Annotated in this window: 46 protein-coding genes and 1 tRNA gene; 36 read left to right on the top strand and 11 right to left on the bottom strand. The window is 59.0% G+C overall.

The genetic code is table 11. The features are described from left to right. From PHW99_RS06750 to PHW99_RS06730, 5 genes are all read right to left on the bottom strand, one after another. Nucleotides 1–77: transfer RNA gene (locus tag PHW99_RS06750), tRNA-Met, on the bottom strand. 48 nt (nucleotides 78–125) lie between these two features. Beyond that, a complete protein-coding gene (locus PHW99_RS06745; RefSeq protein WP_300175013.1) occupies nucleotides 126–905 on the bottom strand; it encodes an enoyl-CoA hydratase in 780 nt (259 codons plus the stop codon). Nucleotides 906–931: 26 nt separating this feature from the next. Further along, a complete protein-coding gene (locus PHW99_RS06740; protein ID WP_300175011.1) occupies nucleotides 932–2728 on the bottom strand; it encodes a peptidase M61 in 1797 nt (598 codons plus the stop codon). After that, entirely contained in the window at nucleotides 2728–3438 is a 711-nt protein-coding gene (locus PHW99_RS06735; RefSeq protein WP_300175009.1) for a DsbC family protein, read from the bottom strand. Before PHW99_RS06735 ends, PHW99_RS06740 begins: the two co-directional genes overlap by 1 nt. A gap of 22 nt (nucleotides 3439–3460) precedes the next feature. Next, nucleotides 3461–4579 (bottom strand): FAD-dependent monooxygenase, encoded by a 1119-nt coding sequence (locus PHW99_RS06730; RefSeq protein ID WP_300175008.1) that lies wholly within the window; start codon nucleotides 4577–4579, stop codon nucleotides 3461–3463. Nucleotides 4580–4689: 110 nt separating this feature from the next. On the opposite strand from PHW99_RS06730, the gene ychF reads away from it, so the two are divergent. Next, entirely contained in the window at nucleotides 4690–5784 is a 1095-nt protein-coding gene (gene ychF / locus PHW99_RS06725) for a redox-regulated ATPase YchF (protein ID WP_300175021.1), read from the top strand. 93 nt (nucleotides 5785–5877) lie between these two features. On the opposite strand, the gene PHW99_RS06720 is transcribed toward ychF, so the two are convergent. Beyond that, entirely contained in the window at nucleotides 5878–6348 is a 471-nt protein-coding gene (locus tag PHW99_RS06720) for a YqaA family protein (RefSeq protein WP_300175006.1), read from the bottom strand. Between the two features lie 214 nt (nucleotides 6349–6562). Between PHW99_RS06720 and dusB the strand changes: the two genes are divergently transcribed. The 3 genes from dusB (at nucleotide 6563) to purH (ending at nucleotide 9506) form a co-directional block, all read left to right on the top strand. Beyond that, a complete protein-coding gene (dusB, locus tag PHW99_RS06715) occupies nucleotides 6563–7606 on the top strand; it encodes a tRNA dihydrouridine synthase DusB (protein WP_300175005.1) in 1044 nt (347 codons plus the stop codon). Then, nucleotides 7603–7839, top strand: coding sequence for a helix-turn-helix domain-containing protein (locus PHW99_RS06710; RefSeq protein ID WP_300175004.1), 237 nt, complete (start codon nucleotides 7603–7605; stop codon nucleotides 7837–7839). The genes dusB and PHW99_RS06710 overlap by 4 nt, the downstream gene beginning before the upstream one ends. A 68-nt stretch (nucleotides 7840–7907) precedes the next feature. After that, on the top strand, nucleotides 7908–9506 hold the full coding sequence (gene purH, locus PHW99_RS06705) for a bifunctional phosphoribosylaminoimidazolecarboxamide formyltransferase/IMP cyclohydrolase (RefSeq protein WP_300175003.1): 1599 nt from the start codon (nucleotides 7908–7910) through the stop codon (nucleotides 9504–9506). A gap of 97 nt (nucleotides 9507–9603) precedes the next feature. Here the strand turns inward: purH and hemL are convergent, their stop codons facing one another. Next, nucleotides 9604–10914 carry a glutamate-1-semialdehyde 2,1-aminomutase gene (gene hemL / locus PHW99_RS06700; protein WP_300175001.1) on the bottom strand — a complete coding sequence of 437 codons (1311 nt, stop codon included), beginning with the start codon at nucleotides 10912–10914 and terminating at the stop codon, nucleotides 9604–9606. Nucleotides 10915–11144: 230 nt separating this feature from the next. On the opposite strand from hemL, the gene PHW99_RS06695 reads away from it, so the two are divergent. The 6 genes from PHW99_RS06695 (at nucleotide 11145) to PHW99_RS06670 (ending at nucleotide 20753) form a co-directional block, all read left to right on the top strand. Next, complete coding sequence (locus tag PHW99_RS06695; RefSeq protein WP_300175019.1) at nucleotides 11145–11297, top strand: rubredoxin; 153 nt, start codon at nucleotides 11145–11147, stop codon at nucleotides 11295–11297. 69 nt (nucleotides 11298–11366) lie between these two features. Beyond that, the gene (locus PHW99_RS06690; RefSeq protein WP_300174999.1) at nucleotides 11367–11765 is read left to right on the top strand and encodes a response regulator; all 399 of its coding nucleotides are present in this window, start codon (nucleotides 11367–11369) and stop codon (nucleotides 11763–11765) included. Then, nucleotides 11765–12130 (top strand): response regulator, encoded by a 366-nt coding sequence (locus PHW99_RS06685; RefSeq protein ID WP_300174997.1) that lies wholly within the window; start codon nucleotides 11765–11767, stop codon nucleotides 12128–12130. The genes PHW99_RS06690 and PHW99_RS06685 overlap by 1 nt, the downstream gene beginning before the upstream one ends. A gap of 8 nt (nucleotides 12131–12138) precedes the next feature. After that, the gene (locus PHW99_RS06680; RefSeq protein WP_300174996.1) at nucleotides 12139–12669 is read left to right on the top strand and encodes a chemotaxis protein CheW; all 531 of its coding nucleotides are present in this window, start codon (nucleotides 12139–12141) and stop codon (nucleotides 12667–12669) included. Nucleotides 12670–12690: 21 nt separating this feature from the next. Then, a complete protein-coding gene (locus PHW99_RS06675) occupies nucleotides 12691–14961 on the top strand; it encodes a methyl-accepting chemotaxis protein (protein WP_300174995.1) in 2271 nt (756 codons plus the stop codon). Between the two features lie 35 nt (nucleotides 14962–14996). Beyond that, nucleotides 14997–20753, top strand: coding sequence for an Hpt domain-containing protein (locus PHW99_RS06670; RefSeq protein ID WP_300174992.1), 5757 nt, complete (start codon nucleotides 14997–14999; stop codon nucleotides 20751–20753). 50 nt (nucleotides 20754–20803) lie between these two features. Here PHW99_RS06670 and PHW99_RS06665 read toward each other — a convergent pair whose 3' ends face one another. Then, nucleotides 20804–22288: a deoxyribodipyrimidine photo-lyase gene (locus tag PHW99_RS06665; RefSeq protein ID WP_300174991.1), complete on the bottom strand. Its 1485-nt coding sequence runs from the start codon at nucleotides 22286–22288 to the stop codon at nucleotides 20804–20806. A 21-nt stretch (nucleotides 22289–22309) separates the two neighbouring features. Here PHW99_RS06665 and PHW99_RS06660 point away from each other — a divergent pair, with 21 nt between their 5' ends. Genes PHW99_RS06660 through PHW99_RS06640 form a run of 5 tightly spaced genes read left to right on the top strand, consistent with a single transcriptional unit; the run spans nucleotide 22310 to nucleotide 26148 of the window. After that, nucleotides 22310–22909, top strand: coding sequence for a YqgE/AlgH family protein (locus tag PHW99_RS06660; RefSeq protein WP_300174990.1), 600 nt, complete (start codon nucleotides 22310–22312; stop codon nucleotides 22907–22909). A 20-nt stretch (nucleotides 22910–22929) separates the two neighbouring features. Next, complete coding sequence (ruvX, locus tag PHW99_RS06655; protein WP_300175017.1) at nucleotides 22930–23346, top strand: Holliday junction resolvase RuvX; 417 nt, start codon at nucleotides 22930–22932, stop codon at nucleotides 23344–23346. Beyond that, complete coding sequence (gene pyrR / locus PHW99_RS06650; RefSeq protein WP_300174989.1) at nucleotides 23343–23849, top strand: bifunctional pyr operon transcriptional regulator/uracil phosphoribosyltransferase PyrR; 507 nt, start codon at nucleotides 23343–23345, stop codon at nucleotides 23847–23849. The genes ruvX and pyrR overlap by 4 nt, the downstream gene beginning before the upstream one ends. After that, nucleotides 23843–24805, top strand: a complete 963-nt coding sequence (locus PHW99_RS06645; RefSeq protein WP_300174987.1) for an aspartate carbamoyltransferase catalytic subunit — start codon at nucleotides 23843–23845, stop codon at nucleotides 24803–24805. The genes pyrR and PHW99_RS06645 overlap by 7 nt, the downstream gene beginning before the upstream one ends. Nucleotides 24806–24840: 35 nt before the next feature. Beyond that, nucleotides 24841–26148 carry a dihydroorotase gene (locus PHW99_RS06640; RefSeq protein ID WP_300174985.1) on the top strand — a complete coding sequence of 436 codons (1308 nt, stop codon included), beginning with the start codon at nucleotides 24841–24843 and terminating at the stop codon, nucleotides 26146–26148. A gap of 31 nt (nucleotides 26149–26179) precedes the next feature. On the opposite strand, the gene PHW99_RS06635 is transcribed toward PHW99_RS06640, so the two are convergent. Further along, complete coding sequence (locus PHW99_RS06635) at nucleotides 26180–27364, bottom strand: ABC transporter ATP-binding protein (RefSeq protein ID WP_300174983.1); 1185 nt, start codon at nucleotides 27362–27364, stop codon at nucleotides 26180–26182. 58 nt (nucleotides 27365–27422) lie between these two features. Here PHW99_RS06635 and PHW99_RS06630 point away from each other — a divergent pair, with 58 nt between their 5' ends. Together PHW99_RS06630 and PHW99_RS06625 are read left to right on the top strand one after the other, a co-directional pair. Continuing rightward, the gene (locus PHW99_RS06630) at nucleotides 27423–29054 is read left to right on the top strand and encodes an iron ABC transporter permease (protein ID WP_300174981.1); all 1632 of its coding nucleotides are present in this window, start codon (nucleotides 27423–27425) and stop codon (nucleotides 29052–29054) included. Nucleotides 29055–29149: 95 nt separating this feature from the next. Beyond that, nucleotides 29150–29497 (top strand): metalloregulator ArsR/SmtB family transcription factor, encoded by a 348-nt coding sequence (locus PHW99_RS06625; protein ID WP_300174979.1) that lies wholly within the window; start codon nucleotides 29150–29152, stop codon nucleotides 29495–29497. A gap of 24 nt (nucleotides 29498–29521) precedes the next feature. Here PHW99_RS06625 and PHW99_RS06620 read toward each other — a convergent pair whose 3' ends face one another. Next, the gene (locus tag PHW99_RS06620) at nucleotides 29522–29935 is read right to left on the bottom strand and encodes a DsrE family protein (protein ID WP_300174977.1); all 414 of its coding nucleotides are present in this window, start codon (nucleotides 29933–29935) and stop codon (nucleotides 29522–29524) included. A 218-nt stretch (nucleotides 29936–30153) separates the two neighbouring features. Between PHW99_RS06620 and PHW99_RS06615 the strand changes: the two genes are divergently transcribed. The 3 genes from PHW99_RS06615 to PHW99_RS06605 are packed head-to-tail and all read left to right on the top strand — an operon-like array spanning nucleotide 30154 to nucleotide 32370. Then, complete coding sequence (locus PHW99_RS06615; protein ID WP_300174975.1) at nucleotides 30154–30456, top strand: class I cytochrome c; 303 nt, start codon at nucleotides 30154–30156, stop codon at nucleotides 30454–30456. 9 nt (nucleotides 30457–30465) lie between these two features. Next, nucleotides 30466–31758 (top strand): NAD(P)/FAD-dependent oxidoreductase, encoded by a 1293-nt coding sequence (locus tag PHW99_RS06610; protein ID WP_300174973.1) that lies wholly within the window; start codon nucleotides 30466–30468, stop codon nucleotides 31756–31758. A gap of 6 nt (nucleotides 31759–31764) precedes the next feature. Beyond that, nucleotides 31765–32370: a c-type cytochrome gene (locus PHW99_RS06605; RefSeq protein ID WP_300174971.1), complete on the top strand. Its 606-nt coding sequence runs from the start codon at nucleotides 31765–31767 to the stop codon at nucleotides 32368–32370. A gap of 5 nt (nucleotides 32371–32375) precedes the next feature. Here the strand turns inward: PHW99_RS06605 and PHW99_RS06600 are convergent, their stop codons facing one another. Next, nucleotides 32376–33473, bottom strand: coding sequence for a YeeE/YedE family protein (locus tag PHW99_RS06600; RefSeq protein WP_300174969.1), 1098 nt, complete (start codon nucleotides 33471–33473; stop codon nucleotides 32376–32378). 275 nt (nucleotides 33474–33748) lie between these two features. Between PHW99_RS06600 and PHW99_RS06595 the strand changes: the two genes are divergently transcribed. The 16 genes from PHW99_RS06595 to PHW99_RS06520 all read left to right on the top strand — a co-directional run. Further along, the gene (locus PHW99_RS06595; protein ID WP_300174967.1) at nucleotides 33749–34114 is read left to right on the top strand and encodes a thioredoxin fold domain-containing protein; all 366 of its coding nucleotides are present in this window, start codon (nucleotides 33749–33751) and stop codon (nucleotides 34112–34114) included. 79 nt (nucleotides 34115–34193) lie between these two features. Beyond that, on the top strand, nucleotides 34194–34829 hold the full coding sequence (locus PHW99_RS06590) for a Crp/Fnr family transcriptional regulator (RefSeq protein WP_300174966.1): 636 nt from the start codon (nucleotides 34194–34196) through the stop codon (nucleotides 34827–34829). Nucleotides 34830–35016: 187 nt separating this feature from the next. Continuing rightward, a complete protein-coding gene (locus PHW99_RS06585) occupies nucleotides 35017–35589 on the top strand; it encodes a DUF302 domain-containing protein (protein ID WP_300174965.1) in 573 nt (190 codons plus the stop codon). Between the two features lie 34 nt (nucleotides 35590–35623). Then, nucleotides 35624–36964, top strand: coding sequence for a DUF5723 family protein (locus tag PHW99_RS06580; RefSeq protein WP_300174964.1), 1341 nt, complete (start codon nucleotides 35624–35626; stop codon nucleotides 36962–36964). Between the two features lie 73 nt (nucleotides 36965–37037). Then, nucleotides 37038–37355 carry a hypothetical protein gene (locus tag PHW99_RS06575; RefSeq protein ID WP_300174962.1) on the top strand — a complete coding sequence of 106 codons (318 nt, stop codon included), beginning with the start codon at nucleotides 37038–37040 and terminating at the stop codon, nucleotides 37353–37355. A gap of 72 nt (nucleotides 37356–37427) precedes the next feature. Next, entirely contained in the window at nucleotides 37428–37769 is a 342-nt protein-coding gene (locus PHW99_RS06570; protein WP_300174960.1) for a metalloregulator ArsR/SmtB family transcription factor, read from the top strand. 53 nt (nucleotides 37770–37822) lie between these two features. Next, on the top strand, nucleotides 37823–39187 hold the full coding sequence (gene soxC, locus PHW99_RS06565; protein ID WP_300174958.1) for a sulfite dehydrogenase: 1365 nt from the start codon (nucleotides 37823–37825) through the stop codon (nucleotides 39185–39187). Continuing rightward, complete coding sequence (locus PHW99_RS06560; protein WP_300174956.1) at nucleotides 39171–40271, top strand: c-type cytochrome; 1101 nt, start codon at nucleotides 39171–39173, stop codon at nucleotides 40269–40271. Before soxC ends, PHW99_RS06560 begins: the two co-directional genes overlap by 17 nt. Before the next feature lie 57 nt (nucleotides 40272–40328). Further along, a complete protein-coding gene (gene soxY, locus PHW99_RS06555; protein WP_300174954.1) occupies nucleotides 40329–40784 on the top strand; it encodes a thiosulfate oxidation carrier protein SoxY in 456 nt (151 codons plus the stop codon). Between the two features lie 53 nt (nucleotides 40785–40837). Continuing rightward, nucleotides 40838–41149, top strand: a complete 312-nt coding sequence (gene soxZ / locus PHW99_RS06550) for a thiosulfate oxidation carrier complex protein SoxZ (protein WP_300174952.1) — start codon at nucleotides 40838–40840, stop codon at nucleotides 41147–41149. A 123-nt stretch (nucleotides 41150–41272) separates the two neighbouring features. Then, on the top strand, nucleotides 41273–42031 hold the full coding sequence (gene soxA / locus PHW99_RS06545; protein WP_300175015.1) for a sulfur oxidation c-type cytochrome SoxA: 759 nt from the start codon (nucleotides 41273–41275) through the stop codon (nucleotides 42029–42031). A gap of 17 nt (nucleotides 42032–42048) precedes the next feature. Then, nucleotides 42049–42702 (top strand): sulfur oxidation c-type cytochrome SoxX, encoded by a 654-nt coding sequence (gene soxX / locus PHW99_RS06540; protein WP_300174950.1) that lies wholly within the window; start codon nucleotides 42049–42051, stop codon nucleotides 42700–42702. Nucleotides 42703–42768: 66 nt separating this feature from the next. Then, nucleotides 42769–44502, top strand: coding sequence for a thiosulfohydrolase SoxB (soxB, locus tag PHW99_RS06535; RefSeq protein ID WP_300174948.1), 1734 nt, complete (start codon nucleotides 42769–42771; stop codon nucleotides 44500–44502). A gap of 16 nt (nucleotides 44503–44518) precedes the next feature. Beyond that, complete coding sequence (locus tag PHW99_RS06530) at nucleotides 44519–45061, top strand: TlpA disulfide reductase family protein (RefSeq protein ID WP_300174944.1); 543 nt, start codon at nucleotides 44519–44521, stop codon at nucleotides 45059–45061. A 222-nt stretch (nucleotides 45062–45283) separates the two neighbouring features. Then, nucleotides 45284–45949, top strand: coding sequence for a response regulator transcription factor (locus tag PHW99_RS06525; RefSeq protein ID WP_300174942.1), 666 nt, complete (start codon nucleotides 45284–45286; stop codon nucleotides 45947–45949). A 35-nt stretch (nucleotides 45950–45984) separates the two neighbouring features. Continuing rightward, the coding region (locus PHW99_RS06520; protein ID WP_300174939.1) for an ATP-binding protein at nucleotides 45985–47370 on the top strand (1386 nt) is incomplete at its 3' end.

The following is a 47370-nucleotide window of genomic DNA, read 5'->3' as shown; positions in this document are numbered from 1 at the left end:
TGGTGGTGATAGGTGGATTTGAACCACCGACATCAGCATTATGAATGCTGCGCTCTAACCAACTGAGCTATATCACCAACGGAGCGAAATTATAGCCGGATCCGGCTGGCATTTTCAGCCACTGTTCAACGATGGGTGAAAGTGGCTTTGCGCTTGTTGACAAACGCGTCCATGCCTTCCTTCTGGTCGGCGGTGGCAAACAAGGCGTGGAACAGGCGGCGCTCAAACATGATGCCGTCATTGAGGCTGCTTTCAAACGCGCGGTTCACTGACTCCTTGACGGCCATGGTGGCCACCTGGGAGTAGTCACCGATCATCAGCGCAGCACCCAGTGCTTCGTCCATCAGCTTGTCCAGCGGCACCACCCGGCTGACCAGGCCGGCGCGTTCAGCCTCGGCGGCATCCATCATGCGCCCGGTGAGTGCCAGGTCCATGGCCTTGGCCTTGCCGACGGCGCGGGGCAGACGCTGGGTGCCACCGGCACCCGGGATGATGCCGAGCTTGATTTCGGGCTGGCCAAAGCGGGCGTTGTCGGCGGCGATGATGAAGTCGCACATCATGGCCAGTTCACACCCGCCGCCCAGGGCAAAACCGCTGACGGCAGCAATCACCGGTTTGCGCACGCTGCGGATTTTTTCCCAGTTGCGGGTGATGAAGTCTTCCTTGTAGACGTCGGTGAAACTGTAGTTGGCCATGCCACCAATGTCAGCACCGGCGGCAAAGGCTTTTTCGCTGCCGGTGATGATCATGCAGTGGATCGCCGTATCCTGGTCAAACGCCTGCAGTGCTGCGCCCAGCTCAGTCATCAACTGGTCGTTGAGGGCGTTGAGCTGCTTGGGGCGGTTCAGTGTGATGATGCCGACTTTGTCGGCTTCGGTACGCACGGTGATCAGTTCATAGGTCATGGAGGGTCCTCTTTGATGATGGGGGATTAACCGGGTGTGTTGCCAAGCCACTGCGACACCCGTTTGGCATCGCTGACGGCCAGTTGGACGGTGTTGACGCTGGCTGGTCGGGTGACGTGCAGGGTCAGCAGCCGTTGATCGCGCGCCACCAGGGCGTCAAAGGTGGCGGCCGTGCCCAGGTACAGCGGCAATTCATCGAGTTTGTTGAGACGCCAGCCGGTGACGGGCTGGTTGGCGGTGGCCGCCACGCCCAACCATTCGTCACCCGCCGCAAAGCCGGCCTGCTCGGCAGCGCTGCCACGCAGCACACTCTTGACCCGCACACCACCAGTTTCGGTGACGCGCAGGCCGAGCTGGTCTGCCAGCGCTGCTGATTCTTCGGTGTAGGCCACCCCTTGTTGTGTCAGCAGCGGCTGCAGCGGCAGCTCGGTGGTGCTGTGCACCCACTGCGTCAACAGGTTCTGCATCGGCTGGCCGGACAGGTCTGCCAGCACCGCCAGCAGGTCGTTCTCGGTCATCGGTCCGCCCCGGGTGCGCTGCCACAGGGCGCGCATGACGGCGTCCAGGCTGCTGGCGCTGTTCTGGCGCAGATGCAGGTCCAGGCACAGCGCCACCAGCGACCCCTTGGTGTAGTAGCTGACGGTGGCGTTGCTGCTGTTTTCGTCCTGCCGGTAGTATTTGACCCAGGCATCAAAGCTGGCTTGCGCCACGGTCTGCACCTGCCGTCCTGGTGTTTGCAGCACCTGGTTGATGGTTTTGCCCAGCAGGCTCAGGTACGCGGCATCGTCGATCAGCCCGGCGCGGCGCAGCAGCAGGTCGTCGTAGTAACTGGTGAAACCTTCAAAAAACCACAGCAGTTCGGTGTAGTTTTCCTGGTTGTAGTCATAACGGGCGAATTCAGCCGGGCGCAGGCGCTTGACATTCCAGGTGTGGAAGTACTCATGGCTGATCAGGCCGAGCAAGGTGGTGTAGCCGTCAGCCGGGCCGCGCGTCGGACTCTGGCCCAGCCGTGGCAGGTCGGCGCGTTTGCAGATCAGGGCCGTGCTGTGGCGATGCTCCAGACCGCCGTAGCCGTTGTCCACGGCGTTGAGCATGAACAGGTAGTGTTCATGTGCCGGGCGGTTTGGGCTGCGCGCTGGCTTGCCATGCCAGAAATTGATTTCGGCCTCGCAAATCGCCTGGGTATCGGCCAGCAGACGGGCGCCGTCAAAACTGGCCGGGGCTCCCGCCACCACAAACTGGTGTTCGATGCCGCCAGCGGTGAAGCTGCCGCGCCAGAACGAGCCCATTTCCACGGGCGAGTCCACCAGTTCATCGTAGTTGGCGGCCAGGTAACTGCCAAAGCCCTGGGCGTTGATTTTTTGCGCAGGCAAGGCGGTGGCAACCTGCCAGCCCGCAGGCGCGCCCTCCTTGGGCAGCATCAGACGGTGTGGCAGGTCTTCCTGACCGTGGACCCGCAGGCAAAGGCTGGTGCCGTTGAAAAAACCGCGTTGGCTGTCGAGCCAGGCGGTACGCACCGAACTGTCGAAGGCGTAGACCTCGTACTCGAGTTCCAGCGGCTGGTCGGCCGCACAGCGGATGCGCCAGCTGCATTTGTCCTGCTGCTCAATGGCGACGGATGCCCCCGCCTGGCGCGCTTGCAGGTGTTGCAGATGTTTGGCGAATTCCCGCACCAAGTAGCTGCCCGGAATCCACACCGGCAGGCTCACGATCTGGTTTTCGGCGGGATGGGCGATGCGCAGGTGCACCGCAAACAGGTGGGCGTGACAGTCGCGCAGGCTGACCTGGTAGGCCAGTGGCGGCAAGACAGGCTGGCGCGCCATCAGTTGCCCGCTTGGGCCAGGCGTTTTTCAACCTGGTCAGCGCCCACGGCGCCAGGTACCCGGGTGCCGTCGGCAAATACCAGCGTGGGTGTGCCGGTGATCTTGTACTTGTGGCCCAGGTCCACATTGCGGGTGACTGCGGCCGAGTCACAACTCACAGCGGGTGGGGTGATGTCACGCACCATCCAGTCCTGCCAGGTCTTGGCCTTGTCCTTGGCGCACCAGATGTTGCGGGATTTTTCACCCGAATCGGGGCTCAGGATGGGGTACAGGAACAGGTAGACCGTCACATTGTTGATTTTCTGCAGGTCTTTCTCGAAACGCTTGCAGTAACCGCAGTTGGGGTCTTCAAACACGGCCAGTTTGCGTTTGCCATCACCGCGGACGATGGTGAACGCGTCCTTGAACGGCAGTGTTGAAAAATCGATGGCGGTGAGCTTGTCGACCCGCTCCTCGGTGAGGTTGCGGCGCTGCTTGGTATCGATCAGGCTGCCTTGAATCAGGTAATTGCCCTGGGCGTCGGCATAAAGAATGTCGGTACCCACCCGAATTTCGAACACCCCCGGAATGGGCGTTTTGCTGATTTCGTCAATTTTCCCCAGTTGCGGAATGCGTTCGCCCAGGTTTTTGCGGATGGCTGCTTCCTGCGCCCAGGCGCCGGAGGTTGCCAGCAGGGTGCAGGCGATCAGGGTGGTGGTGAGTTTTTTCATGGTGGTCCAGTCAATCAATCCGTTAAAGCCCCATGGCGTAGCGGGCAGCCCAGTCCTTGGCCAGGCCGCTGTGCTCAAAACCTGTCATGCCCCAGTTGCGCAGGGTCTGCCAGGTGTCGCCATTTCTGGAGAACAGCTGTTGCAGGCCGTCCATGGCCAGCCCGGTGGCGCTGACTTCGGTGCGGCGGGCACGCTCATACTGGCGCAGCAGCTTGTGGTCGCTGACTGGCCGCCAATAGGCGCGGCCATGCAGGATGCGGGCCAGTTCCGCCACGTCACCCAAGCCCAGATTCAGGCCCTGTCCGGCCAGCGGATGCACATTGTGCGCCGCATCACCGGCCAGTGCCCAGGCCTGACCAGCGGTGCTGCCGATCCAGCGGCTGGCCTGGGCGGACTGCAGCGGCCAGGCGCTGCGCACGCTGCACAGTTGCAGCTGGCCCAGGCAGTTGCCGCTGATCTGCCCCAGCTCGGCGCAAAAATCTTCTTCGCTGGCGTCCAGCAGGTCCTGAACACGGTTCTCCTGCACCGACCAGACAATGCCCACGGTCTTGCCCTGTGCGCCGTCCAGCGGCAGAAAAGCCAGGATTTCACCCGGAGTGAACCACTGTCTGGCCATTTGGGCGTGCCCATGTTCACACGTCAGGCGGGTGGCAATGGCATGCTGCGGGTAACGGGCGACGTTGAATTCCACCCCCAGTTCGGCCCGGGTACGGCTGGCCTTGCCTTCACACACCACGGTCAGGGTGGCAGCGGGTGGGGTCGTCAGCACCTCAATCTGGGGCTGAAACCGCACGGCATCGGCCAGTTGGGCTTCCAGCGTGGGGACATCGACAATCCAGGTCAGGGCCGGCACGGCCAGTTCTGCGGCGTCAAAGTTGACTTCACCACCGTCATCCCCCTTGACCTGCATGGTGGTCACGGCGGTGGCGTGTTCGGCATCGGGCCAGCAGCGGACCGATTCCAGCAGGGCCTTGGATTTGGCATTCAGGGCGTAGGCCCGCACATCCGGGCCAGCGGTCACAGGGCTGGCGGGGGCCTGGGCCACCAGGGCGACGCGCAAGCGGTCACGCGCCAGCAGCAGGGCCAGGGTGTGGCCGACAATGCCGCCACCCCGAATACAGATATCAAAATGATGCGTCATGCGCGCGATTGTAGGAGTGCCATGGTGGCCTCATGGATAATCCGGGGTTTTGTCTGGCGGACCGCTGGCGTTCGCAGACCATGCGCCAAGGCGCTCCCCAACTCGTTAGGATTTGTATGAAATGTGGCATCGTGGGCTTGCCCAACGTCGGTAAATCGACCCTGTTCAACGCGCTGACCAAGGCCGGTATTGCTGCTGAAAACTACCCCTTCTGCACCATTGAGCCCAATGTCGGCATTGTGGAAGTGCCCGACCCGCGGCTCGACGCCTTGTCGGCCATCGTCAAGCCTGAGCGTGTGCAGCGCGCGATTGTCGAGTTCGTGGACATCGCCGGTCTGGTGGCTGGCGCCAGCACCGGTGAAGGTCTGGGTAACAAATTCCTGGCGCACATCCGCGAAACCGACGCCACCGTCAATGTGGTGCGCTGCTTTGAAGACGACAACGTGATCCACGTGGCCGGCAAGGTGGACCCGATTTCGGACATTGAGGTGATCCAGACCGAGCTGTGCCTGGCCGACCTGAGCACGGTGGACAAGGCGCTGGCGCGTTACCAGAAAGCGGCCCGCTCGGGTGGCGACAAGGAAGCCGCCAAGCTGGTCAGCATTCTGGAGCGCTGCCAGGTGGCGCTCAATGAAGCCAAGCCGATCCGCACCCTGGACTTCAGCAAGGAAGAGTTGCCCTTGTTGAAGCAGTTCTTCCTGATCACCGCCAAGCCTGCCATGTTTGTGGCCAATGTGTCGGAAGACGGCTTTGAAAACAACCCCCTGCTGGACCGTTTGACCGCCTATGCCAAGGCCCAGAACGCGCCGGTGGTGGCGATCTGCGCCAAGCTGGAGGCTGAGATGGCCGACATGAGCGACGAAGACCGCCAGATGTTCCTGGAAGAAATGGGCCTGCACGAGCCCGGCCTGAACCGCCTGATCCGTGCCGCCTACGACCTGCTGGGCCTGCAAACCTATTTCACCGCCGGTGTGAAAGAGGTGCGCGCCTGGACCATCCACAAGGGCGACACCGGCCCGCAAGCCGCTGGCGTGATCCACACCGATTTCGAAAAGGGCTACATCCGCGCCCAGACCATCGCCTATGACGACTTCATTGCCTTCAAGGGTGAACAGGGTGCCAAGGATGCGGGCAAGATGCGCGCTGAGGGCAAGGACTACGTCGTCAAGGATGGTGATGTCATGAATTTCCTCTTTAGTTCCTAAGGAAATTGGCCTCTAGCCCGGATGGAATAAGCCTGGGTAGCTATCAAAAATAGAGCATTTCGGGTGTTCCGACGGGGTGGCGGCGGATCGCCGTCAGCGGCCAAACACCCCCACCAGGGCCGAAGTCATGACCAGGTAGCGGCCAAATTTGCCGACGGCCATGTAGGCCAGGCAAGGCCAGAACGGCAGTTTGAGCCAGCCGGCCACCACACACAGCGGGTCGCCCAGCACGGGTAGCCAGGCCAGCAGGCAGGCTTTGGGGCCGAGTTGCTGCAGCCAGGTGATGGCCCGCAGATGGTGGGCAGAATGGTGATAACGGTCCACCACTTTGTGGGAGGCCAGGCCCATCCACCAGCTCACGGCGCCGCCAAGGGTGTTGCCGACAGTGGCCACCCCAATGGCGGACCAGAACAGATGCGGGTTGAGCTGGACCAGGCCATAGACCGCTGGCTCCGACCCCATCGGCAACAGGGTGGCTGACACAAACGACACCACAAACAGGCTGCTCAGGCCGAATTGGGGCAGTGCCAGCCAGGTGAGCAGGGGGGTGATCCAGGTGTCCATGGGGTGTGGAGTATAGGAAGGCCCGTGGCGCTGATGCCGCCCGAGGGGCTTCAGCGGACCGTGGGCTTGGCCACGACGGGTTGTCAGGTGCCGTTTTTTTAGGCAGTTAGAATCACCGCTCCCACCAACCGCGATCACCTGCCAGCCCAGGCCGATGGACCAGTCATGGTGCTGAGCAACCCCCCATTTTTAGCGTAACGATTCATCTCCCCGCATGAATATTGGCCCCTATTCTTTGCCCAATGCCTGTTTTGTGGCCCCGATGGCAGGGGTGACAGACCGGCCGTTTCGCCAGTTGTGCAAACGGCTGGGGGCGGGTTACGCGGTGAGCGAGATGGTCACCAGCCGGCCTGATCTGCAGGCCTCGCTCAAGACCTCGCGCCGTGCCAACCACGTTGGTGAACCAGGACTGATTGCCGTGCAGATTGCTGGCACCGATGCGCAGATGATGGCGGATGCGGCGCGTTTCAACATCGACCGTGGTGCCCAGGTGATCGATATCAACATGGGTTGCCCGGCCAAGAAAGTCTGCAACAAGTGGGCTGGCTCGGCTCTGATGCAGGATGAACGCTTGGCCATCGACATCGTGGCCGCCGTGGTGCAGGCCTGTGCGCCGCAACGGGTGCCGGTCACGCTCAAGATGCGCACCGGCTGGTGCCAGGCCCACAAGAACGCCGTGACCCTGGCACGTCAGGCCGAAGCCGCCGGGGTGCAGATGATCACCGTGCATGGCCGCACCCGCGAGCAGGGCTACCAAGGCCAGGCCGAATACGAGACGGTGGCGACGGTCAAGGCGGCGGTGACGGTGCCGGTGGTGGCCAATGGCGACATTGACAGTCCGCAAAAAGCCCGTGCTGTGCTGGCGACCACCGGGGCCGACGCCGTGATGATTGGCCGCGCGGCGCAGGGGCGGCCCTGGATTTTTCGGGAAGTGCTGCATTTTCTGGCCACCGGCGCCTTGCTGGCGCCACCGCTGGTGGCTGAAGTCAAACAACTGCTGCTGGCGCATCTGCAGGACCATTACGACCTGTACGGTGAATATGCCGGCGTGCGCACGGCGCGCAAACACATTGGCTGGTATGTGAAGGCCTTGCCTGGCGGTGAGGCCTTCCGGGCCACCATGAACACACTGGAGGACGCCCGGCAGCAGTGGGATGCCGTGGCCGGCTTTTTTGACCAGCTCAACCAGGGCATGGACCGTTTGCCCACACCTGCAACTGACAACCATCTTTACCCGGATCTGGAGGCAACACCATGAAACCCATGCACATCGCAGAATGTGTGCGCAGCAACCTGGAAGGTTATTTGTGTGACCTGGGTGGCAGCGAACCGGACAGCATGTACGACATGCTGATCAGCGTGGTGGAAAAACCGCTGCTCGAAGTGGTCATGCAACACGCCGACCACAACCAGTCCAAAGCTGCCCAATGGTTGGGCCTGAACCGCAACACCCTGCGCAAAAAGCTGCTGGAACACAAACTCATCGACTGAGAACCTGGCTGTCCATCATCCGGGGGCGCGCATTTTTTACCCTTTTTCAACTTCATCCACACTGCATCATGAACGCACTACTTTCCGTTTCGGACAAGACCGGCATCGTCGAATTCGCCCAGGCCTTGCATGCCCTGGGCATCAAGCTCATCTCTACCGGCGGCACCGCCAAGCTGCTCGCCGACCAGGGTCTGCCGGTGACCGAGGTGGCCGAGGTCACAGGTTTCCCGGAAATGCTGGATGGCCGTGTCAAGACCCTGCATCCCAAGGTGCATGGTGGTCTGCTGGCCCGCCGTGATCTGCCAGAACACATGGCAGCCCTCAAGGCCTACGCCATTGACACCATCGACCTGCTGGTGGTCAACCTCTACCCGTTTGAAGCCACGGTTGCCAAGCCGGGCTGCACGCTGGAGGATGCCATCGAGAACATCGACATCGGCGGCCCGGCCATGGTGCGCAGCGCCGCCAAGAACTGGAAGGATGTCGGGGTGATCACCGATGCCTCCCAATACCCGCAGGTGCTGGCCGAGCTCAAGGCCGGCGGTCAGCTGACCCTGACCACCAAGTTTGCCCTGTCGGTGGCGGCGTTCAATCGCATCAGCCAGTATGACGGTGCCATCAGCGACTACCTGTCATCGCTGAATTTTGAAGAAGGCAACAGCACCCCGTCCCGCCAGGCGTTCCCGGGCCAGTCCAACGGTCGTTTTGTCAAGCTGCAGGATTTGCGTTACGGTGAAAACCCGCACCAGAGTGCGGCGTTTTACCGCGATCTGTATCCGGCACCGGGTTCACTGGTGACAGCGCAGCAGTTGCAGGGCAAGGAGCTGAGTTACAACAACATTGCCGATGCCGACGCGGCCTGGGAATGTGTCAAGAGTTTTGATGCCGCCAAGGACGGCGCGGCCTGTGTCATCGTCAAACATGCCAACCCCTGCGGCGTGGCGGTGGGGGCTGATGCACTGCAGGCCTACAGCAAGGCCTTCCAGACCGATTCGACCTCGGCGTTTGGCGGCATCATTGCTTTCAACTGCCCGCTGGACGAGCAGGCGGCGTTGCAGGTGTCCAAACAGTTTGTGGAAGTCCTGATGGCGCCGGACTTCAGCCCCGAGGCGCTGGCGGTGTTCAAGAGCAAGGTCAATGTGCGCATCCTGAAGATTGCGTTGCCGCCGGGCGGCGCCACCGATTGGGACAACGGCCGCAACGCAGTGGACGTCAAACGTGTTGGTTCGGGCATCTTGTTGCAGTCGGCCGACAACCACGAACTCACGCTGGCTGATCTCAAGGTGGTCACCAAGTTGCAGCCAACGCCTGAACAATTGCAGGACCTGCTGTTTGCCTGGAAGATTGCCAAATATGTCAAGAGCAACGCCATCGTGTTCTGCAAGGGCGGCATGACCATGGGGGTGGGCGCTGGCCAGATGAGCCGTCTGGACTCGGCCCGCATCGCCAGCATCAAGGCGCAGGCGGCCGGTCTGTCGCTGTCGGGCACGGCGGTGGCCAGTGATGCCTTCTTCCCGTTCCGCGACACGCTGGATGTGCTGATCGACTCCGGCGCCACCAGTGTCATCCATCCCGGCGGCTCGATGCGTGACCAGGAGGTGATTGACGCCGCCGACGAGCGCGGCATCACCATGGTGTTCTCCGGCGTGCGACATTTCCGCCACTGAGCCACCGACCAGACGGTACAAAAAAAGCGGCCCGATGGCCGCTTTTTTTATAGGCAAAAATGGGCTCTATCCCACGTGTTTAAAGCCTGGTTAGCTCCTATTTTGAGAGTATTTTGAACACTTCACGGGCGGCTGCCACGGTGGCTGCAATGTCGTCATCGGTATGGGCGGCGCTGACAAAACCAGCTTCGTACAGGGCCGGCGCAATGTAGACGCCACGATCAAGCAGGCTGTGAAACAACTGGTTGAAGCGTTCATTGCTGGACTGCATCACCTGGCCATAGTTCTGGGGCAGGGTGTCGAGCAGGTAAAAGCCCATCATGCCGCCTTCGCTGTCGCCGCAGAACGGCACACCTTCAGCTGCTGCGGCCTGGCACAGGCCACTGATCAGGGCGCGGGTCTTGCGTGACAGATCGTCATAAAAGCCGGGCTGGCTGATTGCATGCAAAGTGGCCAGACCGCAGGCGGTGGCCACCGGGTTGCCTGACAGGGTGCCGGCCTGGTAGACCGTGCCCAGCGGGGCCAGGTGTTCCATCACGGCGCGTTTGGCACCAAACGCCGCCAGCGGCATGCCGCCACCGATGACCTTGCCCATCACCGTCATGTCGGGTTCAAAGCCGGGGATGGCTTGGGCGTAGACACTTTGGGCGCCGCCCAGGGCAACGCGAAAGCCGGTCATGACTTCGTCAAACACCAGCAAGGCGCCGTATTGGGTGCACAGCTCGCGGCAGCGCTTCACAAAGGGAATCGAGGCGCGGACAAAGTTCATGTTGCCGCAGATTGGCTCCATCATCAGGCAGGCAATGTCGGCGCCCTGTTCGGCAAAAGCGGCTTCGAGCTGCGCGATGTTGTTGTATTCCAGCACCAGTGTGTGCTGCACCACCTCGGGCGGCACGCCAGCACTGGTGGGGTTGCCAAAGGTGGCCAGACCTGAGCCGGCTTTGACCAGCAGCGCGTCGGCGTGGCCGTGGTAACACCCCTCAAACTTGATGAGTTTGCTGCGCCCGGTGGCACCGCGGGCCAGCCGGATCGTGCTCATGGCCGCTTCGGTACCCGAGCTGACCAGCCGCACCATGTCCATGCTGGGCATGAGTTTCAGGATGGCTTCAGCCAGCTCCACCTCGCGTTCGGTCGGGGCGCCATAAGAAAAACCTTCCAGCACGGCCTTTTGCACGGCTTCCACCACCGCCGGGTGGCCGTGACCCAGAATCATGGGCCCCCAGGAGCCGATGTAATCGGTGTAGCGTTGGCCATTGGCATCCCAGATGTAGGCTCCTTGGGCGCGGGTGATGAAGCGGGGTGTGCCACCCACGGCCCGAAAGGCACGCACGGGAGAATTGACGCCGCCAGGAATCACTTGCTTGGCGCGTTCAAAGAGTTGGAGGTTGTGGTCGGTGTGCTGTGTCATGAGAGAGGGTGAATGTCGAAGGCTGTTGAGAAAGCAGGCGGGAGGTGTTTGACAGGTCCGGGTATCAGCTGGTTCCTAGGGTTTTCCCAGGTGACAGGTCAGTGGGCGGGGCAATGAGTTTATTCAGGCAGAATATGACCATTGGTGTCGGCGCAAGATTGCGGTGCAACTGGTCGATTTTTGTATTCTATTGGAAGGCCTGTGACGCCGTGACTGCAGCAACGACCTGGATGTGTTTGATTTGTGGCTGGATTTATGATGAGATGACGGGGGACCCCGAACACGGGGTGGCCCCCGGTACCGCTTGGCGTGATGTGCCGCTGAACTGGACCTGTCCAGAGTGCGGGGCGCGCAAGGAAGATTTTGAGATGGTTCAAATCTGAGGCAAAGTGTGCAGATGGTGTCTTTGGTCAGTTTCGAGTGACGAAAAGTCTGCTCAGGAGTGATATCCAGTGAATGCGACAGGGTCAACTTTGAAAATTCTGGTGGTGGATGACAGCAACACCATCCGGCGCAGTGCTGAAATTTTTCTCAAGGCGGGAAAACATGATGTGATGCTGGCCGAAGACGGTTTTGACGCACTCGCCAAGGTCAGTGACTACCATCCCGACCTTATTTTTTGCGATATTCTGATGCCACGACTCGACGGTTATCAGACCTGCGCCATCATCAAGCGCAATGCCAAGTTCTCGGGGGTGCCGATCGTGATGCTGTCGTCCAAGGATGGTGTGTTTGACAAGGCGCGTGGCCGGATGGTGGGTGCGCAGGATTATTTAACAAAGCCGTTTACCAAAGACCAGTTGCTCAAGGCGGTTGAACAGTTTGGTGCGGCGGTTCAAGGAGAGGTGTAGTGGCTATTCAAAAAGTACTGGTGGTGGACGACTCAAAAACAGAATTGCTGTTTCTGAGTGATTTGTTGCAAAAAAATGGCATGCTGGTGCGTACCGCTGAAGGGGCTGATGAAGCGCTGAAGAGTCTGGCCAGCGACAAGCCCGATTTGATCCTGATGGATGTGGTGATGCCCGGCCAGAATGGGTTCCAGTTGACACGCTCCATCAACCGGACACCGGAATATGCCCATATTCCCATCATCATGTGTACCAGCAAAAACCTCGAAACGGATCGGGTCTGGGGTTTACGCCAGGGGGCCAAGGACTATGTCACCAAACCGGTCAATGCCGCAGAGTTGATGGAAAAAATCCGGGCCTTGGGCTAACCGTTTCCATGGCAAAAAGAGAAGCTCTCCGCGACTTGCAGAGCCGTCTTGCCGATCGGCTCCAGGCAGCGACGACACAAGCGGCTTCAGCCGCCTGGCTGGCGGTGCGTGTGGGGCCGCTCAAAGCGTTGTTTCCGTTGACCCAGTCTGGTGAGATATTCCCACTCACCACCGTGGCGCCGGTGCCCTATGCCCGACCCTGGTTTCTGGGTGTGGTCAATTTGCGCGGCGGGCTGTTTGGGGTGGTTGATCTGGCGGGCTTCGTGGCGGGAAGTGCCGGGCAGAAGCGTTCGGAGCAGTCATGGGCGGACGCCAGATTGGTGACTTTTAATACCGAGCTGGAGCTCAACTGTGCGCTGCTGGTGGACGCTTTGGTGGGTTTGCGCCGACCGGATGCCTTTGCCAGTTTTGAGCCGGCACCAGCGGGATCGCCGGCCTATTTTGGCCACCGTTTTCTGGATGCTGAAGGGGGTACGTGGCAGGAGATCGACCTGCGCTTGCTCTCTGAAACCGCCGAATTCTTGAGTATTGGCGCTTGAATTTTTACCTGGGGTTACGTTATGGCTGTTGTTGATCGTCTGAAAAATCTTTTCAAGAGTAAAAAGCCGGAAACCGAGCAGGATTCCCGCTTGAGCCTTGGGATGCCGGATGGTTCCATCTATCAACCGGAAGAGGAAGTCACACCCCGCCAGACTCGCCATGCCGGTCTGGGTGACGAGGTGGTTGCCGCTGAAGGAGGGGGTGACAAGGAAGCGTCTGGTGCCGATCAGATTACCTTGCCGATCCTGGGAAGCAAAACGACGGCGCAACACCAGCGCTTGCTGGCCTTGTTGCTGGGAACCTCGCTGGTTTTGCTGGCAGTGGTCACGGTCATGGGGTTGTCGCGGTCTGAGCAGTCGGCACAGCAACTCAATGCCACCGGGCAGTCCCTGATGCAGTCCCAGCGTCTGGCCAAATCGGTATCACAGGCGCTGGTGGGTGATGTCAAGGCTTTTCCTGATGTGGCACAAAGTGCACAGATTTTGACCAAGTCGGTGCGGGGCCTGATGTCGGGTGACACTGAAATGCGGCTGGAAGAATTGCCCGCCAACTTCAAACCAGCGCTGGAAAAAATTGCTCCGATGGTGGACCGGGCGGAAAAGAGTGCCACCACCGTGATGGCACAGCAAAAAATATTGACCCAGGTGGGGTCGGCGCTGCGCTTGATCAATCGGCAGTCATCGGATCTGCTGGAAATTGCCGAAACCGTGTCGTCCCTGAAGCTGCAACAAAATGCCCCGGTGTCCGAGATTTCGGCGGCCGGTCAATTGGTGATGTTGACCCAGCGGATCGGCAAGTCTTCCAACGAGTTCCTGACCATGGAAGGGGTGAGCCCGGAGGCGGTGTTTCTGCTTGGGAAGGATCTGAATTCGTTCAAGGAAATTGCCTCCGGTTTGCTCGAGGGCAGTGCTGAACTGCGTTTGGCGGCCTCCAATGACCCGCAGACCAAGGAGCAATTGGCTGCGTTGATCAAACTGTATGAAGAAACGCGTAATCAGGCCGGCGCCATCCTGGGGAATCTGCAGGGGCTGGTTTCAGCGCGTGAGGCACAGGTGTCGATTCTGACTGACAGCGAAGGGCTGCGCAAAGAGCTGGAAGCCTTGCAGGCTGAATTGTCGTCACAGACCGGTTTGGGCGGGGCTGCCTTGATCACGCTGATGGCGGCGGCTTTGCTGGCACTGCTCAGTGCTGGCGGACTTTCGTACGTGCAATTGCTTGACAGCCGACAACGTCAAAGTGTGGCCGAGGCCCAGCAGCGTGACGCCCAGCGGCAGGAGCAGGAGGCCAAACGGGTCAATGACGCCAACCAGGCGGCTATTTTGCGTTTGATGAACGAACTTCAAACGGTGGCTGAGGGGGATCTGACCCAGGAAGCCACGGTGACCGAGGACATCACCGGTGCCATTGCCGACTCGGTGAACTACACCGTGGAAGAACTGCGCCTGCTGGTGGGTAACGTGCAGGATACCGCATCGAAAGTGGCGCAAACGACGGCAGCGGTGGACGTGACGTCTACCGAACTGTTGGCGGCCTCCAATGAGCAGTTGCATGAGATCCGTGAAACCGGTCGTTCGGTCGTGGAGATGGCGGGGCGTATCAATCAGGTGTCTGCGCAGGCGCAGGAATCGGCGGACGTGGCGCGTCAATCCCTGCATGCCGCTGAAGTGGGTTTGCAGGCGGTGCAGAACGCCATCGGTGGTATGAACTCCATTCGTGATCAGATCCAGGAGACCTCCAAACGGATCAAACGCCTGGGTGAGTCTTCGCAGGAAATTGGTGAAATCACCGAGCTGATCTCCGACATCACGGAACAAACCAACGTGCTGGCGTTGAACGCAGCCATTCAGGCCGCCTCCGCCGGTGATGCAGGTCGTGGCTTCTCGGTGGTGGCTGAGGAGGTGCAGCGGCTGGCTGAACGTTCCGCGGACGCGACGCGGCAGATTTCAGCTCTGGTGAAAGCCATTCAGACAGATACGCAGGATGCGGTGGGCGCCATGGAGCGCTCGACCCAGGGTGTGGTGGAAGGTGCCAAGCTGTCCGATAACGCTGGTACGGCGCTCAGCGAGATTGACCAGGTGTCACGCCGACTGGCCGAGCTGATTGAACAGATCTCGGTCTCGACCTCGCGTGAAGCTGATCTGGCCAACGAAGTGGCGGGCAACATTCAGCATATTTTTGCGGTGACGGAACAGACCGGAGAGGGTACCCGCGCGACGGCGGCTCAGGTTCGTGAACTCTCCAGGATGGCTGAAGAGTTACGTCAGTCGGTCGCACGGTTCCGCATTGCCTGATGTGGTTGGTTTGTCATCTTTCTGATTGTTGACTCATGCTCCCTCAAGCTGCCCTGACTGCCGAGAGCGCCACCATCGAGCCGGATCTTGGGCCGCTGGCCTGGGTGCTGGATGAACTGCGCAAGTCGCTGGATGGCGCAACCAAGGCTCTGCGGCGTTTTGTCCGTGATGCCGAACTGTCTCGTGGCTCGGATCTGGCGGCACTGGATGCGAGCCAGCTGCGCATCGCGCGCCAGCAATTGCACCAGGCTGTGGGTGCACTGGAGATGGTCGGACTGGAAGTGCCGGCCAAAATGCTTCGGGCCATGGAGGCACTGGCGCAGAAGTTTGTTCAGCGGCCGGAGTTTTGCCGTGAAGAATCCGCGCTGAAGGTCGAACGGGCCAGCTTTGCCCTGACCGAGTACCTGGAAGGGTTGTTGAAAGGGCGCGCTTCCTCGGCCGTGGCATTGTTCCCCCAATACCGGGACGTGCTGGATCTGGTGGGGGAGGAGCGGGTTCATCCGGCGGATCTGTGGGTGTTTGACTGGCGCTGGATCGACGTGCCGGCGCCGGGTGACCATGCCCCGCTGGCTTACGACTCTGCTGTGCGGTCACGTATCGACGGTTATATCCTCAATGTTGTCAAGTCCGGGCACGTGCCTTCGGCCACTGCCCTGCGCGACATCAGTCTGGGTTTTGCTGCAGCACAAAAACAGCTGCAGGCCCGTGTGTGCTGGCGGGTTTGCGCGGCTTATTTCGAGGCCCTGGCGCTGGGTTTGGTTCCGCTGGACGTGTACACCAAACGCGCTGCTTCCCGGGTGTTGCTGCAATACCGTACTTTGGCCAGAGGCGAGCCGGATGTTTCTGAACGCCTGATCCAGGACTTGCTGTTTTACTGTGCCCGGGCCGTGCCGTTGCCCGATCAGGACGCGGCGGCTTTGGCCGCTGTGCGTGCCGCCTATGGTTTGTCGCTAGCCGAGGTGGTTGACTATGAGAAACCCCAGTTTGGGCGTTACGACCCGGCATTGCTGGTCCAGGCGCGTAAACGCATCGCGGCTGCGACCGAGACCTGGTCGTCACTCTCGGGGGGTGACACCAGCCGCATCAAAGTGGCGGCAGACCAGTTCAGTCTGGTTGCGGATTCGGTTGTCAAATTACATCCGGAGAGTCGTGATCTGGCTGTGGCTCTGATGAGCGCCATCGACACCATTGCCCGTTCGGGGGCCGCGCCTGAGCCTTCTCTGGCGATGGAAGTGGCAACCGCCGTGTTGTATCTGGAGGCGGCCTACGACGACATGGACCCTGCCAACGTGCAACTGGTGCAGCGTAGCCAGCGTTTGGCCCAGCGTCTTGATCATGTCATTCATGGCGGGCAACCCGAGCCGCTGGATGGCTGGATGGAAGACCTGTATCGGCGTGTCAGTGACCGTCAGATCATGGGCAGTGTGGTGGATGAACTGCGTACCACGCTGGGTGAAGTCGAGACCGCATTGGACACCTTCTTTCGGCAGCCCAAGGACAAGACACCCTTGCATGAAGTGCCCGGCCGTTTGGCGCAGATGCGAGGCGTGTTTTCGGTATTGGGTCTGGACCAGGCCGCACTGGCGGCGTTGCGCATGCGTGACAGTGTGGAGCAATGCCTGGTGGATGACATTGATGCCAACGCGGCCCGCAGTGGGGTTTTCGAGCGGTTGGGCAACAGCCTGGGGGCCCTCGGTTTCCTGATCGACATGCTGAGTTACCAGCGTGAGTTGGCCAAGAAGCTGTTTTTTTATGATGAGGAACTGGGTGAATTCAGATCCTTGATGGGACGGCAAAAAACCTCTGTGGAGGTTGGCGCTATGGCTTCGGAACCGGAAATGCCTCTGGCAGAAGAGTTGCCGACAGCCGCTGAAGCTGAGCAAGCTCCTGGGCAGGAATTGTCGCTTGCTACCGAGCCGCCTTCTGCTGTTTCACCGGTTGCCCAAGCACCGGTTGGTCCGTCGACGGAAGAAGAGGATGATGACGCTGAACTGCGTGCCATTTTCCTGGAGGAGGCGCGCGATGTGGTGCAGGCCGGGCTGGCGTCGGTAGCGGTACTTCAGACCAACAGCAGCGACTTTGAGCAACAGGCCAGTTTGCGGCGCTCTTTCCATACCCTCAAGGGCAGCTCCAGAATGGTTGGGTTGACGGAGTTTGGCGAGGCAGCCTGGTCGCTGGAACAGGTCCTCAATGCCTGGCTGCCGACGCAGCGGCCGGCCAGTGCCGACTTGATCAAGCTGTCCGGACAGGCGCTCAGGGCGTTTGATCAATGGACGCAAGATATTGCGACGGGCGACGATGGCCATTGGCAGGCTTTGCCATTCCGGACGGCGGCTGACAAATTGCGGCTGGAAAACATTGGTGTTGACCTTGACCTGCTGGAGACAGCACGACCAGATGAGATGCCGGCATTGGCGCCGGCAGCAGAGCTCTTGGTGGCGGCACCTTTTCCGGCTGATACCGAGGCAGCTCAGACGATGGAAGCGGCGGAGCTATTGTTGCCAGGTATCCCTGCTGGCGCAGAGGATGTGCCTGAGCCTGAGCCTGAGCTGACGCCACCCCCATTTGCCCTGGACGCAGAAGCTGACGCGGTGCCCACTGAGTCCACCACGCCGGAAGTGGCCGCCGACTTGCTGGACATGGCAAATCTCTTCGGAATGGATGTGGCGCAGACGCCAGATCTGAATGTTGAAGTGATTGAGGCATCGGAGGCCTTGAGCGTCGATGCTTTGCCAGAACCAGAACCAGAACCAGAACCAGAACCAGAACCAGAACCAGAAGCAGAAGCAGAAGCAGAAGCAGAAGCAGAAGCAGAAGTCGCTGTGCCACCTGAATCGCTGATTGAGGCACCGAAGCAGGAAGCCGAGCCGGAGGAGCAGGTCAAGGTGATTGGTTCGCTTCGGATCAACATCCCGCTCTACAACGTTTACCTCAATGAAGCCGACGAGTGGTCGCGTCGTTTGCTGACCGAGCTGACGGAGTGGTCACTGGAGTTGCAAAAACCGGTGGCCGACTCCACCGTGGGTCTGGCCCACTCGCTGGCGGGCAGTTCAGCCACCGTCGGGTTCATGTCCTTGTCTGAACTGGCACGGGCGCTGGAGCATGCCCTGTTGCATACCCAACTGTCGGGAACAGGGAATGTGGCGCATGCCCAGCTGTTTGTCGAAGTTGCGGAAGATATCCGCCGCATGTTGCACCAGTTTGCCGCCGGCTTCCTGAAACAGTCGGACCCGGAGCATATCGCGGCACTCAAGGCGGTACTGTCGACCGAACTGGCTGCTCCAGCGGTACCCGAGATCGAGACCGAATTGCCGTTTGAGCCTTTGCCGGCTGAGGTGGTTGAGGCCGAACCTGTCTTGCCCGTGCAGGAAGAGGTCCCCATCCTGGTTCAGGAAGTGTCCTCGCCTGTGGTGCTGGAGGAAGATGAGATTGGGGCTCAGGACACGCTGGATGTCGACCTGTTCCCGATCTTCGAGGAGGAGGCCCTGGAACTGCTGCCACAGCTTGGTGGTGCATTGCGGCAGTGGAGTGCACGCCCTGACAACGCCAGTGCCCGGCAGGAAACCTTGCGGGTGTTGCATACCCTCAAGGGCAGCGCGCGGCTGGCAGGCGCCATGCGTTTGGGCGAGATGGTCCATCGCATGGAATCGGCGGTGGAGCAGATTGAGGGGGACTCGGCGTCCGTTACCGACATTGAACCCTTGTGGGCGCGGCTGGATGGCATCTCCGCCTGTTTTGAAAACTTGCGGGCCACACCGATCACTGCACTCACGTTGCCGGAAGCTGCTGTGGAACCCGCGGTGGCCTCTGAGTTGGTCGCTGCTGTCAGAGAGGCTCCGTCGGCCGACTTGAACGTACCGGCCAGCGTGTCGATTTCGTTGGCGCCGGTTTCGGCGATGGCGTCCATGGCGCCGGTCCTGCCGCTGCGACGTGCATCCGGGCAGACGATCCGGGTCAAGTCCCAGTTGCTCGATCACATGGTCAATCAGGCCGGGGAGGTCATGATCACCCGCTCACGACTGGAATCCCGGCTGGGTCAGTTACGTGGATCGCTGGATGAGCTGACGAGTAATCTGGAGCGCTTGCGTCACCAGTTGCGTGACGTTGAGTTGCAGTCGGAATCCCAGATGCAGTCGCGTCTGGCGCAGACCAAAGACGCCGCACAGGGTTTTGATCCCTTGGAGTTTGACCGGTTCACCCGGGTCCAGGAACTCACCCGCATGATGGCCGAGTCGGTGCACGATGTGGCCACCTTGCAGCGTACTCTGCAGCAGACGGTGGAAGGGGTCGAGGACGACCTGATTGCCCAGGCACGCCAGACACGCGAGTTGCAGCGTGATCTGTTGCGGACCCGGATGGTCGAGTTCGACAGCATCTCGGAGCGCCTGTATGGTGTGGTGCGTCAGGCCGCCAAGGACTGTGACAAGCAGATCAAGCTCGATATCGTGGGTGGCTCGCTCGAAATGGACCGTGGTGTGCTGGATCGTGCCGCCCCGGCGTTTGAACATTTGTTGCGGAATGCGGTGGCCCACGGTATTGAACTGCCGGCGCAACGTATGGCCATTGGCAAGTCGCCCGTGGGGCTGATTTCAGTGACGCTGACGCAGCAAAGTAACGATGTGGCGGTGACGTTCAGTGACGATGGTGCAGGACTGGACTTGGCCAGCATTCGTGAACGGGCGCTGGCGCGTGGCCAGATCACTGCGGATCAACCGCTGTCTGATGAACAGATCGCCAACCTGATTTTTGTGTCGGGCTTGTCCACAGCCGATGCTGTGAATGAAATGGCTGGGCGTGGCATTGGCATGGATGTGGTGCGCAACGATGTCAATGCGCTTGGAGGCCGAATTGAGCTCAGTACCCGGCATGGCCAGGGCGCCGAGTTCAAACTGGTGTTGCCGCTGACCACCGCGGTCACCCAGGTGGTGCTGCTGCGCATGGGGGATGCGGTCATGGGGGTCCCGGCCAGTCTGGTTGAACTGGTGCGCCGGATTCCGTCGGTGGAACTGGATGGCGCCTATCGGGATGGTCGTTTTGACTACAACGGGGAAGGGCTGCCATTTTTCTGGGCCGGTGCGTTGTTGCAGCTGTCGGTCAAGAGCCATGAAACCATTGCCAAGACCGCTTCGGTGGCCATTTTCCGCAGCGCGGGGCAGCGGGTGGCCTTGCATGTGGACGAGGTTCTGGGCAACCAGGAGGTGGTGGTGAAGAACCTGGGGCCGCAGCTGTCGCGTCTGCCGGGTCTGGCGGGTATGTCGGTGCTGGCGTCCGGTGCGGTGGTGCTGATCTACAACCCGGTGGCTCTGGCGGCCAGTTACGGTGATCAGGTGAGCTCTTTTGTCGCGTCGGCAGCCTTGCTGGCCAAACCGTCGGAGGGTGAATCTGCGGCTGGTATGCCGCTGGCCGTGAATCAGTTGCCCTTGGTGCTGGTGGTGGATGACTCGATCACGGTCCGGCGGGTGACGCAGCGCCTGCTCAAACGTGAAGGCTTTCGGGTCGCCTTGGCCTGTGATGGTTTGCAGGCACTGGAATTGCTGCAGGTCGAAAAACCGTCTGTGGTGTTGACGGACATTGAGATGCCGCGCATGGATGGTTTTGATCTGGTCCGCAATATCCGTGGGGACGCCAAACTGCTGGATTTGCCGATCATCATGATCACCTCGCGTATTGCCGAGAAACACCGTGAATATGCGCGTGCACTCAAGGTCGATCACTACCTTGGCAAACCCTATCCAGAAGATGAGCTGATCTCGCTGGTGCGTGGGTATTGTCAGGTTGAATTAAGTACATAATTGACCTCTAGCCCGCACGAAATAAGCTGATTAAGCTATTAATTTTATAGCTATTCAGAGACGGTTCGCCCCCCTGTCTTGACGCAGGCATAACGCAGCAGGGTGCGGGCTCTGGCTTCATCGTGTTGCACCACCGGGTTGGGGTAATTGCCGCCCAGGGTCACGCCCGCAGCTTGCAGTTCCAGCGGCCTGGCGGTCCAGGGGGCATGGATAAGCTGGTTGGAGAGTTGGGCCAGTTGCGGAAGGTAACGCCGGATGAACTTGCCTTGCGGGTCAAATTTTTCACTTTGACTGACGGGGTTGAAGATTCTGAAATAGGGCTGGGCATCACAGCCACTGGAACTCACCCATTGCCAGCCGCCGTTGTTGGCGGCCAGGTCAAAATCGTTGAGATGCTGGGCGAAATAACGTTCGCCCCAGCGCCAGTCCAGCCCCAGGTCTTTCACCAGAAAACTGGCTGCCACCATGCGCAGGCGATTGTGCATATAGCCGGTCTGGTTGAGCTGGGCCATGGCGGCGTCCACCAGTGGGTAGCCTGTGCAGCCTTCACACCAGGCCTTGAAGAGCGCTTCTGCGGCAGGCCCTTGTTCCCATGAGATGGCGTCATAGGCAGGTTTGAAGGCGTGTTGTGCCACGTGAGGGAAATTGGCCAGGATCGCGACGTAAAAGTCGCGCCAGATCAGTTCGCTGAGCCAGGCCGCTGCCCCCAGGCTACCGCCGAGCTGGCGCTGCCAGGCCAGTGTGGCCAACTGGCGAATGGAGACCGTGCCAAAACGCAGGTGGATACCGAGGTAGCTGGGCCCTTTGACAGCAGGGTAGTCACGGGTGGCATGGTAGTTGTCCATGCGTTTGAAAAATGCTTCGAGCAGCTGTTGGCCGCCGTGCATACCTGTGGCCACGGCGAGCGAGCCCAGGTTGCTTGGCACAAATCCGATGTCAGCCAGGGTGGGCACCTTCGTCCGATAGGGCAGCGGGCGTGGCGCCAGGCGGTGAGCCAAAGCGGCGCTGTCATGCCCGGCCAGCACCTGCGGGCCCAGGCGTGACAGCCAATTGGCCTTGTACGGTGTGAAGACGTTGTACACCGTGCCGGTTTGTGTCAGGATCTCGCGCTCCTCAAAGATGACGTGGTCCTTGCAGGTCAAAAAGCGGATGTGGACGGCCTGCAAAGCGGCCTTGACCTTGGCGTCGCGCGCTTGCGTCTGGGGCTCATAGTCACGCCCGGCAAACACGGCTTGCACCTGGAGTTCACTGGCCAGGCGCACCACCTCATCGCTGGCCACGGCGTGGCGAACGATCAGCCCCGTTTGATCGTTGCCACTCAGCTGGCGCAGGGCTTGGTCAAGCTCCGACAGCGATTCGCGAATGAACTCAACGCGGCGGTCGGTGTCGGGCAGGGCGTCCAGAATGTCGCGGTCAAAGACAAAAACGGCATGCACCTGACGGCAGCTGCTCAGTGCCAGGGACAGGGGGGCGTTGTCGGTGGTCCGCAAATCGCGGCGAAACCACATCAGTCCGGTGTCAAAGTTGAAGTGCATGTTCACCGCTAAAATTGGTCCATGTCTGCCGATTCTGCCGCTACCAACCTGACGAATCATTTTTTGATCGCCATGCCCGGGCTGCAAGATGCACTTTTCTCGCGCAGTGTCGTTTTCTTGTGCGAGCACAGCCCACGTGGCGCCCTCGGCCTGGTGATCAACAAACCCTGCGACATTTCCCTCAAAAGCCTGTTCGACAAGGTCGAATTGCCGTTGATGCGCCCGGATCTGGCCGACGTGCCGGTGTTTTACGGCGGTCCGGTGCAGACTGAGCGCGGGTTTGTCCTGCACGAGGCCACTTTCGGGGAGGCCGACAAACCGGAGGACCCGGTCTATACCTCCACCATGTCCATCCCGGGTGGATTGGAGATGACCACTTCCAAGGACGTTCTGGAAGCCATTTCAAGTGGTTCCGGGCCGCGCAAAGTCATGATTTCCCTGGGCTATTCTGCCTGGGGCGAAGGTCAATTGGAGGCCGAGCTGGGTGACAACAACTGGCTGACGGTGCCGGCAGACAACCGCCTCATTTTTGAAACACCGGTGGAACAGCGTTACGAGCAGGCCCTGCAGCTATTGGGTTTGCAGGCCTGGATGTTGTCGCCGGACGCGGGCCACGCATGAACACAGCCGTGCAGGCATCCATGCCGGACGGACCTGCCGCGCCTGTGGTGGCTGGGTTGCAGACCTTTCTGGCGCTTGATTTTGGGCTGAAACGTACCGGTTTTGCCGTGGGCAACCGGGTGTTGCGCACGGCGCAGCCGCAAGGCACCATTGCCGCCCAGGGGGAGACCCGTTTTACCAAAATCGCTCAGCAGCTCAGGGAATGGCAACCCGATGCGCTGGTGGTCGGCATACCGTTTCACCCCGACGGCGCAGCCCATGAAAACACGGTGCGTGCACGCCGCTTTGTCCGGCAACTGCAGGGGCGTTTCAAACTGCCGGTGTTTGAGGTGGATGAACGTTACACCACCACCGAGGCCCTGTCTGAAGGGGCACACGATGCGGATGCCGCCGCGGCGTGCATCATCCTGGAGCAATTTTTAAGGAGTCTTCCATGAGCAAACTCGCGCTGGATGCCGAGGCGTTGTACAGCGAGCTGGCCCGCAGTGTCCGGACCCTTTTCAAACCGGGCATGCGTTTGTTGGGCGTGACCTCCGGCGGGGTCTGGCTGGCCGAACGTCTTCAGCAGGACCTGGGTTTGACGGAGCCGTTTGGTGTGATTTCTTCAGCCATGCATCGCGACGACTATGCCAGCCGTGGCATGACGGCGGCGGCGCAGACGCAGATTCCTTTCGATGTCAACCAGGCCCACATCTTGTTGCTCGACGATGTGCTGTTCACCGGGCGCACGATTCGCGCTGTGATCAACGAGTTGTTTGATTTTGGTCGGCCGGCCAGTGTCCAGCTGGCGGTGCTGGTGGACCGGGGAGGACGTGAGTTGCCGATTCAGGCCGACATTTGTGCCGCGCGCATCAGTTTGCCGGCGTCGCAATCGCTGGCGTTGGCACGCAACGCCGCAGGCCAGCTTAGTTTTAATGTGAAAGCGCTTCAATCATGCTGAACAAGCACAATCCGCAGTTGAATAAAAACGGTGAACTGGTCCACCTGCTGTCCACCGAGGGGCTACCCAAAAGTATCCTGACCCAGGTGCTCGACACGGCGACGAACTTTGTGTCGATGAGTGACCGCGAGGTCAAGAAAGTGCCGTTGCTGCGTGGCAAAAGTGTGTTCAACCTGTTTTTCGAAAATTCCACGCGCACCCGTACCACCTTTGAGATTGCGGCCAAGCGGCTCAGCGCCGATGTGATCAACCTGGATATTGCCAAGTCTTCGGCGTCCAAGGGGGAATCATTGCTTGACACCATTGCCAATCTGAGTGCGATGGCGGCCGATATTTTTGTCGTGCGCCACAGTGAATCAGGGGCGCCGTATCTGATTGCCCAGCATGTGGCGCCGCATGTGCATGTGATCAACGCTGGTGATGGCCGTCATGCCCACCCGACCCAGGGGCTGCTGGATATGTACACCATCCGGCACTACAAGAAGGACTTTTCCAACCTGACCGTGGCCATTGTCGGCGATGTGTTGCACTCGCGGGTGGCACGCTCCGACATCCACGCCCTGACCACCCTGGGCTGTCCCGAGGTGCGGGTGGTTGGCCCCAAGACGCTGGTGCCGGCTGACATGGCCCAGATGGGCGTGCGGGTGTGCCACACCCTCGAAGAGGGCATCAAGGACTGCGATGTAGTGATCATGCTGCGTCTGCAAAATGAGCGCATGAGCGGCGCATTGTTGCCGTCCAGTCAGGAATTTTTCAAGAGTTTTGGTCTGACACCCGAGAAGCTCCAACAGGCCAGGCCGGATGCCATCGTGATGCATCCCGGGCCGATCAACCGGGGTGTCGAGATCGACTCGGCCGTGGTGGATGGGCAGCACAGTGTGATCTTGCCGCAGGTCACTTTTGGTATTGCCGTGCGCATGGCGGTGATGAGCATCGTGGCTGGGAATGAGGCTTGAATCGCGTCGCACGGGCATATTTCGGGACATACCCTATGAACAAACTTAAAACTGTATTGATCCACGGTGGCCGGGTGATTGATCCTGCCAGCGGGTTTGATGAAAAAGCTGATCTGGCCCTTGTCAATGGGTCTCTGGTAGCTCTTAAAAATATAGCATCTGATTTCGACCCGGAAGTCACCATTGACGCCACTGGCTGTCTGGTACTGCCTGGGTTGGTGGATTTGGCCGTGCGGTTACGCGAGCCGGGGTACGAGCACGCCAGGATGCTTGAATCTGAAATGTCTGCAGCCATGGCTGGTGGTGTGACGAGTCTGGTGTGTCAGCCCGATACCGACCCGGTGCTCGATGAGCCTGGTCTGGTGGAGATGCTGCGTTTCCGTGCCGAAAAATTGCAGCAGGCCCGGGTGTATCCCTTGGGTGCCTTGACGCGCAATCTGCGCGGTGAAGCGCTGACGGAGATGGTGGAACTCACCGAGGCCGGGTGTGTGGCTTTTGGTCAGGCGGAGGAGGCATTGACCAATACCCAGGTGTTGCAGCGGGCGTTTCAATACGCCAGTACCTTTGGTTATGCTGTCTGGTTGCGACCACAAGATGCTTTCCTGGGACAGGGGGTCGCCGCCAGCGGGCCACTGGCCACACGCATGGGGCTCAGCGGGGTACCGGTCATGGCTGAAACCATTGCCCTGCACACCATTTTTGAATTGATGCGGTCAACCGGTGCTCGAGTGCATCTGTGCCGCATCAGCAGCGCAGCCAGTGTCGGTCTGGTGCGCCAGGCCAAGGCACAAGGGTTGCCGCTGACCTGTGATGTCAGTATCAACTCGTTGCACCTCATGGACACGGATATCGGTTACTTTGACAGTCGCGCGCGCCTGAATCCGCCACTGCGTCAGCAGCGTGACCGCGACGCCCTGCGTGCCGGTCTGGCCGATGGCACCATTGATGCACTGGTGTCGGATCACACACCGGTGGATGATGACGCCAAAGCCTTGCCATTTGCCCAGAGTGAGCCCGGTGCGACTGGATTGGAACTGTTGTTGAGTCTGGCTTACAAGTGGCATCTGGATGGTGATGCGGATTTGCTGCGTGCCTTGTCGGTGGTCACCGATGGCCCGGCCAACGTGCTGGGCGCGGCGCTGGGTTCGCGTCAGGGACGCACTGGTCGTCTGTTGGTGGGGGGGCTGGGTGATGTCTGTGTATTTGACCCGCAAGCGGCTTGGACTGTTGAGGCTGATGCGCTGTGCAGCCAGGGTAAACATACGCCGTTTTCGGGTTATGAATTGCCCGGGCGGGTCCGTTGCACCGTGGTGGGTGGGCGCGTGGCCTATCAGGCTGCGTGAACGGGCTGGTGCATCACTGGCGTGACCAGTGTCAGTCTGTGGTAGTGATGGTGGCTGGTTCGGTTTCGAGCCAGCGTACCGGTGTTGCCACGGAGGGGGGCCGCGCCGTGTGTTCGCAGGGCATTCGGCAGATCTTGCCGCTGCTCATCGGACATTGACCGTTGAAGGTCACCACATGATCCACCTGGGCCCGGATACCGATCCATTCACCGATCTGATGGTCGTGGTGGCTGGGTACCAGAGCCATCACCGTGACGCCATCGGCCAGCCGCAAGGTATAGAGGAATTCGGCTCCGCGGAATGCCTTGCGCATGATTTGTGCCCTGACGGGGGCATCGTCGTCGTGAACGATGTCATCGGCGCGCAGCAGCACGTCGCAAGCACCCCCTGAGTGGGCACAGGGCAGTGGACACTCACTGAGGTCGGTCAGATTACCCAGCGGGGTGTGAACCACGACTTGTCCGTTGACCTCGGAGATGGTGGCCGGGGCAAATACCCCATGGCCAATGAACTCCGCCACAAAGCGGGAGGCAGGTCGGTGGTAGAGCGTGTAGGCGTTGTCCCATTGGTGCAGCGCACCTTGGTTCATGACGCCAATGGTGTCGCCGACAGCGAACGCCTCCAACTGGTCATGTGTCACAAACAGGGCTGTGGTGTTGGCCGCTTTCAGAATACCGCGTACCTCATGTGCAAGTCGTTCACGCAAGTCCACATCCAGGTTGGAAAAGGGTTCATCGAGTAATAACAAACGCGGTTTCGGAGCCAGCGCGCGCGCCAAGGCCACGCGCTGTTGTTGCCCGCCCGAAAGTTCATGTGGAAACCGGGTCTCAAACCCCTGCAGACCAACCAGCGTCAAGACTTCGGTCACCCGTGCCCGGCGTTGTTGGCGAGGCAGATGGTCAATGCCAAATGCCACATTGCGGCCAATGTCCAGATGCGGAAACAGGGCATAGTCTTGGAATACCATGCCCACCTGACGTAATTCGGGGGCCAGATTGAAGCCGGGTCGGCTGACGACCTGACCTGCCAATTTGATGTCGCCCGTGCTGGTATTTTCCAGCCCCGCCACTGCGCGTAGCAGTGTGGTCTTGCCACAGCCAGAAGGGCCGATCAACACACCAATGTCGCCTGCCTGCAGACCAAAAGACACTTTGTGCACGGCGTCTGTACTCTGGCCAGCATAGGTCACACTGAGTTGGGTAACTTCAAGGAACATGCAAAAGATTGTAGATGCTTACAATTCTCATTTGCAAAAATTCCAGAGTCATCCCTCCATGCTTGGTAACCGTTGGCGTCAATTTCTGTTTTTGTCTCTGACGGCAATCTTCATGCTTCCGGTGCTGGCAGTGATGGCCTCATGGTTGTCCCTGGGTGAGCCTGGGGGGCAAGCCTGGCAGATTTTGCGAGAGATGGGGCAGACGGTGCTGCCTGACTATTTGCTGACCACCCTGTATTTGTGTGTGATGGTCGCTGTTGGGATCGTGGCGGTGGGGCTGTCAAGTGCGGTGGTGGTGACGCTGTTTGAGTTTCCTGGACGGCGTTTTTTTGAATGGGCCTTGTTGTTACCGTTGGCTGCCCCGGCTTATGTGGTGGCTTATGCCTATACCGATTTTTTGCAGTTCAGCGGGCCGCTGCAAACCTTTTTGCGCAGCGCTACAGGCCTGCAAGGACGGGTGTTCCCCGAAGTCCGTCAGGTGGGCGGTGCTGCCTGGGTTTTTGTTTTCACACTTTACCCCTATGTCTATTTGCTGGCGCGAGCGGCTTTGGTCGAACGGGCTGCCCATTTGATGGAGGCCGCACGGCTGCTGGGAGCCCCGCTGCGTCGGCGTATCCTGGAGGTGGCGCTGCCATTGACCCGTCCGGCCGTGGCAGCTGGTACGGCGTTGGCATTGATGGAGACGCTGGCCGATTTTGGTGTCTCGAGTTATTTTGGTATCCAGACCTTCACGGCCGGCATTTACAAAGCCTGGTTGTCCATGGACAACCGTTTGGCGGCGGCCCAACTGGCCACGGTGTTGCTCGGTTTGGTTTCTTGTTTGCTGTTTTTGGAGCATCGATCTCAAGCCAGGATGCGTTTTGCCGTCACCCGCGGTGCTCGCGCTGGCGCGCTTGATTGCCGGCCCATGCGTTTGATGGGCAGGTTTCGTGTGTTGGCCTGGTTGGTGTGCACGGTACCCGTGCTGATGGGTTTTGTTCTGCCGGTGTTGTTCATGCTGCGCCCGTTGATTGCGGACTGGTCGCTGCTGTCGTGGGTGCAATTTTTGAACTGGACCCTCAACAGTGTGAGACTTGGGGTTGTCAGTGCTGCCCTGGCTGTGACTTTGGCGGTGTGGTTGGCTTTTAACCTGCGACGCCGGCCCGATCGCCCTACGCGCTGGGCCGTGCGCCTGGTTGGTTTGGGGTACGCAGTACCAGGTGCTGTGATCGTGGTGGGGCTGTTGTTGCCGGTGGGGTGGTTACAAGCCATGGTGCCTGAAACCGGCGTCGGTTACCTGATGACGGCGACCGTGTTCGGTCTGGTGTGGGCGTATTTGGTGCGGTTTTGTGCTGTGGCTTTGCAATCGGTGCAGAGTGGTTATGCTCGTATGCCGATCAGCTTTGACGATTCTGCCCGTATGCTTGGCGTCGGTGATCTGGCGCTGTTGCGCCGGGTTCACTGGCCAATGCTGCGGCGCTCCACGGCAGTGGCAGCATTGCTGGTGTTTGTTGACGTGATGAAAGAATTGCCTGCCACCTTGGTGCTGCGCCCGTTTAACAGTGACACACTGGCCGTTGTTGCTTATCAGTTAGCGCGCGACGAGCGCTTGGGGGAAGCTGCGCTGCCATCCTTGACGCTGGTGCTGATAGGCCTTATTCCTGTCATTATGCTGACACGTACGCTCAAAAATGCCGACAGCTCAACGTAAAATTACCCATCGCTGTGATGTTGGGAGGTGGTTTCTACTCAGGAGACTGCCGTTTCACATTCAGAGCACAGATTTCACGAAGGTACCTCGTCATCATGCCGCTTCAACCGAACACCGCTGAATCAACCAAGATCGTCAAGACTGACCAGACGTTTGAGTCAGCGGCCGATTTGTTTCGCGTGATGTCTGCTCCACTGCGGCTCAAGATCATCAACTGTCTCTGCGACGGTGAAAAAAACGTCAGCTATTTGCTGACCCAGGTCAACACCACCCAACCCAACATGTCTCAGCACCTGAACACGCTATACATGGCTGGTATCTTGGGCAAACGCCGTGATGGTGTGCAGATTTTCTATCACATCATTGACCAGCGTATCGTGTCGATTTGTGAGGCGGTGTGTAACGAGATATCACGGAAAAATGCAGATGATCGTGCTGTCTGAGCACGATTTTCCGATGCGTGGGTATCAGGGCTTGAGATAGGCAAACCCTTCCTTGCTCTGCAGCTTTGCCGCTTCGGCCACACCCGACGGCACAATTTTTGTCTCAAGCAACAAATTGGCTGGGTCAATGTTGCGTGACAACAGCGTGTTGTTGCAGACCCGGAACTCCACATTTTGACCAGCCAGCCCACTGACGATGCCAGAAAACTCCCGTCCCTTGCTGTCCTTGCTGTCGGCCAGGAGAAAGTCCACCCCTGGCCCATTGGTCACAACAACAATTTTCACACCGGGGTCAGCCGCCAGATGATTTTTCACATTGTTGAGAGCCGCCGCCGCTGTTTCAATACCGGTGGTGATGTGATAGACCACTTTTGATGTTTGTGCCGATGTCGTCATGGCACTGATCAAAAGCACGATGGCAAGCAAGAGTTTTTTCATGATTTCCTGTCTGGATAAGGTCGTTGAAATGAAGATAACCACGTCATGGTGGCATGGATGACAAAAGCCATCATTACCATGACAGTGTGAGGGTTTTTACGGACAGCAGGGGGTGATAAATGACCGTAACATCAATCTATCAGAATTAAGTGATGTAAGTATTGTTATCTGATGAATGGGTGGATAGGGTGGACGGTTTTTTAAATCAAGGAGACGAAGTGAAAGTCATCAAAAGAATGTTTTGGTGTGGTGTCTTTGCCATTTGTTCGGCAGGAGCCAATGCAGACGAGTTGCAGATCAAAAGCATGGCGGCATCCTGTTCCGCTTGCCATGGAACGCATGGTGTCGCACCGCAAGGCATGGAGACGCTGGCAGGTCAGTCCAAAGACGATTTGCAGAAAAAAATGCAGGACTTCAAGTCGGGAAGAAAACCGGCGACTTTGATGCATCAGCTGGCCAAGGGCTATTCTGATGTCCAGATCGAACAGTTGGCCATTTATTTTTCGGCGTTGAAAAAATAAGGAGACATGATGAAAAGACGTCAATTTGTCGGCGCTGTGAGCGCGGGTACGGTGCTCGGCGGTCTGGGCGGTTTGGCGACACTGTCGGGTTGCGCCAGTGTCAGCGGTTCCAGCGGTCCGCGGGTGGTGGTCGTGGGAGGCGGTTTTGGCGGCGCAACAGCAGCCAAATACGTGCGCATGTGGTCGGATTACGGCATCCATGTCACGTTGGTGGAACCAAACGGGTCATTTGTTTCCTGTCCGATATCCAACCTTGTTCTGGGTGGTGTCAAAACCATGGCAGATATCACCACACCTTATGATGGTTTGGTCAAGCAGCATGGCGTGAATGTGATTCGCGACATGGTCACGACGATTGATCCGGACAAGCGTTTGGTCAAACTCGCCAGCGGTGGTGAATTACCTTATGACCGGCTGATTTTGTCACCCGGTATTGACTTTATGTGGGAAACCTTGCCTGGCATGGCCAAGCCGGGAGCCAGGGACAAAGTGCTGCATTCCTGGAAGGCGGGTGCTCAGACGATTGCTTTGCGCAAGCAGCTGGAAGCCATGCCGGACGGAGGTGTTTATGCGCTGGCCATTCCGCTCGCTCCGTATCGCTGCCCGCCTGGGCCCTACGAACGCGCTTGCCAGGTGGCTAACTATTTCAGCAAGGCCAAGCCCAAATCCAAGGTGCTGATTCTGGATGCCAATGATGATGTGACTTCCAAAGGGCCTCTTTTCAAGAAAGCGTGGGCCGAACGTTATAAAGGCATTGTGGAATACCGCCCTAAACATGCGGTGGCGGATGTGGATGCAGTCACCAACACGCTGAAGTTTGAATTCAATGACAACGTCAAGGCCGACGTATTGAACCTGATACCCCCCATGCGGGCAGGAGAAATTGCTGTCAAAACAGGGTTGGCCACTGCCAACAAGCGTTGGTGTGAAGTTGACTTCCTGACGTTTGAATCCAAGGCCGCCAAGAACATCCACGTCTTGGGGGACTCCATTCAAATCGCACCGGGCATGCCGAAATCAGGGCACATGGCCAACCAGCATGGCAAAACCTGTGCTGCGGCTGTAGTGGCCCTGTTGACGGGCAGAGCCGTGAACCAGAACCCGATCTACAACAACACTTGCTACAGCTTTGTCAGTGAAGAAGATGTCGTGCACGTGGCCAGTGTCCATGCCTACGATCCAACCAAGAAAACCATGGTTGCGGTTGCGGGCTCAGGTGGCGTGTCCAAGGCTGCCAATGAGCTCGAAGGGCGTTTCGCTTTGGCCTGGGCGCGGGGCATCTGGGCTGATACCCTGAGTTGAACCGAGATGAGACGGGTCAAAATAAGTCACGTTGCTGCAGTTGCGCTCGGGTTGGCCATTGGCCCTGTATGGGCACAGGTTGACCAGGTGCGCGCTGAGAAGATTGTCAATGGTTCGTGCTTTTTGTGCCATGGCAGCGATGGTGAGTCTTCCAGCGAGATATTTCCTCGGCTGGCGGGCCAGCACTCCCAGTACATCGCCAAACAGCTTGAAAACTTCAAGGCAGGCAATCGCAAGAGTACCGCCATGGCAGACATGTCGGCGCGTCTGACATCGGATGAGATGTTGGCTCTGGGTCAGTATTTTGAAAAAAAGGCTGTGCCACCAGAACCTGCAAAAGATGCCGAACTGGCCGCCGTCGGACGATATATTTTTAATGTTGGCAACAAGTTCAGTGGTGTCCCGGCGTGTGCCAGTTGTCATGGCAAGGATGGCTTGGGTACCGCTTCATTGCCACGACTGGCCGGGCAGTACGCTTCTTATGTCGAGACACAGCTCAAGCTGTTTCATCAGAGAGAGCGCACCAATGACAATGCAGTGATGCATGCAGTCGTCAGCAAGATGTCACCACTGGAAATGGCGGCGGTTGCTGAATACGTCAGCGGTAAATAGCCGGCTCACGGAGCCAGCCGGCCAGTCTGGTCACTGGTTGCCTGGTTGGTGTTTGATGGCTGGGCATCAATCAGACGGTCCGCAACCCCGGCTCCGAGCCACATGCCTGCCAGCGACAGCCAGGCGGTCATGGCGAAGATGGCGCCACCGGTGATGCCTGCTCCCACAGCGCAGCCACCGGCCAGCATGGCGCCGAACCCCATCAGAATCGCCCCGGCGATGTAGCGTCGCATGCTGTAGCCGTCGGAAAAACCTTCCAGCTTGAAATCCTTGCCGACCCATGCGCCGGTCAAGGAGCCTAAAAATACGCCCGGCACCAAGCCAGCGTTAAATCCGATCTCAGGTGCCGGGGAGGCCAGTACCCGCATCAACCATTCGGCAGAGGGACCGCTGAATGTCAGGCCCTGAACTGGAATCACTTCAAAAGAATTCTTTGACATCCAATAATTAAACCCCCATCCCGCGGCGACCATCAACCCGGTACCGATGCCGCCAACCCACTTCCACAGCCCCCAACCACTGCGGATGGAAAAATAAAGCGCCGCCACCAGCCAGATCAAACCAAACGCGAGTCCACCCCATGGGCCAGCACCGGTCAGAGCCAGCAGATCCCGCGAAAGTCCACCTCCCACGGTCCACCATCCACTGATCGTTTCGCGCAGGGGGGACAATGCACCAGCCAAAGCGGCTTGGGCCGTTACCGCAAAGATCAGGCCCGACAACAGGGCACGCAGATTACCGTTGGCGGACAGAATCAGCAAACGGCTGGCACAACCTCGGGTCAGAATCATGCCGGCCCCAAACATCAAACCACCCACCAAGGCGCCTGAGATGCTGCCAGTCGCAGCGATCTGGCGAGCCGCGCCACTGTCCATGTGTTGGGTCAGGGTCAGCCATTGGACACCCACCACCGCACTGGAAAAAGCGAGCAACCAGACCGCCACCTTCTCGCCGAAGTGACGATGCCAGAACTCAAGCGTCGCTGCACGCAGGCAAAACTTGGATCGTTGGGCAAAAAAGCCAAAAAATGCGCCAATCAACAGACCACCAGCAGCCAAAATGGTCTTTTCTCCGAAGCTTTCAATCAGCGTTGTGAAATTCATGATAGTCTGTTAATTTGTATTTCGCTTATATTACACCCGTAGCCGAGCAATCCGGGCTGATTTATTGGGAGCCAGAGTGTGAGACAACTACTGCTATTCATGAGGATGTATGGTTTGCCAGCTTGGCTGCTGAAGCAGGAGCATGGGCAATGACGCTTGGGGCTCAACCCTTGACGCGGCGTGACTGGCTGGCTGGAGCCGCTCTGACTCTGGGGGGCGGGATCGTGAAGCCTGCCCAGGCTGCGTCAGTTAGTTTGCCGGTACCGACTTCCCTTTTGGATGAACTGACTCTGGCGTTGAAAAGAAACAGTCCCCTGGTGGTGATGGTGAGTCTGGACGGGTGCCCGTTTTGCCGGATTGCTCGTGAAAACTATTTGTTGCCGCTGCAAAACCAGCAGGGTTTGTCGATTGTGCAAATTGACATGCGTAGTCGGCAAATGGTGCTGGATTTTGCTGGCGCGCAGCAGACCCAGGACCAGTTGATTCGCAAGTGGGGTATCAAGGTGGCACCGACGGTCCTGTTTTTTGGCCGGGGTGGTGTTGAGGTGGCGGAACGTCTGGTGGGTGGTTATATTCCAGATTTCTACGGCGCTTATCTTGATGAGCGCTTGCATACCGCCCGCGCGGCGGTGCAGGTCTGAAGGGTTAACCGTGATTTCTGTCAAAACAGAGTCGGCATGGCGTGGTACTTCCGATTGCCGAGTGTGCGGGATCCGTGACATGGTGCTGTTTGCAGATCTCAATGAGCATGATTTCGGACTGATTCATGCCCCGATTGACGACCTGGAGTATTTGCCGGGTGCCAGCCTGTTTAATGAAGGTGATGCGGCAAAAGGCATTTTTACCTTGCGTCATGGCATGGTGAAGCTGGTGCGTAGCACCCTGGATGGGCGCCCGCGGATCGTCAGGGTGTTGCGTCCTGGCGATGTTGTGGGCCTGGAGGCGTTGGCTTCTGCGCATTACGACAGTGACGCTGTGGCATTAACGGCAGTGTCGGTGTGCCGTATCCCGCTTGACGTCATCCAGAGGCTTGCTGGCAGCAGCCCGCGTCTTCATTCCCAATTGATGCAAAAGTGGCAGCGTGCGCTCAAGGATGCGGACGACTGGCTGGCTGATATGAACTTTGGCACAGCTCGTCGCCGTGTCGGCAATTTGGTGTTGAAAATGCGTAGCTCGACCAATGGTGATGTTTCCATCTTGTTTTCGCGTGAAGACATGGGTTCCATGCTGGATCTCAAACTCGAAACCGTAAGCCGTGAGATCAGTCGCCTGGTTCGGGATGGGGTGATTCAGCCGCTGGATAAGCAAGGACGCATCTATCGTGTCATGCGAACCGACTTCATGCCATCGGACTGAACATCGCACACTTCTCTGGTGATGGGTTCCGAGTTTCTCACCTGCATTTTTTGACGGGCTAAGGGTAGTTCCTAATATCACTACAGAATTAAGTAATGGATGATTGATATAAATCAGAGCAAACGTCTGATTTTTGATTTTTAGCCCGCGGCAACGCCATTACAACCTGTATGAATAAGGACAACACGTGAACTCTTTAACCCGAAAGCTTCTTTGGCTGCCTTTGCTGGCCGCTGTATTTTTGACCGGTTGCGGCACGATCAGCACCATGGGCAAACTTGAAGATGGTGCAGGTGCCGAGGCCAGCAAAATGTGGGACAAGTGGGTAGAGGGTGAGGGAGATATCGCCGTAGCCACAACCTGGTCGCGCAAGGTCAAGGCTGGCTTGACGGTGAACGACATCGAGCAAGCTTTTGCGCAAATTTCTGCTGAGCGCAATATGAAGAGTGTGGGGGAGTTGCCTTTGTCAAAAGAACTGGAAGCACGCACAGGGGTCAAGCAAAAATTCCTTAAGGTGTACTCCTATTGCTCACCAACCACTGCTCGCATCATGGTTGATTTCAGTCCGGCCATGTCAGCGTATCTTCCTTGCCGTTTAACGGTTGTCGAAAAAGAAGATGGGCTGTGGATTTACACCTTGAACATGGACATGATGGTCAAAATGGGTCGTAAACTGCCATCGCCACTGAAGGAGGAAGCCTGGAAAGTGCGTGAAACCATCTATCAGATGATGGACCGGGCAGCCAGCGGTGACTTCTGATTCACTGGCCATACATTAACAACGGGAAACCATCATGATGAATCCAAAATTCAAACTTCGTGCTGTTGTGACTGCGGCGGCGCTGGCGCTGCCCATGACCGCAGCCATGGCCACCAACGGCATGTTGATGGAAGGATATGGGCCGATTTCCACTGGCATGGGCGGGGCGTCCCAGGCCATCGATCACGGCAATGCAGCCATGGCTCAAAATCCGGCAACGCTGGGCATGATGGAGGATGGTAGTTCGCGTCTGGATCTGGCCATTGGCATTTTGGGGCCGGATGTCAAGAGCAGCATTCCTGCTTTCGGTATGAGCGCGGATTCCAAGGGCACTTCGTACATCATGCCGGCTTTTGGCTATGTCAAACGCAATGGTGCCTACACCTATGGTGTTGGCATGTTTGCCCAAGGTGGGATGGGGACGGAATACGACGCAACGTCTTTCATGGCCGGCGGCTCCGCCGCAACCGCCCGCTCGGAGTTGGGGGTGGGTAACCTCATCTTTCCACTGGCTTATCAAGTCAATCCGAATCTGACGGTGGGTGCCACACTGAAATACATGTGGTCATCGCTCGACATGATGATGGCGGCAACTGGCATGCAACTGGCGGGTATGGCGCAAGCCTCGGGCGTTGCGCCTACAGGAAATCTGGCCAATGCATTGCCGGCGCTTGCTGGTGCACCTTGGGCTCGCGTCGCCTTTTCGGACAGCAATGATTTCACCGGCGCTGCCAAGGCAACGGGATTTGGTGCGTCATTGGGGGCGACCTATAAAGTCAATAAAGACGTGGTGTTGGGCGGGTCGTATCAGTTCAAGTCGGCGCTCAGTGACATGAAGACCGCCAGCAGTGCGGCGAGCATGACCGCGCCTGGTTTTGTCGACAACGGTCAAATCACCGTGATCGACTTTCAAATGCCTTCGGTGCTGGCGGTTGGTGCAAGTTGGCAGGTCAATCCGTCACTGCTTCTGGCGGCTGACTTGAAGTACATCGGCTGGGCTGATGCCATGAAGAGCTTCAGGATGCGTTATGACAGTTCTGGCATGGGCGGTTCGGTCAACTTTGCCATGCAGCAGGACTGGAAGGATCAGTCAGTATTGAATCTGGGCATGGCCTGGAAAGCCAATGAACAGCTGACCTTGCGTGCGGGTTTGAATCTGGCCGGCAATCCTGTGCCGGACACCTATGTCAATCCTTTGTTTCCGGCCATTGTGAAAGATCACGTGACTTTGGGGTTTGGATACAAGGTGTCGCCAGTGGATGAGTTGAACGCTTCTGTGACGATGGCTCCCAAGGTGACGGTGACCAGTGGCCAGGGGGTGGAAATATCCCACGGACAGACCAATTGGCAATTCATGTACAGCCACCGTTTTTGATGGGGTGATGCACTCCTGGGCATGCGTGGTGTGCCCGGGGGCATTTGTTCATTTCAGCAGAAAGCAGCCCGATATGAAAAAAGCCTATGTTCTCGCAGCGTTATGGTGCGCAGTGTCAGCTGGTGCCCAGACTGTGCCAGCGCTCTATGAGGGCGCTGACCTCAAGCTGGGAGAAAAACTCATTGCGGACAACAAGTGCACCGCTTGCCATCAGAGTCGAGTTGGTGGTGATGGCAGTGCCATGTACCGGCCTGCCGGAAAAGTCAACTCACTGGGTGCCTTGCGTGGCATGGTGGAAGCCTGCAATCAGCAGCTCAATCTGGGCCTTTTCCCGGAAGAGGTGACTTCGGTTTCAGCGGTTCTCAATCGAGACCACTACCGCTTCAAATAAGTGAAAACCCCAATGGTTGGGGAAATTGCATCCTATATATTCGTAACTGTCAATATAATGATATGCAAATAAATGACAACACAACAGACTTCTCAAAAAGATGCTGCGCAGGCGCTGGCACGAGCTGCAGAACTTTTTGGTGTGCTGTCGACGCCGTTGCGTTTGCAGATCATCAGTGTGTTGTGCGGTGGAGAAAGAAACGTATCGGTGCTGCTGGAGCAGATTGAGGCGTCCCAGTCCAATATGTCGCGGCATCTGAATGTGTTGTATCAGGCGGGGGTGGTGGCCAAACGGCGCAAAGGGCAGCAGGTGTTTTACCGAATTGCGGATGACTCGGCTGTGATGGTGTGCAAGGTGGTCTGCGCTCAAGTCGGCGGTGGGAAGAAGGTGCGCAATCTGTTGACTCTGGAGTGAACGGATTGCGAAATGTTTTGGTTGGCCATTTGGTGCCTCAAAGGAGTTTTTGAATGGAACAGAGTTTGAGCTCAGGCAGGGTCCGTAAGGCGCCTGAGAATTTCCTCGATCAGGACGGGATCAAGACCGTCTTCAGAGAAGCCAAAAAGGGGCGGCGCGATTTCATTCGCAACGCTTTTGCCGCTGCCGCTGCCGGTGCTGCGGTGCCGGCTGTGCTGGCGCAGGGCAACCCCGTGCCGACCGAGGGGGGTGACCCCAATATCCTGAAATTGCCAGCCCATAGTGTGGGTTTGGGTCAGGGTGTGGCGCAAAACGATGGCTACGGCAAACCATCGCAATACGAGGCCAATGTGCAACGCCGCCAAAGCCCGGGTTTGACCCAGACTACCCAGGCCTCGGTCTCGTTTGCCCCCTTGCAGTCGCTGTTTGGCATCGTCACGCCCAGCGGTCTGCATTTCGAGCGCCACCACCAGGGGTGGTGGGACATTGACCCGTCCAAGCATCGTCTGATGATCAACGGCATGGTCAAGGCTGCCAAAGTGTTCACACTCGATGAGATCATGCGTTTGCCCTCGGTGTCGCGCTTTCACTTCATCGAGTGTGGTGCCAACACTGCCGTTGACTGGGGTAATGTGGCGGTGCCCACGGTCCAGTACACCCATGGCATGGTGTCGTGCAGCGAATTCACCGGTGTACCGCTGATCACCTTGCTGGAGATGGCCGGGGCCGATCTGAAAAATGGCAAGTTTGTGCTGGCCGAAGGTGCTGACGGCTCTTCCATGACACGCACGATTCCGATGAGTCTCATCAAGTCGGGCGAGGTGTTTGTGGCCTACGGGCAAAACGGCGAAATGCTGCGCCCGGAGCAAGGTTACCCATTGCGCCTAGTGGTGCCGGGCATTCAGGGCGTCAGCTGGGTCAAGTACCTGCGCCGTATTGAAGTGGGTGACATGCCCTACGCTACCAAGGACGAGGCGGTCCACTACATCGACCTGCTGCCCAATGGCCAACATCGTCAGTACTCCGGTTTACAGGAATGCAAGAGTGTGGTGACCACGCCCTCGGGTGGTCAGGTGTTGCTGGACAAAGGGTTCTACAACATCACCGGCTTGGCCTGGACTGGCAAGGGCAAGATCAAGAAGGTGGATGTCTCGGTCGACGGTGGCCGCAACTGGCGTACCGCGCGCCTGGAGTCCCCAGTGTTGTCAAAAGCCCTGACACGCTTCAATCTGGATTGGGTATGGGACGGCAAGCCGGCCATCATCCAGAGTCGGGCCATGGATGACACCGGTTTTGTTCAGCCCACTTACCAACAACTGCGTGCGGTGCGCGGCACCCGCTCGATTTATCACAACAACGCGATCCAGTCCTGGCTGGTGCAAGAAAACGGTGAGGTCAAAAATGTTCAGGTTTCGTAAAGCGGGTTTAAGTGCTGTCCTGCTGTCGCTGGCTGCGCTGACGAGTGCACAGGCTGCCCCTGCCTTCTCGGGCATCGGCCGTGATGCCACGCCCAAGGAGGTGGCTGCCTGGGACATCGACGTTCGCCCGGATTTCAAGGGCCTGCCTCCCGGCTCGGGGACCGTGGCCAAGGGGCAGGACATCTGGGAAGCCAAGTGCGCCCAGTGCCATGGCTTTTTTGGTGAGTCGGGCGAAGTGTTTAGCCCATTGATCGGCGGCATCCAGCCCAAAGACATGGAAACCGGGCATGTTGCCAACCTGGTGACACCCGGCTTCCCGGCGCGTACCACCTTCATGAAGGTGGCCACGATCTCCACCGTCTGGGACTTCATCAACCGGGCCATGCCCTGGAACGCGCCCAAGACCCTGAGCACAGACGATGTGTATGCCACGCTGGCCTTCATGCTCAACATTGCCGGTATCGTGCCGGAGAATTTTGTCTTGTCTGACAAAACCATCCAGGACGTGCAAAAGCGCATGCCCAACCGCAATGGCATGACGACCGACCATACCCTGTGGCCGGGCAAGGAATTTGGTGGTGCCAAAAAGCCTGACACCAGCAATGTGGCCTGTATGAAAGACTGTGCGCCAGAGCCCAAGGTCGCTTCCTTGCTGCCGGAATTTGCACGCAATGCCCACGGCAATCTGGCGGAGCAGAATCGTCCAGTCGGCGCCCAGCATGGGGTGGATACCACCCGGCCTGAAGCCAAGGTGGGTGAGAAGCCGGGTGTGTCCACAGCCGTCAAGCCACTGGCTGAGAAAGCGACCACAGGCGCAGAGGCTGGCAAGCCCGACAGCAAGAAGGCGACGGCCTTGCTGCAGAAAAATGGCTGCACAGTCTGCCACGGCATCAGCAACAAGATTGTGGGTCCGGCTTTTACGGATGTCGGCAAAAAGTATGCTGGCAAGGCTGACTACCTGGCCGGAAAGATCAAGTCTGGTGGTGTTGGTATCTGGGGTGACATCCCGATGCCGCCCCAAACCTTGAACGATGCAGACATCAAGGTCATTGCGACCTGGTTGGCTGCCGGGGCTGGCAAATAAAACGGTCAGAAGTCATCAGTTTAGTTTTTTCACGTGAACTTTATCAAGGAGATTCCTATGCAAACTCGTCGCGAGACACTCAAGCGCAGCGCCGTGGTGGCGGGCCTGTTGGCTACCACCGGTCTGTTTCCTCAATATGCACTGGCCTACAACAAGGCCGCCTTCGAGGCCAAGAGCCTGGCCGACGTGCTCAAGGCCCTGGGTGCCGGTGCGCCAACCGAAAGCAAGGATGTCACCGTCGGTGGTCCGGACATCGCTGAAAACGGCGCCGTGGTGCCGCTGACCGCCAGCACCACGCTGGCTGGCGTCAAACACATGCTGATTCTGGTTGAGAAAAACCCGGCCGCCATGGTGGCCCAGTTCAACGTGACGGACAGTGTTGAAGCCAACTTTGCCACCCGTGCCAAGATGGGCCAATCTTCGGATGTCTACGCCGTGGCGGTGATGGCTGATGGCAAGGCCCTGTTTGCCAAAAAAGAAGTCAAGGTGACTTTGGGCGGTTGCGGCGGCTGATGCCGGTGCACTTTTTCCATATTTGAAATTCAATTGATACCAGGAGTAAAAAAATGGCAGATCCGATGCGTATTCGCGCCCAAGTAACAGGCGACAAGGCCACTGTTCGTGTTTTGATGAGTCATGAAATGGAGTCCGGCCAGCGCAAAGACTCGGCAGGCAAGTTGGTGCCTGCCATGCACATCACCGAAGTGACCGCCACCCACAACGGCAAGGTGGTGATGACGGCTGACTGGGGCCCGGCGGTCTCCAAGAACCCGTTTTTGCAGTTTGTCGTCAAAGGCGCCAAAGCCGGCGACAAGATTGGTGTGACCTGGAAAGACACCAAGGGTGACACCCGTACAGACGAAGCCACGGCATCCTGATGGCCGTTGTCATCCAAAAGGGGTGGGGGTGTCCCCGCCCTTTTTCCTTGGTCCTTGTGTGAGGAGACAAAATTGAAAAAAGTAACCCTTGGGGCAATAGCGGCGGCAGTGGCAGGGCTGTTCATGCCCAGCGCGTTTGCCCAAAAGTCTGCAGCCGTGTCCTCGATCGAGGAATACCGCGCCATGTTGCAGGACGGCAATCCTGCCGATCTTTTTGAAGCCAAGGGTGAAGACCTCTGGAAACAAAAACGCGGGCCCAAAAAAGTGTCGCTGCAGGCGTGTGATCTGGGGCAGGGGCCAGGCGTGGTCAAGGGCGCATTTGTCACATTGCCGCGTTATTTTGCCGACACCAACAAGGTGCAGGACTTGGAATCACGTCTGTTGACCTGCATGCAAACCCTGCAAGGTTTTGATCCGGCTGACATCATCAAGACCCCTTTTGGCAAGGGTGAACAAAATACCTTGACGGCTCTGGCCACCTGGATTGCCGCTGAATCACGCGACCAGAAGTTCAACCTGTCCCAAGCCCATCCGCAAGAAAAAGTGGCCTACGAAGTAGGCAAGCGGCTATTTTTCCAGCGCGGCGGTCCGCACGATTTTTCCTGTGCCTCTTGCCATGGGGGTGAGAACTGGCGCATTCGCCTGCAGGACTTGCCCAACCTGACCAAAAACCCGGGGGACGGTGTCGGCTTTGCCGCCTGGCCAGCCTATCGGGTCTCCAACGGCCAGATGTGGGGCATGCAGCAGCGCCTGAATGACTGCTACCGGCAGCAACGCTTTCCCTACCCCGGCTTTGCCAGTGATGCCACCGTCGCTCTGGCGGTCTACCTGGGTGTGAACAGTCAGGGCTCCAAGTCCGTGGCGCCCGCCCTCAAACGCTGATTGCCCTGGAGAACCTGATGAACAACACAATCAAACTGAGCTTGGCCTTGGCCACGGGGGTGGTGCTGGCGGGATGTGCCGCATCGTCCGCCTCGGTGGATCTGGACAAACTGACTGCGAGCATCGTCAAGTCATCCTTCCGGGACGAAGGCATCGTCAAGGTGTCGGTACTGGAGGCCGATGAGGTCAACGCCGCTTGCTCTGCTGCCGATGTTGCGGGCAAGCCGCTTGATCACGAGGTGGCCATGGCCCTGCAAGCGGCCCAGCTCAAAACCATCAAGTGGCCCGCTGACGGCAGGTACCTGGGGGACTGGAAAAAGGGCGAGGCCCTGGCCCAAAGTGGCCGTGGCATGACCTTCACCGACAAGGCCGACACCCCCAATGGTGGCAACTGCTACAACTGCCACCAGATCGACCCCAAGGAAATTTCCTTCGGCACCATCGGCCCGAGCCTGTACAACTACGGCAAGACCCGGGGCGTCACGGCCGATCCGACCAGCCCGGCCTCCAAGGCCATCATTGAATACACCTGGGGCAAGATCTGGAACGCCAGGGCCTATAACGCCTGTTCCGTCATGCCACGGGCAGTGCACAAGGGCATCATCACCGAAGCCCAGGCACGTGACCTGATGGCCCTGCTGCTGGACCCCAAATCGCCCGTCAACCAGTAAATCTGGCTTCAAGCAAGCCACAGCCCGGCCAGCCCGGGCTTTTTTCAACGCAATCGTCGCAACACCATGAACTTATCCAAACGTGAATTTTTGCAGGTGCTGGGTGCCGGCACCATGGCCGGCATGGGGCTGGGCACCTACGCCCAGGCCGAGGCCGCCACGGCGGAAAGCGGGCTGTATGACATCCCCAAATTTGGCCAGGTGTCGTTCCTGCACATGACTGACTGCCACGCGCAGCTCAAGCCAATCTATTTCCGCGAGCCCAGCATCAACCTCGGTATCGGCAGCATGAAAGGTAACCTGCCGCACCTGGTGGGAGAGCATTTGCTCAAGGTGGCCAAAGTGCGCCCCGGCAGCGCCGAGGCTCATGCGCTGACTTATCTGGACTACGAGCAGGCGGCCAAGCGTTACGGCAAGGTGGGTGGTTTTGCCCACCTGGCCACGCTGGTCAAGCGCATGAAAGCCAGTCGCCCCGGTGCGTTGTTGCTCGATGGTGGTGACACCTGGCAAGGCTCGGGCACCGCGCTGTGGACCAATGGCCAGGACATGGTCGATGCCTGCAAGCTGCTGGGCGTGGACGTGATGACCGGCCACTGGGAGTTCACCCTGGGCATGGAGCGCGTCAAGGAAATTGTCGAGAAGGACTTCGCCGGCAAGGTGGACTTCGTGGCGCAGAACGTCAAGACCAATGACTTTGGCGACCCGGTGTTCAAGCCCTATGTGATCCGCGAAATCAACGGTGTGCCCTGCGCCATCATTGGCCAGGCCTTTCCCTACACACCGATTGCCAATCCGCGTTACATGGTGGCCGACTGGGCCTTTGGCATTCAGGACGAAAACATGCAGAAGATGGTCGACGAGGCCCGTGGCAAAGGCGCCCAGGTGGTCGTGGTCATCAGCCACAACGGCATGGACGTGGACCTGAAGATGGCCAGCCGTGTCAGTGGCATTGATGCCATCATGGGTGGCCACACCCACGACGGCATGCCGGTGGCCAGTGTGGTCAGCAACAAGGGTGGCAAGACCTTGGTGACCAACGCGGGTTCCAACAGCAAGTTTCTGGGTGTGTTGGACTTTGAAGTCAAGGACAAAAAGGTCACCGACTTCCGCTACAAACTGTTGCCGGTGTTTGCCAACATGCTGCCGGCCGACAAGGAGATGGACGCCCTCATCACCAAAATCCGTGCGCCGTATGAAGCCAAACTGGCCGAAAAACTGGCCGTGACCGAAGGCACGCTCTACCGCCGTGGCAACTTCAACGGCACCGGCGACCAGCTGCTGGTGGACGCGCTGATGGATGTGCAGGGGGCCGACCTGGCCTTCTCGCCGGGCTTCCGCTGGGGCACCACCTTGCTGCCGGGCCAGGCCATCACCCGCGAATGGCTGATGGACATGACCGCCACCACCTATTCCTATGCCACGGTGACCGAGATGACCGGTGCCACCATCAAGACCGTGCTGGAGGACGTGTGTGACAACCTGTTCAACCCCGACCCGTATTACCAGCAAGGCGGCGACATGGTGCGCGTCGGCGGCCTGCAGTACAGCTGCAGCCCGCTGGAGAGCATGGGCAAACGCATCAGCGACATGCGGCTGAACGGCAAACTCATCGAAGCCGACAAAAAATACAAGGTGGCCGGCTGGGCTCCGGTGGCGGAAGAAGCCAAGAACCAAGGCAACAAACAGGTCTGGGAAGTGGTGGAAACCTGGCTTGCCGCCCGTGGTGGCAAGGTGTCGGCGCGCAAGCTCAATGCGCCCAAGATCATCGGTGCCCTGCCCAACCCGGGTTACGCCGCCTGAGTGGCCGCCGTCGGTGATGCAGCCACAACGCAGACGCCTGATCACCCGCTTGCCGGCTCTGGGGGCGCTGGCACTGGGGCTACGCCCAGTGGTCAGTGCGGCCCAGAACACGCCTGTGGCCCTGGAGGCGACAGCACCTGCCTTGCCTGCCGAGGGGACCGTGGTCCGTCTGCCTGAACTCACGCTGCTGGACGGCAGTGTGTTTCACCCCGAGCAGGCCAGGGGCCACACCACGCTGATTTACTGGTGGGCCAGCACCTGTCCGTTTTGTGCCCTGCAAAGCCCGGAAATGCAGAAATTCTGGCTGGCCCAGCAGAGCCGCGGCCTGCAAATGCTGGCCTTGTCAGTGGACAAGACACCGACTGCGGCGCTGACTTACCTGCAGAAAAAGGGCTACACCTTTCCTGCAGCCTGGGTCACGCCTGCAGTGCAGCAGGTGCTCCCCAAGCCACGCGGCTTGCCCATCACCCTGGTCCTGGGGCGCCAGGGCCAGGTGCTGCAAGCCGAAAAAGGCCAGCTCTTCCCGGAAGATGTGGCCCAGCTGGCTCGTTGGTTATAGGGTCGAGATTCCACCATTGCTATAGTATCGATAGCTATTTGTGCTTTGTTTATCCGGGCTAAGAGCCGATTTCTTGCAAAGTTTTGTTGAGAACGATCCCTGAACCTGCGTCAGACTCCCAGCCTGCCGTCGACTGCCAGAACTGTCTGCCCAATCCAGAGCAGACGCCGAACTTCTGAGCATGGCTGGTAGACTCGAATTTTTCACCAAAGCCCGCCAGCGATGCACCTGCTGCTTGTGGAAGACGACATTGAACTGGGAACTGAAACCCAACGGGCGCTGGCCGCGCGTGGGTTCACCAGCGTGTGGGTGCGTTTGGCCCGTGAGGCACAGAACCAATGGACAGCGCCCGACGCAGCACCGTTCGACTGCGTGTTGCTGGACTTGGGCCTGCCCGACAACGACGGCATGACTTTGCTACAGACCTGGCGCAGTCAGGGCGTGCGCGTGCCATTGATCGTTCTGACAGCACGCGACGCACTGGACTCCAGGGTCACCGGGCTGAATTCCGGGGCCGATGACTACGTCATCAAACCGGTTGCCCCGGATGAACTGGCCTCACGCATCCATGCAGTGACCCGCCGAACCGTAGGGCAAACACACAGCCTGTGGACTGTGGGGCCACTACAAATCGACCCACTGCGGCGCGAAGTCAAGCTGAATGCTCAGACCGTGCCTCTTTCGCCGCGCGAGTTCGACATCTTGGTGGAACTGGCCAAACAGGCGGGTCAAGTGGTGACCAAGCATTACCTGGCCCGCGCTCTGGCCCCGCTGGGTGAACCCCTGCACTTCAACACACTGGAATTCCACGTCCACAACCTGCGGCGAAAACTCGACACCGCCCAGATTGAAACGCTGCGCGGTATCGGCTACGCCTTGCACCCATGACTGGCAACTGGTGGCGGCAATCGATAGCGCGGCGCATGTTGCTGGCTTTGTTGCTGGCCTGCACAGCCCTTTGGGCCTTGATTTATTTTCTGGGTTTGTACAGCACCCAGGCCATCGAATCCGGGTCTTTCGACCGAGACTTGAAAGGTCTGGCCACAGCCATGGTGGCCACCCTTGACGACCATCCACCACCGCAGGCCATGGCACATGTGCTGTCTGGGTTCGATCACCTGCTTGAGTCTTACCACAAGCAAAAGTTTGTGGTTGATGGCTACATGGCATTTCAAGTCTGGCAAGCTAATGGCGCACCAGCAGGGCACAGCCGCCATGCGAAGCAGGGATACCGTTTCCACCCCGACCGCAACGGTTTTGTTCACGACACTGAAGGCCCCACACCCCTGCGGGTGTACGCAATGTGGACGGCGGACCGGAGCTACCGGGTGGACATCACTCAAATTCTGGCAAGTCGACAAATCCAGTACGACAGTGTGATGCTCACCCCCACCAGCCTGGGTTTGCTGGCTGCCAGCCTGGTGGTGCTGTGGCTGCTGGCCCTGCTCACCGTACACCTGGGTTTGCGCCCCTTACATCGGCTTTCGCTGGAAATGTCCCAACGCCGCCCCGACGACCTGCAGCCTGTGGCCACCGACAAGTTGGACAAAGAACTGATCCCGGTGGTTCAAAACCTGAACCAGACCTTGGCCCGGCTGCGGCAGTTGCTGGATCATGAGCGCAACGCCTTGGCCGATCTGGCGCACGAATTGCGAACCCCGTTGGCCATCATGACCCACCAGATCGATACGGTACGCCATGCGCAGGATGAGCCTGCCCGGCAAGCGGCAGCCCACAGGCTGGAAACCGTTCTGCAGCGCACCAACCGGCTGGTGCACCAACTGCTGGAACTGGGTCGCCTGCAAGCCACCACAGAAGCCCACTGGACTCCCCGGCAACTGCCCGATCTGGCGCGTGAAACCCTCGCCACCCATGCACCGCTGGCGGCACAGCGCTCAATGACACTGTCATATGTCGGACCAGAACAACTGGAATGCAGCATACCGGGTGCCAGCATGGAACTGATCTTGGACAACCTGGTGCGCAACGCCATCCGACACGGCAAACCAGGGGGGCAGATCGAAGTGCGCCTGTCGCCTGGCCCCAACGCAGCCGACCTGCCGCCTCTGGGGGCGGAATTGATCGAGCTGACGGTGCAGGGCGACGGGCCGGGGGTGCCTCCGTCCGAATGGCCTCGCCTGTTCGAGCGCTTCCACCGGGGCTCGCAGTCCGTTGGCGAGGGCTCTGGCCTGGGCTTGGCGATCGTGGCATCGGCTGCACAGCAGTTGGGAGGGCAGGTTCATGCCCACCTGGGGCTCAACGGCACAGGGCTGGGGGTGTCTGTTTCATGGCCGGTGCACCCGGCAGCA

Origin of the sequence: Rhodoferax sp., from assembly GCF_028689305.1 — a bacterium.
Taxonomy (GTDB): domain Bacteria; phylum Pseudomonadota; class Gammaproteobacteria; order Burkholderiales; family Burkholderiaceae_C; genus Rhodoferax.
This window is presented reverse-complemented; position numbering and strand designations above follow the sequence as displayed.

Bases quoted from the DNA above. Each gene is read 5' to 3' on its own strand.
- PHW99_RS06745 (WP_300175013.1), bottom strand. From the start codon at position 905: ATGACCTATGAACTGATCACCGTGCGTACCGAAGCCGACAAAGTCGGC.
- PHW99_RS06740 (WP_300175011.1), bottom strand. From the start codon at position 2,728: ATGGCGCGCCAGCCTGTCTTGCCGCCACTGGCCTACCAGGTCAGCCTG.
- PHW99_RS06735 (WP_300175009.1), bottom strand. From the start codon at position 3,438: ATGAAAAAACTCACCACCACCCTGATCGCCTGCACCCTGCTGGCAACC.
- PHW99_RS06730 (WP_300175008.1), bottom strand. From the start codon at position 4,579: ATGACGCATCATTTTGATATCTGTATTCGGGGTGGCGGCATTGTCGGC.
- PHW99_RS06720 (WP_300175006.1), bottom strand. From the start codon at position 6,348: ATGGACACCTGGATCACCCCCCTGCTCACCTGGCTGGCACTGCCCCAA.
- dusB (WP_300175005.1), top strand. From the start codon at position 6,563: ATGAATATTGGCCCCTATTCTTTGCCCAATGCCTGTTTTGTGGCCCCG.
- PHW99_RS06710 (WP_300175004.1), top strand. From the start codon at position 7,603: ATGAAACCCATGCACATCGCAGAATGTGTGCGCAGCAACCTGGAAGGT.
- purH (WP_300175003.1), top strand. From the start codon at position 7,908: ATGAACGCACTACTTTCCGTTTCGGACAAGACCGGCATCGTCGAATTC.
- hemL (WP_300175001.1), bottom strand. From the start codon at position 10,914: ATGACACAGCACACCGACCACAACCTCCAACTCTTTGAACGCGCCAAG.
- PHW99_RS06695 (WP_300175019.1), top strand. From the start codon at position 11,145: ATGTGTTTGATTTGTGGCTGGATTTATGATGAGATGACGGGGGACCCC.
- PHW99_RS06680 (WP_300174996.1), top strand. From the start codon at position 12,139: ATGGCAAAAAGAGAAGCTCTCCGCGACTTGCAGAGCCGTCTTGCCGAT.
- PHW99_RS06675 (WP_300174995.1), top strand. From the start codon at position 12,691: ATGGCTGTTGTTGATCGTCTGAAAAATCTTTTCAAGAGTAAAAAGCCG.
- PHW99_RS06670 (WP_300174992.1), top strand. From the start codon at position 14,997: ATGCTCCCTCAAGCTGCCCTGACTGCCGAGAGCGCCACCATCGAGCCG.
- PHW99_RS06665 (WP_300174991.1), bottom strand. From the start codon at position 22,288: ATGCACTTCAACTTTGACACCGGACTGATGTGGTTTCGCCGCGATTTG.
- PHW99_RS06660 (WP_300174990.1), top strand. From the start codon at position 22,310: ATGTCTGCCGATTCTGCCGCTACCAACCTGACGAATCATTTTTTGATC.
- ruvX (WP_300175017.1), top strand. From the start codon at position 22,930: ATGCCGGACGGACCTGCCGCGCCTGTGGTGGCTGGGTTGCAGACCTTT.
- pyrR (WP_300174989.1), top strand. From the start codon at position 23,343: ATGAGCAAACTCGCGCTGGATGCCGAGGCGTTGTACAGCGAGCTGGCC.
- PHW99_RS06645 (WP_300174987.1), top strand. From the start codon at position 23,843: ATGCTGAACAAGCACAATCCGCAGTTGAATAAAAACGGTGAACTGGTC.
- PHW99_RS06640 (WP_300174985.1), top strand. From the start codon at position 24,841: ATGAACAAACTTAAAACTGTATTGATCCACGGTGGCCGGGTGATTGAT.
- PHW99_RS06635 (WP_300174983.1), bottom strand. From the start codon at position 27,364: ATGTTCCTTGAAGTTACCCAACTCAGTGTGACCTATGCTGGCCAGAGT.
- PHW99_RS06630 (WP_300174981.1), top strand. From the start codon at position 27,423: ATGCTTGGTAACCGTTGGCGTCAATTTCTGTTTTTGTCTCTGACGGCA.
- PHW99_RS06625 (WP_300174979.1), top strand. From the start codon at position 29,150: ATGCCGCTTCAACCGAACACCGCTGAATCAACCAAGATCGTCAAGACT.
- PHW99_RS06620 (WP_300174977.1), bottom strand. From the start codon at position 29,935: ATGAAAAAACTCTTGCTTGCCATCGTGCTTTTGATCAGTGCCATGACG.
- PHW99_RS06610 (WP_300174973.1), top strand. From the start codon at position 30,466: ATGAAAAGACGTCAATTTGTCGGCGCTGTGAGCGCGGGTACGGTGCTC.
- PHW99_RS06605 (WP_300174971.1), top strand. From the start codon at position 31,765: ATGAGACGGGTCAAAATAAGTCACGTTGCTGCAGTTGCGCTCGGGTTG.
- PHW99_RS06600 (WP_300174969.1), bottom strand. From the start codon at position 33,473: ATGAATTTCACAACGCTGATTGAAAGCTTCGGAGAAAAGACCATTTTG.
- PHW99_RS06590 (WP_300174966.1), top strand. From the start codon at position 34,194: ATGGTGCTGTTTGCAGATCTCAATGAGCATGATTTCGGACTGATTCAT.
- PHW99_RS06580 (WP_300174964.1), top strand. From the start codon at position 35,624: ATGATGAATCCAAAATTCAAACTTCGTGCTGTTGTGACTGCGGCGGCG.
- PHW99_RS06575 (WP_300174962.1), top strand. From the start codon at position 37,038: ATGAAAAAAGCCTATGTTCTCGCAGCGTTATGGTGCGCAGTGTCAGCT.
- PHW99_RS06570 (WP_300174960.1), top strand. From the start codon at position 37,428: ATGACAACACAACAGACTTCTCAAAAAGATGCTGCGCAGGCGCTGGCA.
- soxC (WP_300174958.1), top strand. From the start codon at position 37,823: ATGGAACAGAGTTTGAGCTCAGGCAGGGTCCGTAAGGCGCCTGAGAAT.
- PHW99_RS06560 (WP_300174956.1), top strand. From the start codon at position 39,171: ATGTTCAGGTTTCGTAAAGCGGGTTTAAGTGCTGTCCTGCTGTCGCTG.
- soxY (WP_300174954.1), top strand. From the start codon at position 40,329: ATGCAAACTCGTCGCGAGACACTCAAGCGCAGCGCCGTGGTGGCGGGC.
- soxZ (WP_300174952.1), top strand. From the start codon at position 40,838: ATGGCAGATCCGATGCGTATTCGCGCCCAAGTAACAGGCGACAAGGCC.
- soxA (WP_300175015.1), top strand. From the start codon at position 41,273: ATGCCCAGCGCGTTTGCCCAAAAGTCTGCAGCCGTGTCCTCGATCGAG.
- soxX (WP_300174950.1), top strand. From the start codon at position 42,049: ATGAACAACACAATCAAACTGAGCTTGGCCTTGGCCACGGGGGTGGTG.
- soxB (WP_300174948.1), top strand. From the start codon at position 42,769: ATGAACTTATCCAAACGTGAATTTTTGCAGGTGCTGGGTGCCGGCACC.
- PHW99_RS06530 (WP_300174944.1), top strand. From the start codon at position 44,519: ATGCAGCCACAACGCAGACGCCTGATCACCCGCTTGCCGGCTCTGGGG.
- PHW99_RS06525 (WP_300174942.1), top strand. From the start codon at position 45,284: ATGCACCTGCTGCTTGTGGAAGACGACATTGAACTGGGAACTGAAACC.